Annotated in this window: 46 protein-coding genes, 2 tRNA genes, 3 rRNA genes and 1 pseudogene (1 of these 52 cut by a window edge); 30 read left to right on the top strand and 22 right to left on the bottom strand. The window is 58.3% G+C overall.

Features of this window, described 5'->3' with window-relative positions; all coding sequences use genetic code 11:
• The first annotated feature begins 36 nt into the window (after positions 1–36).
• Positions 37–1239 carry a multidrug effflux MFS transporter gene (locus AB4P91_RS02035; protein WP_150596142.1) on the top strand — a complete coding sequence of 401 codons (1203 nt, stop codon included), beginning with the start codon at positions 37–39 and terminating at the stop codon, positions 1237–1239.
• 3 nt (positions 1240–1242) lie between these two features.
• Here the strand turns inward: AB4P91_RS02035 and AB4P91_RS02030 are convergent, their stop codons facing one another.
• Entirely contained in the window at positions 1243–1416 is a 174-nt protein-coding gene (locus AB4P91_RS02030; protein WP_191624044.1) for a hypothetical protein, read from the bottom strand.
• A 152-nt stretch (positions 1417–1568) separates the two neighbouring features.
• Positions 1569–2582 (bottom strand): zinc-binding alcohol dehydrogenase family protein, encoded by a 1014-nt coding sequence (locus tag AB4P91_RS02025; RefSeq protein ID WP_150687504.1) that lies wholly within the window; start codon positions 2580–2582, stop codon positions 1569–1571.
• 115 nt (positions 2583–2697) lie between these two features.
• On the opposite strand from AB4P91_RS02025, the gene AB4P91_RS02020 reads away from it, so the two are divergent.
• Complete coding sequence (locus AB4P91_RS02020; RefSeq protein ID WP_150594144.1) at positions 2698–3627, top strand: LysR family transcriptional regulator; 930 nt, start codon at positions 2698–2700, stop codon at positions 3625–3627.
• A gap of 316 nt (positions 3628–3943) precedes the next feature.
• Positions 3944–4675 carry a helix-turn-helix transcriptional regulator gene (locus AB4P91_RS02015; RefSeq protein ID WP_150596144.1) on the top strand — a complete coding sequence of 244 codons (732 nt, stop codon included), beginning with the start codon at positions 3944–3946 and terminating at the stop codon, positions 4673–4675.
• Between the two features lie 145 nt (positions 4676–4820).
• On the opposite strand, the gene AB4P91_RS02010 is transcribed toward AB4P91_RS02015, so the two are convergent.
• The 3 genes from AB4P91_RS02010 to AB4P91_RS02000 all read right to left on the bottom strand — a co-directional run bounded on the left by AB4P91_RS02010 (position 4821) and on the right by AB4P91_RS02000 (position 8053).
• Complete coding sequence (locus tag AB4P91_RS02010; RefSeq protein ID WP_150687503.1) at positions 4821–5774, bottom strand: adenosine deaminase; 954 nt, start codon at positions 5772–5774, stop codon at positions 4821–4823.
• Between the two features lie 80 nt (positions 5775–5854).
• Positions 5855–6820: a 2-oxoglutarate and iron-dependent oxygenase domain-containing protein gene (locus AB4P91_RS02005; protein WP_395604220.1), complete on the bottom strand. Its 966-nt coding sequence runs from the start codon at positions 6818–6820 to the stop codon at positions 5855–5857.
• A 159-nt stretch (positions 6821–6979) separates the two neighbouring features.
• Complete coding sequence (locus tag AB4P91_RS02000; RefSeq protein ID WP_395604219.1) at positions 6980–8053, bottom strand: BMP family ABC transporter substrate-binding protein; 1074 nt, start codon at positions 8051–8053, stop codon at positions 6980–6982.
• Positions 8054–8331: 278 nt separating this feature from the next.
• Between AB4P91_RS02000 and AB4P91_RS01995 the strand changes: the two genes are divergently transcribed.
• On the top strand, positions 8332–9423 hold the full coding sequence (locus tag AB4P91_RS01995; protein WP_150594148.1) for a calcium:proton antiporter: 1092 nt from the start codon (positions 8332–8334) through the stop codon (positions 9421–9423).
• A gap of 124 nt (positions 9424–9547) precedes the next feature.
• Here the strand turns inward: AB4P91_RS01995 and AB4P91_RS01990 are convergent, their stop codons facing one another.
• The 3 genes from AB4P91_RS01990 to AB4P91_RS01980 all read right to left on the bottom strand — a co-directional run bounded on the left by AB4P91_RS01990 (position 9548) and on the right by AB4P91_RS01980 (position 12220).
• The gene (locus AB4P91_RS01990; RefSeq protein WP_395604218.1) at positions 9548–10906 is read right to left on the bottom strand and encodes an 8-oxoguanine deaminase; all 1359 of its coding nucleotides are present in this window, start codon (positions 10904–10906) and stop codon (positions 9548–9550) included.
• A gap of 253 nt (positions 10907–11159) precedes the next feature.
• Positions 11160–11846 carry an SDR family oxidoreductase gene (locus tag AB4P91_RS01985; protein WP_150596149.1) on the bottom strand — a complete coding sequence of 229 codons (687 nt, stop codon included), beginning with the start codon at positions 11844–11846 and terminating at the stop codon, positions 11160–11162.
• Between the two features lie 17 nt (positions 11847–11863).
• A complete protein-coding gene (locus AB4P91_RS01980; protein ID WP_150594151.1) occupies positions 11864–12220 on the bottom strand; it encodes a MerR family transcriptional regulator in 357 nt (118 codons plus the stop codon).
• 84 nt (positions 12221–12304) lie between these two features.
• Between AB4P91_RS01980 and AB4P91_RS01975 the strand changes: the two genes are divergently transcribed.
• Entirely contained in the window at positions 12305–12739 is a 435-nt protein-coding gene (locus AB4P91_RS01975) for a hypothetical protein (protein ID WP_395604217.1), read from the top strand.
• Between the two features lie 73 nt (positions 12740–12812).
• Here the strand turns inward: AB4P91_RS01975 and AB4P91_RS01970 are convergent, their stop codons facing one another.
• The 7 genes from AB4P91_RS01970 to AB4P91_RS01940 all read right to left on the bottom strand — a co-directional run bounded on the left by AB4P91_RS01970 (position 12813) and on the right by AB4P91_RS01940 (position 20724).
• Positions 12813–13739: an ABC transporter permease gene (locus AB4P91_RS01970; protein ID WP_395604216.1), complete on the bottom strand. Its 927-nt coding sequence runs from the start codon at positions 13737–13739 to the stop codon at positions 12813–12815.
• Entirely contained in the window at positions 13739–14845 is a 1107-nt protein-coding gene (locus AB4P91_RS01965; protein WP_395604215.1) for an ABC transporter permease, read from the bottom strand. The genes AB4P91_RS01970 and AB4P91_RS01965 overlap by 1 nt, the downstream gene beginning before the upstream one ends.
• A gap of 13 nt (positions 14846–14858) precedes the next feature.
• A complete protein-coding gene (locus AB4P91_RS01960) occupies positions 14859–16406 on the bottom strand; it encodes an ABC transporter ATP-binding protein (RefSeq protein ID WP_395604214.1) in 1548 nt (515 codons plus the stop codon).
• 558 nt (positions 16407–16964) lie between these two features.
• Positions 16965–17546: a YigZ family protein gene (locus AB4P91_RS01955; protein WP_150594155.1), complete on the bottom strand. Its 582-nt coding sequence runs from the start codon at positions 17544–17546 to the stop codon at positions 16965–16967.
• 7 nt (positions 17547–17553) lie between these two features.
• Entirely contained in the window at positions 17554–18204 is a 651-nt protein-coding gene (locus AB4P91_RS01950; RefSeq protein ID WP_150687495.1) for a TetR/AcrR family transcriptional regulator, read from the bottom strand.
• Between the two features lie 89 nt (positions 18205–18293).
• A complete protein-coding gene (locus AB4P91_RS01945; RefSeq protein WP_150596155.1) occupies positions 18294–19682 on the bottom strand; it encodes a uracil-xanthine permease family protein in 1389 nt (462 codons plus the stop codon).
• Positions 19683–19803: 121 nt separating this feature from the next.
• Positions 19804–20724, bottom strand: coding sequence for a LysR family transcriptional regulator (locus AB4P91_RS01940; protein ID WP_150594158.1), 921 nt, complete (start codon positions 20722–20724; stop codon positions 19804–19806).
• 138 nt (positions 20725–20862) lie between these two features.
• On the opposite strand from AB4P91_RS01940, the gene AB4P91_RS01935 reads away from it, so the two are divergent.
• The 13 genes from AB4P91_RS01935 to AB4P91_RS01875 all read left to right on the top strand — a co-directional run bounded on the left by AB4P91_RS01935 (position 20863) and on the right by AB4P91_RS01875 (position 41480).
• Positions 20863–22212: an aspartate aminotransferase family protein gene (locus AB4P91_RS01935; RefSeq protein ID WP_395604213.1), complete on the top strand. Its 1350-nt coding sequence runs from the start codon at positions 20863–20865 to the stop codon at positions 22210–22212.
• Between the two features lie 76 nt (positions 22213–22288).
• Positions 22289–23782: a CoA-acylating methylmalonate-semialdehyde dehydrogenase gene (locus AB4P91_RS01930; RefSeq protein ID WP_395604212.1), complete on the top strand. Its 1494-nt coding sequence runs from the start codon at positions 22289–22291 to the stop codon at positions 23780–23782.
• A gap of 630 nt (positions 23783–24412) precedes the next feature.
• Positions 24413–25949 (top strand): 16S ribosomal RNA (locus AB4P91_RS01925).
• An 81-nt stretch (positions 25950–26030) separates the two neighbouring features.
• Positions 26031–26107, top strand: a tRNA-Ile gene (locus AB4P91_RS01920).
• Positions 26108–26137: 30 nt separating this feature from the next.
• Positions 26138–26213: transfer RNA gene (locus AB4P91_RS01915), tRNA-Ala, on the top strand.
• A 248-nt stretch (positions 26214–26461) separates the two neighbouring features.
• Positions 26462–29355: ribosomal RNA gene (locus AB4P91_RS01910) — 23S ribosomal RNA — on the top strand.
• Positions 29356–29506: 151 nt separating this feature from the next.
• Positions 29507–29622: ribosomal RNA gene (gene rrf / locus AB4P91_RS01905) — 5S ribosomal RNA — on the top strand.
• The 16S, 23S and 5S rRNA genes sit together here with 2 tRNA genes alongside, the layout of an rRNA operon.
• 154 nt (positions 29623–29776) lie before the next feature.
• Positions 29777–33229, top strand: coding sequence for an exodeoxyribonuclease V subunit gamma (gene recC / locus AB4P91_RS01900; RefSeq protein WP_395604211.1), 3453 nt, complete (start codon positions 29777–29779; stop codon positions 33227–33229).
• Positions 33226–36915, top strand: coding sequence for an exodeoxyribonuclease V subunit beta (recB, locus tag AB4P91_RS01895; RefSeq protein ID WP_395604210.1), 3690 nt, complete (start codon positions 33226–33228; stop codon positions 36913–36915). The genes recC and recB overlap by 4 nt, the downstream gene beginning before the upstream one ends.
• The gene (recD, locus tag AB4P91_RS01890; RefSeq protein WP_395604209.1) at positions 36912–38999 is read left to right on the top strand and encodes an exodeoxyribonuclease V subunit alpha; all 2088 of its coding nucleotides are present in this window, start codon (positions 36912–36914) and stop codon (positions 38997–38999) included. The genes recB and recD overlap by 4 nt, the downstream gene beginning before the upstream one ends.
• Positions 39000–39139: 140 nt before the next feature.
• The gene (locus AB4P91_RS01885; RefSeq protein WP_150595154.1) at positions 39140–39715 is read left to right on the top strand and encodes a YfiR family protein; all 576 of its coding nucleotides are present in this window, start codon (positions 39140–39142) and stop codon (positions 39713–39715) included.
• Positions 39712–40980, top strand: a complete 1269-nt coding sequence (locus tag AB4P91_RS01880; protein WP_150595153.1) for a diguanylate cyclase domain-containing protein — start codon at positions 39712–39714, stop codon at positions 40978–40980. Before AB4P91_RS01885 ends, AB4P91_RS01880 begins: the two co-directional genes overlap by 4 nt.
• A 47-nt stretch (positions 40981–41027) precedes the next feature.
• Positions 41028–41480: an OmpA family protein gene (locus AB4P91_RS01875; RefSeq protein ID WP_395604935.1), complete on the top strand. Its 453-nt coding sequence runs from the start codon at positions 41028–41030 to the stop codon at positions 41478–41480.
• Here the strand turns inward: AB4P91_RS01875 and AB4P91_RS01870 are convergent.
• Positions 41477–41614, bottom strand: a pseudogene (locus AB4P91_RS01870) (LysR family transcriptional regulator); the annotation flags it as partial. The gene AB4P91_RS01875 and the pseudogene AB4P91_RS01870 overlap by 4 nt on opposite strands.
• A 44-nt stretch (positions 41615–41658) precedes the next feature.
• On the opposite strand from AB4P91_RS01870, the gene AB4P91_RS01865 reads away from it, so the two are divergent.
• From AB4P91_RS01865 to AB4P91_RS01840, 6 genes are all read left to right on the top strand, one after another.
• A complete protein-coding gene (locus tag AB4P91_RS01865) occupies positions 41659–43149 on the top strand; it encodes a tyrosine-type recombinase/integrase (RefSeq protein ID WP_395604208.1) in 1491 nt (496 codons plus the stop codon).
• 641 nt (positions 43150–43790) lie between these two features.
• Positions 43791–44456 carry an HNH endonuclease signature motif containing protein gene (locus tag AB4P91_RS01860; RefSeq protein WP_395604207.1) on the top strand — a complete coding sequence of 222 codons (666 nt, stop codon included), beginning with the start codon at positions 43791–43793 and terminating at the stop codon, positions 44454–44456.
• Between the two features lie 425 nt (positions 44457–44881).
• Positions 44882–45184: a hypothetical protein gene (locus tag AB4P91_RS01855; protein ID WP_395604206.1), complete on the top strand. Its 303-nt coding sequence runs from the start codon at positions 44882–44884 to the stop codon at positions 45182–45184.
• Between the two features lie 201 nt (positions 45185–45385).
• The gene (locus tag AB4P91_RS01850; protein WP_395604205.1) at positions 45386–45781 is read left to right on the top strand and encodes a hypothetical protein; all 396 of its coding nucleotides are present in this window, start codon (positions 45386–45388) and stop codon (positions 45779–45781) included.
• A gap of 56 nt (positions 45782–45837) precedes the next feature.
• Entirely contained in the window at positions 45838–46839 is a 1002-nt protein-coding gene (locus tag AB4P91_RS01845; protein ID WP_395604204.1) for a hypothetical protein, read from the top strand.
• Positions 46840–47104: 265 nt separating this feature from the next.
• Positions 47105–47575 carry a Rha family transcriptional regulator gene (locus AB4P91_RS01840; RefSeq protein WP_047335971.1) on the top strand — a complete coding sequence of 157 codons (471 nt, stop codon included), beginning with the start codon at positions 47105–47107 and terminating at the stop codon, positions 47573–47575.
• A 617-nt stretch (positions 47576–48192) separates the two neighbouring features.
• Here AB4P91_RS01840 and AB4P91_RS01835 read toward each other — a convergent pair.
• Positions 48193–49140 (bottom strand): LysR family transcriptional regulator, encoded by a 948-nt coding sequence (locus AB4P91_RS01835; protein WP_395604934.1) that lies wholly within the window; start codon positions 49138–49140, stop codon positions 48193–48195.
• A gap of 149 nt (positions 49141–49289) precedes the next feature.
• Here AB4P91_RS01835 and AB4P91_RS01830 point away from each other — a divergent pair, with 149 nt between their 5' ends.
• Both AB4P91_RS01830 and mmsB read left to right on the top strand, forming a co-directional pair.
• Positions 49290–50816, top strand: coding sequence for a CoA-acylating methylmalonate-semialdehyde dehydrogenase (locus AB4P91_RS01830; protein ID WP_395604203.1), 1527 nt, complete (start codon positions 49290–49292; stop codon positions 50814–50816).
• Between the two features lie 10 nt (positions 50817–50826).
• Complete coding sequence (gene mmsB / locus AB4P91_RS01825; RefSeq protein ID WP_042557542.1) at positions 50827–51729, top strand: 3-hydroxyisobutyrate dehydrogenase; 903 nt, start codon at positions 50827–50829, stop codon at positions 51727–51729.
• Between the two features lie 163 nt (positions 51730–51892).
• Here mmsB and AB4P91_RS01820 read toward each other — a convergent pair whose 3' ends face one another.
• The 4 genes from AB4P91_RS01820 to AB4P91_RS01805 form a co-directional block, all read right to left on the bottom strand.
• Entirely contained in the window at positions 51893–52243 is a 351-nt protein-coding gene (locus tag AB4P91_RS01820) for a cupin domain-containing protein (RefSeq protein WP_023969491.1), read from the bottom strand.
• Positions 52244–52349: 106 nt separating this feature from the next.
• Positions 52350–52721 carry a MerR family transcriptional regulator gene (locus tag AB4P91_RS01815; protein ID WP_395604202.1) on the bottom strand — a complete coding sequence of 124 codons (372 nt, stop codon included), beginning with the start codon at positions 52719–52721 and terminating at the stop codon, positions 52350–52352.
• A gap of 48 nt (positions 52722–52769) precedes the next feature.
• A complete protein-coding gene (locus AB4P91_RS01810; protein WP_395604201.1) occupies positions 52770–53345 on the bottom strand; it encodes an NAD(P)H-dependent oxidoreductase in 576 nt (191 codons plus the stop codon).
• 45 nt (positions 53346–53390) lie between these two features.
• Positions 53391–54272 (bottom strand): LysR family transcriptional regulator, encoded by an 882-nt coding sequence (locus tag AB4P91_RS01805; RefSeq protein ID WP_395604200.1) that lies wholly within the window; start codon positions 54270–54272, stop codon positions 53391–53393.
• Positions 54273–54502: 230 nt separating this feature from the next.
• Between AB4P91_RS01805 and AB4P91_RS01800 the strand changes: the two genes are divergently transcribed.
• Positions 54503–55267 (top strand): sulfite exporter TauE/SafE family protein, encoded by a 765-nt coding sequence (locus tag AB4P91_RS01800; RefSeq protein WP_395604199.1) that lies wholly within the window; start codon positions 54503–54505, stop codon positions 55265–55267.
• On the opposite strand, the gene AB4P91_RS01795 is transcribed toward AB4P91_RS01800, so the two are convergent.
• Entirely contained in the window at positions 55257–55571 is a 315-nt protein-coding gene (locus tag AB4P91_RS01795) for a putative quinol monooxygenase (RefSeq protein ID WP_042557547.1), read from the bottom strand. The two genes, AB4P91_RS01800 and AB4P91_RS01795, sit on opposite strands and share 11 nt — an antisense overlap.
• Before the next feature lie 184 nt (positions 55572–55755).
• Here AB4P91_RS01795 and AB4P91_RS01790 point away from each other — a divergent pair, with 184 nt between their 5' ends.
• The 3 genes from AB4P91_RS01790 to AB4P91_RS01780 all read left to right on the top strand — a co-directional run.
• Positions 55756–56346 carry an NAD(P)H-dependent oxidoreductase gene (locus AB4P91_RS01790; protein ID WP_042557548.1) on the top strand — a complete coding sequence of 197 codons (591 nt, stop codon included), beginning with the start codon at positions 55756–55758 and terminating at the stop codon, positions 56344–56346.
• Positions 56347–56473: 127 nt separating this feature from the next.
• A complete protein-coding gene (locus AB4P91_RS01785; protein ID WP_395604198.1) occupies positions 56474–57385 on the top strand; it encodes a LysR substrate-binding domain-containing protein in 912 nt (303 codons plus the stop codon).
• A gap of 103 nt (positions 57386–57488) precedes the next feature.
• Positions 57489–57671 carry the start of an NAD-dependent epimerase/dehydratase family protein gene (locus AB4P91_RS01780; RefSeq protein WP_395604197.1) on the top strand. Its footprint extends 711 nt past the window's final position, so the window shows 183 of its 894 coding nt (coding positions 1–183); it begins with the start codon at positions 57489–57491; the stop codon falls past the right edge of the window.

Here is a 57671-nt window from a genome sequence, read left to right as displayed (position 1 = left end):
ACTGTCGGGCTGCCGACTTGCAAAACTGGATGCCTGATGAACTTTCGTACCATTCTGATTCTCGGAGCCCTGACCGCTTTCGGTCCGTTGGCGATCGACTTCTATTTACCTGCCTTTCCGTCCATGGCGCTCGCGTTCGGCACCGACGAGAAACATGTGCAGATGACGCTGGCAGCGTATTTTCTGGGTCTGTCCATCGGCCAGCTGGCTTACGGCCCGGTGGCCGATCGCTTCGGTCGACGGGTTCCGTTACTCATTGGTCTGGCGCTCTTCACGCTGGCATCACTGGCCTGTGCTTATGCACCGAATCTGGAATGGCTGATCGGCGCACGTTTCGTGCAGGCGCTGGGCGGTTGTGCGGGGATGGTGATCGCCCGGGCGGTGGTCAGCGATAAATGCGACGCCGTGGGCTCGGCGAAAGTCTTCTCGCAGTTGATGCTGGTGATGGGCCTGGCGCCGATTCTGGCGCCGATGCTCGGCGGGCTATTGGTCAACACCACGGGTTGGCAGTCGATCTTTTTGGTGCTGACCGGGTTCAGCGCGTTGGCAGGTCTGGCCGTGGCGCTCGGTCTGCCGGAAAGTATGCCCGCGGACATGCCGCGCCAGCCGCTGTCCGGTGCACTGCGCCAGTATGGACGGCTGCTTAAGGATCGGGTTTACCTCGGCCACGCCTTGACCGGCGGCATCGCCATCGCCGGAATGTTCGCTTACATTGCCGGCTCACCGTTCATCTTCATCAAACTGTATGGCGTCCCGGCCGAGCATTTCGGCTGGCTGTTCGGTACGAACGCGGCGGGGTTCATTCTGGTGGCGCAGGTCAATGCGCGGTTGTTGGCCAAGCGTGGCCCGGCGTTTCTGCTGTCGCGTGCGGTCTGGGTTTACCTGGCTGCCGGGCTGACATTGCTGGCCGTCAGCGCCTTGCACACCGATGCCCTTTGGCCGTTGCTGATTCCATTGTTCATCTGCGTGTCCAGCCTCGGCTGCATCAGCCCCAACGCGGCCGCCTGCGCGATGAACGGACAGGGCGCGCGCGCCGGCAGCGCGTCGGCGTTGCTCGGTTGCATGCAATTCAGTGTCGCGGCCGGCGCCTCGGCACTGGTGGGGATATTGCACGATGGCACAGCCGTGCCGATGGCCATCGTCATCAGCCTGTGCGGTTTTCTGGTGGTGAGCGTCGCGATGCTCACCCGACGTCTGCAAAATGCCCGAGCCCTGGCTCAGGCCCAAGCCGAGGCTTGAAGCTCAGCCGGCCGCGCGTTGCTGGCCTTGATCGGGAATCTGGTGGGGAGCGCAGAGACGCGCTTCGAGGGTGCGAGTGAAGGCCAGCGCTTCGGCCTCACTGCGGAATGTCACGGCGTGCTGGTCGAGTCGAACCTGCCATTGAGACTTCGCCACTTCTTTTATCAGGATCTTCATTGCTGACCTCCCTTGCGTAAAAGACGTATCGCAGAGGTTTCGATTGTAGACCTGAATACGATCGCAATTGTGACAGCGGTCAAGCATCTGACTGACGGCAAAGAAGATCGCAGGCCTTGCAGGAGCTACCTCTGGCTGCGATCTTCTGATTCTTAGAAACCTTCTAAAACAATTTTCCCCTTGGCCTTGCCGCTCTCCAGCAACTCATGCGCGCGGCGCACGTTCGCCGCATTGATCGTGCCGAAATGTTCGCCGACGGTTGTCTTCAATGTGCCTGCATCAATCAACTCGGCCACGCGGTTGAGCAGTTTGTGCTGTTCGATCATGTCGGGTGTCTCGAACAGCGAGCGGGTGTACATGAACTCCCAGTGCAACGAGAGGCTCTTGCGCTTGAGTTTGGTCACGTCCAGCGACTTCGGGTCGTCGATCAGCGCCAGTTTGCCTTGCGGCGCCAGGGCTTCGACCAGTTGATCCAGATGCTGATCGGTCTGGGTCAGGCTGGCGACGTGGGTGACGTGGTTGATGCCGGCGCGCTTGAGTTCTTCACTCAGCGGTTGGCTGTGGTCGATGACCAGATCCGCCCCCAGTTCGCTGACCCAGTCGCGGGTCTGTGCACGGGAGGCGGTGCCGATCACTTTGAGACCGGTCAGTTGCCTGGCCAATTGGGTGAGGATCGAACCGACGCCACCCGCCGCACCGACGATCAGCAGGCTCTGGCCATTATCGACTTGCCCTTCGCTGACTTGCAGGCGTTCGAACAGCAACTCCCATGCGGTAATCGCGGTCAGCGGCAGGGCCGCGGCTTCGGCGAAACCGAGGGACTTGGGCATATGGCCGACGATCCGCTCATCGACCACGTGCAGTTCGCTGTTGCCGCCCGCGCGGGCGATAGAACCGGCGTAGAAAACCTTATCGCCAGCCTTGAACAGCGTCACCTCGCTGCCAACCGCCTTCACCACGCCGGCCACGTCCCAGCCCAGCACTTTCGCGGCCCCGCCTTCAGGCGCCACATTCTGCCGCACCTTGGTGTCGACCGGATTGACGGAAATGGCTTTGACCTCCACCAGCAAATCACGCGGGCCGGCTACAGGCTCCGGCAGATCGATGTCTTGCAGGGATTTGGCGTCGCTGATGGGCAGTGAGGCGTAATAGGCAATGGCTTTCATGGAGGGCTCCGCACAGGTAGTAGAAGATGGTGCTGATGATTAGCTATTTCTCTGCGAGATAAAACCGGCTAAAACAGCACTCTCTTTCAATGTTTTTTTGATAATCGAGGCTGACATGCTGCGTTTCGATGACTTGCAATTGTTCGTCCGGGCAGCGGATCTGGGCAGTTTGTCGGCGGCGGCGCGGGTGATGGACATGTCCGCCGCGGTGGCCAGCGCGGCGCTGAAACGTATCGAACAGCAACTCGGTGCGCGTCTGCTCGCCCGGTCGACGCGCAGCTTGCGCCTGACGGCCGAGGGCGAAGGCTTCCTAGAATACGCTCGGGCGGCGTTGAGCAATCTCGATGAGGGGCGACGTTTGCTGGCCAGCGGGCAGGATCAGGTCAGCGGGGTCTTGCAGCTGTCGGCGCCTTCGGACTTTGGCCGCAACCTGTTGTTGCCGTGGCTCGACGAGTTCCAGCGTGAGCACCCGAAACTGACCGTACGCTTGCTGCTCGGCGACCGCATTGCCGACCTGTTTCGCCAACCGGTGGACATTGCCCTGCGGTATGGCGAACCGGAAGACTCCAGCCTGATTGCATTGCCGATCGCGCCGCACAACCGGCGCGTGTTGTGCGCGTCACCGGCGTATCTGGCGCAGCACGGCGAACCGCGGCAACTCGAACAACTGGCCCAGCACAATTGCCTGTTGTTCATGCTCGGCAGTCGGGTTCATGACCACTGGAGCTTCACGGACGGCAAGCGCGAAGTCAGCCTTACTGTCACGGGTGACCGCTTCAGTGACGACGCCGACGTGGTACGTCTGTGGGCCGTGGCAGGTGCCGGGATTGCCTATAAATCCTGGCTGGACGTGGCCGCCGATGTTCTCGCCGGGCGCCTCAAAGTGCTGTTGCCGGAGCTGCTGTGTGAGCGCGCTCCGCTGAATTTGTTGTGCGCCCATCGCGCACAATTGAGTAAGCCTGTGAACCTTTTAAAGGAGATGCTCGCCAGCCGATGCGCTGATCTAAGTAGTCAATTTCCCGCTTTCTCGAAAGTTGATCATTAGTCGCAGGTAAATAGAGAAATTTCTGTCAGGAACTATCACCACCCGTGCAGTCCGCAGCGCGGGACGGCGCGTGCATCCCGCTTATACTAGCGCCCGCCTCACGCCAGTACCGAAACCCGGCCAGAACGCCATCAATGCTGAGCTGCCTTGTTTAACTTCGGATACTGCTGCGGTTGCGGGTTCGGCGCCGGAACATGATGTGCCAATGGCCTGCCTTGCCCCGGCTCAGGGCGTTTTTCGCGTCTTGGCCGCTGGCTCATTACTGGTCAAGATGTCTCCGAGCAGTAGACGATACGATTCCACAGGGAGTGAATACATGGAACATGCACCTTGCATCAGCCAGATCGCCACGTTGCTGGCCGACCCCAAGCGCAGCGCGATGATGTGGGCGTTGATGGATGGCTCGGCCCGGCAGACCGAGGAGCTTGCGCTACTGGCAGGGCTGTCGCCGTCGTCGGCCAGTGCGCATCTGGCACGGTTGTCCACTGGCGGTCTGTTGAAGGTCGAAGTCCGGGGGCGTAAACGGTTTTTCCGCCTCTCGGCACCGGAGGTAGGCGCTGCGATCGAAGCGTTGGCCAGCGCCACCATCGCCAGTGCCCCGCGAGAAGTCGCCGAGGTGTTCAAACGCAATACACCGATGGCCAAGGTCGCGGCGGCGCCGTCTTCACTGCTGCGCGCTCGTTTCTGTGATGACCACCTGGGCGGCACGCTGGCGGCTGATCTGTATCAACGCCTGCTCGACGCCGGCTGGATCGAACAGCTTGAGCAGCGCGTGGTGGTGACCCATAAAGGCGCGAGCAAGTTGGCCGGCCGTGGCGTGTTCATCCAGGCGCTGGCCCATCGCAACGTGCAAGTGGCCTGTGCCTGCCCGGACTGGAGCGAGCGTCGTCCGCACATGGGCGGTTCACTCGGCGCGGCATTGCTGCAGTTGTTCATGCAATCGGGTTGGCTGACCTTGCCCCATGACTCCAGGGCGTTGCAACTGACCGCCATTGGCCAGCGGGAGCTGCATCGATTCGCCAAGGAAACAGAGCTGGAACTGGCGTAGCAGAGCCTGCGAAATCGCTGCCTGAGCCGGAATCTATACCTGTGGGAGCGGGCTTGCCCGCGATAGCGGTCTGTCAGTCAACAATGATGTTGGAATTGATGGCCTCATCGCGGGCAAGCCCGCTCCCACAGTTTTTGTATTGCTCTTAAAGTTTTACGAGCCGTGCATCCAGGCTGTTCTGCGCCAGGCGTTTGGCCTGATCCTGGGTCATGCCCAAGTGTTCGTACAGCGCATGGAAGTTCTCGGTCACGTAACCACCAAAGTACGCCGGGTCATCGGAGTTCACCGTCACCTTCACGCCACGCTCAAGCATGTCGAGAATGTTGTGCTGCGACATGTGATCGAACACGCAGAGTTTGGTGTTCGACAGCGGGCACACGGTCAGCGGGATCTGCTCGTCGATGATCCGCTGCATCAGGCGCTCGTCTTCGATGGCACGTACGCCGTGGTCGATGCGTTGGATTTTCAGCAGGTCGATGGCTTCCCAGATGTATTCCGGCGGGCCTTCTTCACCGGCGTGGGCGACGGTCAGGAAGCCTTCGTGACGGGCACGGTCGAACACGCGCTGGAACTTGCTTGGCGGATGGCCCATCTCGGAGCTGTCCAGGCCTACGGCAACAAACGCGTCACGGAACGGCAGCGCCTGATCGAGGGTTTTCTCGGCCTCTTCTTCGCTCAAGTGGCGCAGGAAGCTGAGGATCAAACCGCTGGTGATGCCCAGTTGCTGCTCGCCATCCTTCAACGCGGCGGCGATGCCGTTGAGCACCACTTCGAACGGGATGCCACGGTCGGTGTGGGTCTGCGGGTCGAAGAACGGTTCGGTGTGAATCACGTTTTGCGCCTTGCAGCGCAGCAGGTAGGCCCAGGTCAGGTCGTAGAAATCCTGCGAGGTGCGCAGCACATCGGCGCCTTGGTAATACAGGTCGAGGAATTCCTGCAGGTTGTTGAAGGCGTAAGCCTTGCGCAGGGTTTCGACGTCGTTCCACGGCAGGGCGATCTTGTTGCGTTCGGCCAAGGCGAACAGCAACTCAGGCTCCAGCGAGCCTTCCAGATGCAGGTGCAGTTCGGCCTTGGGCAGGGCGTTGAGCCAATCGTACATATTCTTTTCTCATCAGGTGCAATGACGGCATTCTACAGATGCTTGCTGAAATAATTGGCAAAACCTGACCAAGCGATCCGTCACACCGCTTCCTGTTCCCGTCGATACGCGTAGGTATCGGCGAAGCGCGACAGCAGGAATTCAGCACAAGTGGTCGTCGGATATTTCGCCGGGTGTTCTGCGCTCTGGCAACCGGGCAGGCACTCGATACGGGTGTCCGGGTGAGGCTCGGCAAAGAACGGCATTGAGTAGCGATCCACTCCGAGCGGGCTGATCACCCGGTGTGGTGTCGAGCGATACCGGTCATTGCTCCAGCGCGCCATCATGTCGCCGAGGTTGACCACGAACGTCCCATCAATCGGTGGAGCGTCGATCCACTCGCCTTTGACGTTCTTCACTTGCAAGCCACCGGCGCTGTCCTGATAGAGCAGGGTGATGCAGCCGTAATCGGTGTGCGCACCGGCGCCTTGCTGCTCGGCGGAACTGGCGGTGTGACGCGGCGGGTAATGGATCATGCGCAGCACACTCACGGGCTCAAGAAAGCGCTTGTCGAAGAAACCACGTTCGATGTCCAGAGCAAGGGTCATGGCGCGCAGCAGCGTTTGCGCGAGGGCCTGCATGTCCAGGTAGTGCTGTTCCATCAGCGCCTCCCAACCGGGAATTGCCGGATGGCGGTTGGGCCCGCGCAAGGGTTTTTCTGCCAGCACTTCGGGATGGTTCGCCGACAGGTGCAGGCCCATGTCGAAGGTTTCTTTGAGGTCGCTGGGTTTGTCCGGGTCGAGCTGTTCGGTGGCGATGGCGCCGTAGCCGCGATGGTGACGGGTCTGGGTGATGTCGATCTTGAGCTTCTCGGCCGCCGGCAAGGCGAAGAAACGCTGCGCGTGATCGAGCAGGGCGTCGATGCGCTGGGCGGAAATCGGATGCCCCTTGATGTAGAAGAACCCCCACTCGCGGCAAGCGTGGTCGATTTGCTTGGCAACGGCGGGCCAGGCGTTTTGGTCGTCGGTGTAGAGCGGGCTGATGTCGATGATGGGAAGGCTGTTCATACGTTTGTCCTGAAGAAACTCAGACTGAAAAGCAACGGAGATCTCTGTGGGAGCTGGCTTGCCAGCGATAACAATCTCCCAGGCAACAATGATGTTGAAGGTAATGGCCTCATCGCTGGCAAGCCAGCTCCCACAGGTTCGGTGGTGTTTCTGGGAGGACTACTTCGGCATCTCGGCCTTCATGCCTTCCACGTAATAGTTCATCGACGCCAGTTCCGCCGTGGTCGCACTCACGCCAGCGGGGATTTTCTCGACCCCGGCCTGATCCTTGATCGGCCCGGTAAACGGCTGCAACGTACCGCTCTTGATATCGGCAATGATCTGCTCGGCTTCGGCTTTGACCGGTGCGGGCACCAGGTCGCTGATCGGCAGTTCAACCGTGCCTTCTTTCAGCCCGCCCCAGTAATCCTGAGACTTCCAGCTGTGATCGATCACGCTTTGAGTCGCCTGAATGTAATGCGGCGCCCAGTCGTTGACGATCGACGTCAGTACCGCTTTCGGCCCGAAGTGGGCCATGTCGGAGGCGTAACCCACCGCATACACGCCGCGGCGTTCGGCAGCCTGAATCGGTGCCGGGCTGTCGGTGTGCTGGAACACCACGTCGACACCCTGATCGATCAGCGCGTTGGCGGCATCGGCTTCCTTGCCCGGATCGAACCACGAGTTGACCCACACCACTTTGATCTCGGTGCCGGGGTTGTACTTGTTCAGGGCCAGTTGAATGGCGTTGATGTCGCGGATCACTTCCGGGATCGGGAAGGAGGCGACGTAGCCGATCTTTTTGGTCTTGGTCATCTTCGCCGCGAGGAAGCCGCCGACGTATCGGCCCTCGTAGGTGCGCGCCAGATAGGTGCCGAGGTTGTTGTCCTGCTTGTAGCCGGTCGCGTGCTCGAAGGTCACCTTGGGAAATTGTTTGGCGACTTTCAGCGTCGGGTTCATGTAACCGAAGGACGTGGTGAAGATCAGGTCGTACTTATCCTTCGCCATGTTGCGGATCACCCGCTCGGCGTCGGCACCTTCGGCGACGTTTTCCACGTAGTTGGTGGTGATCTGCGCGCCGAATTTTTCCGCCAGCGCCTTGCGCCCCTGTTCATGCTGATACGTCCAGCCGTGGTCACCGATCGGGCCGATGTAGACGAAACCAACCTTCAGCGGATCGGCAGCGCTGGCGCTCAGGCTTATCCCCAGACCAATGGCGGCGCACAGCAGTTTGTGCAGCGGACGTATTTGCATGAATTGGAGCTCCATTTTGTTGTGTGTGGTCAGGGGCAATGCAAATTGCTGACCAACAGGACAAAAAAGCAAAAGATCCCAGCCTTCGGCAGCTCCTGCATTGGATCGGCGTACTCACTGCAAGAGCTGCCGAAGACTGCGATCTTTTCGGCCCCGGTACCAACGCAGTGCAACCCGGCGAATTCACGCCATCGGCTGGTGCGCTAATGTGTAACGAAACGTTAGCGGCGCGCCGCAGTCAGTAGCTCATTGGAATCTCTGCGTTAAAAAGGCCTGTCATGCTCTCAATCCTCAAGCAAGAAAGCTTTCTGCTGCTGGCCCTGCTCGCCGCAGTCGTCGCTTATCCGTTGGAACACTGGATGCTGCACAGCGGCCAGATCGTCGCGCTGACTGCCGGTCTGGTGCTCATCGCGTTCATCGTCGCCGCTTCGATGCGCGTCGCCCATCACGCCGAATTGCTCGCTGAAAAAGTCGGCGACCCCTACGGCACGATGATCCTCACGCTGGCCGCCGTGCTGGTGGAAGTGGTGATTCTGGCGATCATGATGAGCAACGAAGCGTCGCCCACACTGGTGCGCGACACGATTTATTCGGCAGTGATGCTCGACATCAACGGCATCCTCGGCCTCGCTGCGCTGATGGGCGGGATCAAGCATGGCGAGCAGTCCTACAACGACGATTCGGCGCGCAGCTACAGCGTGATGATCCTCACGGCGATGGGCGTGTCGATGGTGGTGCCGGAGTTCATTCCCGAGGCCAACTGGAAGATCTATTCGGCGTTCACTATCGGTGCAATGGTGCTGCTTTACGCGCTGTTCCTGCGCATGCAGGTCGGCCCGCACAGTTACTTTTTCAGCTACAGCTACCCGGACAAACGTCGCAAGAAAGAGCCGCAGGACGCGCAGGCGAAAGCACCGAGCATCGGCCTGTCGATCGGCATTCTGGTGTTTGGCATTGTGGTGATCGGCGCATTGGCCGAGGTGATGTCCAAGACCCTCGATCTGGGCCTGGAAGGGACGGGCGCACCGCCGGTGATCACGGCGATTCTGGTGGCGGCGATTTCAGCGGCGCCAGAGATTTTGACCGCGTTGCGGGCGGCGTTGGCCAACCGCATGCAGTCAGTGGTCAACATTGCGATGGGCGCGTCACTGTCGACGGTGATCCTCACCGTGCCGGTGATGGAAGCGATGGCGCTGTACACCGGTCAGCCTTTTCAGATGGCAATGACCCCGGTGCAGACGGTGATGATCTTTCTCACATTGATCGTCAGCGCGATCAATCTCAATGACGGCGAGACCAATGCCATTGAAGGCATGACGCACTTTGTGCTGTTTGCGACGTTCATCATGCTGTCCCTGCTAGGCCTTTAAGCCCACTGCAAAACAATTGTGGGAGCGAGCCTGCTCGCGAAAGCGCAGTGTCATTCAACAAAAAAGTTGCCTGATACTCCTTCTTCGCGAGCAGGCTCGCTCCCACCGTTTTGATCCGCTGGGATCAGGTACCGGCGATCAGCTGGCGAGCAGCCTGGCTGTGATCGGCGATCAGGCCTTTCAGATCCAGTCCTTCGACCTGGCCATCAACCACGCGCCACTTGCCGCCGATCATCACTCGATCCGCCCGGTCTGCGCCGCACAGCAGCAGCGCTGAAATCGGATCGTGGCTGCCAGAGAAGCGCAGTTCATCGAGCTTGAACAACGCCAGATCAGCCTGTTTGCCCACCGACAGTTCACCAATGTCGGTACGGCCCAACAGGCTCGCCGAGCCCTTGGTCGCCCAGCCCAGCACGCGCTCGGGGGTGATTTTCTCGGCGCCATAACGCAGGCGCTGGATGTACAGCGCCTGACGTGCTTCAAGGATCATGTTCGAGGCATCGTTGGACGCCGAGCCATCCACGCCCAGACCGAACAGCGCACCGGCGTCGGTCAAATCAATGCTTGGGCAAATGCCCGAGGCCAGACGCATGTTCGAGCTTGGGCAATGACAGATGCCAGTGCCGGCCTGACCGAGGCGGGCGATTTCGTCCGGGTTGAAGTGGATGCCGTGGGCCAGCCAGGTGCGCGGGCCGAGCCAGCCGACGCTGTCCAGATAGTCGACGGTGCGCAGGCCGAAACGCTGCAGGCAGAAATCCTCTTCGTCGAGGGTTTCGGCCAGGTGCGTGTGCAGGCGCACGTCGAGCTTATTCGCCAGTTCGGCGCTGGCCGACATGATTTCCGGTGTCACTGAAAACGGCGAGCAGGGTGCCAGCGCGATCTGGATTTGCGCACCGTCGCCACGCTCGTGGTACGCGTGGATCAGGCGCTGACTGTCGTCGAGAATCACCTGGCCTTCTTGCACGGTCTGCTGCGGCGGCAGGCCGCCGTCCTTCTCGCCGAGGCTCATCGAGCCACGGGTGAGCATGGCGCGCATGCCCAGTTCACGCACGGTTTCGACTTGCACGTCGATGGCGTTTTCCAGGCCGTCCGGGAACAGATAATGATGATCGGCAGCGGTGGTGCAACCCGACAGCAGCAACTCGGCCAGAGCGACTTTGGTGGCGAGGGCGAGTTTTTCCGGCGTCAGACGTGCCCACACCGGGTACAGGGTTTTCAGCCACGGGAACAACGGCTGATTGACCACCGGCGCCCAGGCGCGTGTCAGGGTTTGATAGAAGTGATGGTGGGTGTTGATCAGGCCCGGCAGGATCACATGCTCGCGGGCATCGAACACTTCATTGCACGGCGCTGACGGCTGTTGACCGGCGCCAAGCACTTCGACGATCACGCCGTCTTGCAGTACCAGACCGCCACGGGCATCGAGCTCGTTGGAGGTGAAAATGGCGAGGGGGTTTTTTAACCAGGTACGGGTCGCAGGCATTGTCGCCGGCTCCTCTGAAAGTGGGTTCAGGGTTGCCAGCTCAGTGTTGCCCTGTCTGCTGATCCAGGTTCGCCGCGACGGACGAGGTGCGCAGTTTCAAACAAATCGTTGCGCCGGGCAAGCCCCACCCGACAGAACACCGTTCATCCCTGTGGGAGCTGGCTTGCCAGCGATTGCGTCGGCTCAGCCACCTTATGTGGCGACTGGCACTCCGTCATCGCGGGCAAGCCCGGCTCCCGCAGGATTTGTGCGTTTACCAGGGAATGGTTTCGCCTTTGTAATTGATGAAGTGATGCCCACCCTTGCCGGTAAACGCATTCACCTGATCAATCAGTCCGCGTGTGCTGGTGTCCACATCAAGGTCAGCCCCTTCACCGCCCATGTCGGTCTTCACCCAACCCGGATGCAGCGACAGCACGGTCAGTTTCTGTTCGCCCAATTGCGTGACAAAACTGTTGGTCATCGAGTTCAACGCTGCCTTGCTTGCCTTGTACAGCGCCAGTTCCGGCGCATCCGGCACCGTCACGCTGCCGAGCCCGGAGCTCATGAACGCCAGCACGCCGCTGCCATCGCGGATCTGTCCGGCAAAGCGTTGCGCCAGATTGATCGGCGCCACCGCGTTGGTGAAAAACAGTTGACCGACTTCGGCAAGTGTCGCGCCACCCGGGGTCTGTATTGCCGGGCCTTTGACCCCGGCATTGACGAACAGCAGGTCGAAAGTTTCGCCCTTCAACTGTTGGCTCAAGGCGATCACCGCTTGCTGGTCATCCATGTCGAGCTTCTCGATCCGCACGTTGCCCAGCGCTTGCAGCGCCTCGGCGTTCGAGGGATTGCGCACGGTGGCGGTCACTTGCCAGCCGTCGCCCAGCAGGGTCTTCACCAACCCGAGGCCCAAGCCTCGGGAGGCGCCGATGATCAGTGCGTTTTTTGCCTGGGACATGATGGGTTCCTTGAAAGTCAAAGTTCAGGATTCAATGGACACGCCTGGCCGAGCCGTAGTTGCAACTCATGCCGGAGCGCGTCGAGTTCGCTCATGCGGGTTTCAATCAGTTGCAGCTTGTCGCGCAGCAATTGCGCCACAGCGTTTTGCGGATCAGGCGCGTTCCACAGTGCGGCAACGCTGTCGCCGATCTCGCCGAGGGTAAAACCCAGGCGCTGCGCCGTCTTGATGTAGAGCACCAGTTGCAGCATTTGCGGCGGGTAGTCGCGATAACCATTGGCACTGCGTTGCGCCGCGATCAATCCGCGTTGCTCATAGAACCGCAGCGTGTCGCGACTGACTGCGCTGGCCTGTGCCAATTCACCGATGCGCATTTGTGATGCTCTGAAGAGGGCTTGACCCTGGAGCATACTCCAGGCTTTACCGTGGTTGCTCCTCAAATTTCCGGAGCATGGACGATGTGGACTTCAACACAATATCGACACGTGGTGCGCGGCAGCGCCTGGTACGACCTGATTGTCACGGCGGCGTTTGTGACGCCGTGGAGTTTTGCCGCGTTGCATGGGGTTTTGACCGCGCTCGGTCAGGCACTGGATTTGCCCGGTGAGTTGCCGGCGTTCGCGCCGATGCACATGTTGATGGCGAATCTTTTGGGCTCGGTGGTTTGTGTGTGGGCGGTGCTGCGGATTCGTGATCCGCAGGCGCGTTATGGACGTTATGACGCGGCGGCGCGGTTTCTGTTTGCGGCTTGGCAGGGGTATGCGCTGCTGCAGGGTGCCAGTTCGATTTTGCTGGTATTCCTCGTCTTCGAACTGGCGTGGGGCATCGCTCAGGTGTTGCCTGTCAGGGCCTCATCGCTGGTAGGCCAGCTCCCACAGGTTCCGGTGGTGTAATACAGAACGCATTCACACCCGAGATCCCTGTGGGAGCTGGCTTGCCAGCGATGAGGCCCGTGAAATCACCACATTAATGCCCCGCCTGCCAAGGCTGCCCAAGCGAAACCGGCGCATACAACCGCGTCCGCAACGCATCGCGCGACAACAACACCAGCACCACAATCGTCGCCACGTAGGGCAGCATCGCCAGCAGGCTCGACGGAATCGCCGGCCCCAACCCCTGCGCCACCAGGTGCAGGATGCTGGCGAGGCCGAACAGATAGGCGCCCAGCAGCAACCGCCACACCCGCCAACTGGCAAACACCACCAGTGCCAAGGCAATCCAGCCCCGCCCGGCCGTCATGTTTTCCGCCCACATCGGCGTGTACGCCAGCGACAGATACGCCCCGGCCAGCCCGGCCATTGCGCCGCCGAAAAGCACCGCCAAGGTGCGCACGGTCAACACCGGCAAGCCCATCGCGCTGGCCGCGTCCGGGTTCTCGCCGACCGCTTGAATGATCAGCCCGACACGGCTTTTGATGATCACCCACGCCACCAAGGCGAACAGCCCAAACGACAGATACACCAGCAGATCCTGCGCGAACAGCATCCGCCCGATCAGCGGGATTTCACTCAGATACGGAATCGCCAACGGCTCGAATCCAGCCAATGGTTTGCCGACCCACGCCGCCCCCACGAAAGTCGACAACCCCACGCCAAAAATCGTCAGGGCCAAGCCGGTCGCTACCTGATTGGCGTTGAACACCAGCGCCACCAAAGCGAACAGCGACGACAGCAACATCCCGGCGAGCATCGCCAGCAATACGCCGAGCCACAGGTTGCCGCTGTTGAGCGCGACGATAAAACCGATCACCGCACCAAACAGCATCATCCCTTCCTGCCCGAGGTTGAGCACGCCGCTCTTCTCGCAGATCAGTTCACCCAGCGCCACCAACAGCAGCGGTGTGCCGCAACGCACCATCGCGAAGAAAATATTGCTCAGCAGATCGATATCCATCACAGCGCTCCGGCGGTTACGGTGGGGGTCTGTGTGCGTCGTGCCCAGCGCAGATTCAGGCGTGGTCGATAGAGAATCAGCACATCACTGGCGAGCAGGAAAAACAGCATCATTCCCTGAAAAAGTTGCGTGATTGCTTGCGGCAGATTGAGTGTCATCTGCGCGTTTTCGCCCCCGATGTACAGCAGCGCCATCAGCAGGCTGGAGAACAGAATCCCGATGGGGTTGAGCCGCCCAAGAAACGCCACGGTGATCGCCGCATAGCCATAACCCGGTGACACTTGCGGCACCAATTGGCCGATCGGGCCGGTGACTTCGCAGACCCCGGCAAGCCCTGCCAACCCGCCGCTGATCAACAGGGCAAGCCAGATCAAACGCTTCTCGCGAAAGCCGACGAACCCTGCCGCACGCTTGTCGAGCCCCAGCACTTTGATCTGGAAACCGATTAAACTCTTCTGCAACAACACCCACACCGCGACCAGCGCGAGCAGGGCGAAATACACCCCGGCATGCACGCGGCCATCCTCCAGCAACAGCGGCAAACGGCTGGCGTCGCCGAACATCGCCGACTCGGGAAAATTGAACCCGGCAGGATCCTTCAGCGGCCCATGTACGCAGAACAGCAGCAGGTTCAGCGCGATGTAATTGAGCATGATGCTGGTGAGGATTTCGTTGGCGTTGAAGCGTGTGCGCAGCCATGCGGTGAGCCCCGCCCATGCGGCGCCGGCGAGGGTGCCGGTCAGCAGAATCAGCACCAGCGCCCAACGGCTTTGCATGTCGATGATATTCACCGCCAAGGCACTGCCGGCGAGCGCGCCAAGCAGCAGTTGACCTTCGGCGCCGATGTTCCAGATTCGCGCTTGGTAGGCCACCGCCAGGCCCAGCGCGCAGAGCAGAATCGGCAGGGCTTTGACCAGTAATTCCGAAACGCCGTACAAGTCGCTGACCGGCGCAATCAGCAGCGTATGCAAGGTTTGCAGCGGATCATGACCGAGTGCGATGAACAGCAGCGAACCGCAGCCGAGCGTCAGTGCCGCCGCCAATAGCGGTGAGCACCAGAGCATCAGCCGTGATTGCTGACCACGGGGTTCGAGGGAAAGCAGCATGTTTGAAACTCCGTTAAACCGTGGCGTGTTGGTGAGGGGCATCGAACTGACCGGCCATCCAGCCGCCGACGTCACTCAGTTGCGTGTCCGTGGTGTTTTGCAGCGCCGACAGCTTGCCGCCGCACAAGGCGCCGAGGCGGTCGCTGATCTGGAACAGTTCATCGAGGTCTTCGGAAATCACCAGAATCGCCGCGCCGGCGTCGCGCAAGGCGATCAACGCGCGGTGGATGGTCGCGCCGGCGCCGACGTCCACGCCCCAGGTCGGGTGCGCGGCGATCAGCAGTTTTGGTTGCTGGAGGATTTCCCGGCCGAGGATGAATTTCTGTAGATTGCCGCCGGACAGGCTGCGGGCGGCGGTTTGCGTATTCGGCGTTTTTACCCCGAAGCGTTGAATGATTTGCTGGGCGAGGGCATCGACTTTGCCGCGTTCGATCAAACCGTTGCTCACCAGCCCTTGTTGAAAGGCTGTCAGCAGCGCGTTGTCGGCCAGACTCAGCTCTGGCACCGCGCCATGGCCGAGGCGCTCGGCCGGGACGAAAGCCAGACCGAGTCTGCGTCTCGCATCGGGGCGCAAATCAGCAACGGCCTGATGACCGAAACGAATCGTTTCGGCCTCGACCCGTGACAGCGTTTGCTCCCCACTGAGCAGGGCAAGCAATTCGTCCTGACCATTGCCCGCGACTCCGGCAACGCCAACGATTTCACCGCTGCGCACCTGCAAGTCGATCCCTGCCAATGAGCAGCCAAACGGGTCCGGGTTATGCCAGCTCAAACCGCTGACCTGCAAAAACACCGCGCCACCGCTGACCTTCGGATAGTCGCCAATCAACGCCGCCGCTTCGCCCACCATCATCTGCGCCAACTGTTGATCCGAGCATTCGGCCGGTACGCAATGCCCGGCCACTCGCCCGCCGCGCAACACCGTTGCGCTGTGGCACAAAGCGCGAACTTCTCCGAGCTTGTGGCTGATAAACAAAATGCTGCAACCCTCGGCGGCGAGACGGCGCAGGGTGATGAACAAATCGTCGGCCTCCTGCGGCGTCAGCACCGAAGTCGGTTCATCGAGAATCAGCAGACGGATGTCTTGCATCAGGCAGCGAATGATTTCCACCCGTTGCCGCTCGCCAATCGACAGGCTGTGGACAAGTCGCTCAGGCTCCAGCGCCATGCCGTAGCGCCGCGAGACTTCGCGAATCTTCGGCTCAAGCTGTTTCGGCGTACCCGCTGCCGCACCCATCGCCAGCGCAATGTTCTGCGCCACGCTGAGGGTTTCGAACAGCGAGAAATGTTGAAAGACCATGCCGATCCCCAGCTGCCGCGCCTGGGCCGGGTTGCGCATGTTCACGCGCTGACCTTGCCAGAGCATCTCGCCCGCGTCGGCCTGAGTGACGCCGTAGATGATCTTCATCAGCGTGCTTTTGCCCGCGCCGTTTTCACCGAGCAGTGCATGGATTTCTCCGGGCGCAATGCTCAGATCAATCGCATCATTGGCCAGACATCCGGGGTAGCGTTTGCTGATATGGCGCAGTTGCAGGCGCGGAGTAGGAGGGGCAATGGGCATGACAGGCTCGACTTGCTTGGAGTTGTGCCTGTGGATAAAGCAATTTCCTGGCCATTGAGTCAGGAACACCTGAAGACACCGATCCCCTGCGCCTGTCGCAGAGCACTTGCAGTAAATTCGGCGTAACAATGAGCACCACTTGGGGGCGAAGCCGTTGATCAAGCTCCACTTTTGCCCGCAGGCAACTGATCAAAAAACGAGCAATAGCGCCGGAGCTATGTGCAATCTGCAACTGCGCCAGTCATGAACGGCTTATCCACAGGTTGTTCCACAGTATTTGTGCGCAACATGCAATCAAGGGCATAAGCACCGTGGTGCTTTCTTCTAATGGTGATAAACCGAGGTAACTGATTGTTTTTGCGTGGGATTTGCCTTTCGTCGGGGGAATTGAACGAAAAGTGAACAAATCGTGCAAAGCCGCATGACAGAAGGGTTACAGCGGGATGTGCTCAGGTTATCCACAGCCGGGTGCACAGCCGATGTGGGCAACTGCGTGAAATAAGGAAAACGGGGATGCCCTAAAAGATCGCAGCCTTCGGACGATCCTTTGATCTTGCTTTAACGCTGCAGCAGAATCCTTCCGCGACTCAAATCTGCCAATTGGCGCTGCAACAATTCAATCTGCGCCTCACCCACTGCCAACTGCAATTCCACACCATTGGAGGTGAAGTTTTCCTCCACCACCAGTCCGCCCAGATCCGCCACCCGCAACTTCACCAATGCCAACTCGGCAAAGCCGCAGGCACAACGCAAGGGCACGCGGCTGATCAACTCGACTTTCGCCGCCGTTTGCAGGCACTTGTTCGCACCCCCGCCGTAGGCCCGCGCCAAACCGCCGGTGCCCAGTTGAATGCCGCCGTACCAGCGGATCACCAGCACCGCGACCTGATCGCAATCCTGCGCTTCAATCGCCGCCAGAATCGGTCGCCCGGCCGTGCCGCCCGGTTCGCCGTCGTCATTGCTGCGATATTGATCGCCGAGTTTCCATGCCCAGCAATTGTGCGAGGCGTTCAAGTCGCTGTGCTGTTCGAAGAACGCCTGCGCGTCAGCGGGGTTGCTGATCGGTGCAGCGAAAGTGATAAAGCGGCTTTTGCGAATCTCTTCGCGGTACTCGCAAAAACCGCTGAGGGTGAAAGGCATAAACGTCTTATAGAGAAGGAGTGAGGCCGCAGCCTTTGAGAATGATACGGATCAGATTGTTGCCAGCGTCTTCCATGTCCTGCTTGGTCAACTTGCTGCGCCCGCTGACGCGGCAGATCTGCGTGGCGAAGTCGGCGTAGTGCTGGGTGCTGCCCCACAACAGGAAGATCAGGTGCACCGGGTCGACCGGGTCCATTTTGCCGGCATCGATCCACGCCTGAAACACCGCCGCGCGGCCCTGGAACCAGGCGCGGTAGTCCTGGTTGAAATACTCGCTCAGGCATTCGCCGCCGCTGATCACTTCCATCGCAAAGATTCGCGAGGCTTGTGGCTGGCGACGGGAGTATTCCATTTTGGCGCGAATGTAGCGGGTCAGCGCTTCGGCCGGATCGTCTTCGGCAGTGAGGGTGTTGAAGGTGCTGTCCCACAACTCGATGATGTTGCTCAGCACCGCCACGTACAGCCCCAACTTGTTGGTGAAGTAGTAATGCAGGTTAGCCTTGGGCAACCCGGCATTCTGGGCGATGGTGTTCATGCTGGTGCCTTTGTACCCGTGACGGGCGAACTCGTCTTCGGCGGCTTTGAGAATGGTCTCTTCGTTCTTCTGACGAATGCGGCTGGCGGGCTTGCCGCCGTGAGCGGGGACTTCAAAGGTCATAGGCACTTCCGGGTTTGTCTGTGGGTGCAACCAGTTGCGTTGATAGCGCACCCACAAGTATCCGACAAGTCCTCAGGCGATAAAAACCGTTACGCCTGTTCGATCTTGTTCAGCGGCGCCTGTACTTCAGCGGGGGCTGTTTTGGCTTCCGGCAGCAGCAGGCAAAGGATGATTGCCGTCAGCCCGCCGCTGGTAATCGCCGAGTCGAACAGGTTTTGCACCAGTTTCGGCAGCAGGTGGAGCAGGTTCGGTTGTGCGGCGATGCCCAAGCCGACGCCGAACGAAGTGGCGATGATCAGCATGCTGCGCCGATCCAGCGGCGACTGCGCGAGGATGCGCACACCGGCAGCGGCGACGGCACCGAACATCACCAGAGTGGCGCCGCCGAGTACTGGTTTCGGTATCTGTTGCAGCACCGCACCAATCATTGGAAACAGGCCTAGACAAAACAGGATCGCGCCGATGTAAAGGCCAACGTAGCGGCTGGCAACGCCGGTCAGCTGAATCACGCCGTTGTTTTGCGCAAACGTGGTGTTGGGGAAGGCGCTGAACGTTGCGGCGATCATGCAGCTCACGCCATCACCCAGTACACCGCCGCGCAAGCGGCTTATATAAGAAGGGCCACTGATGGGTTGGCGGGCGAGCATGCAATTGGCGGTGAGGTCGCCGACGGTTTCGATGGTGCTGATCAGATAAATCAGCGCGACCGGCAGGAACGCGGTCCAGTCAAAACTGAATCCGAACTTGAACGGTGTAGGAAAACTCATCAGCGGCAAGTCTGGCAACGGCTGCGGAACCAGTTTCCCACTGAACCACGCCGCCAGGCTCCCGAGCAGCAGACCAATGATGATTGCCGACAGCCGCACCCACGGCGTGTTCGAGCGGTTGAGCAAAATGATCGTCAGCAACACGAATACGCCCAGCGCCAGATTGCCCGGCGCGCCGAAGTCCGGGGCATTGAAACCTCCGCCGAGATCGGTGATGCCGACCTTGATCAGGCTGATGCCGATCAGTGTGATGACAATCCCGGTCACCAGCGGCGTGACCACCCTGCGCAGTTGACCAATGAAACGGCTGAGCACGATCTGCACAATCGCACCGAAAAAGCACACGCCAAAGATCATCGCCAGAATGTCTTCCGGGCTGCCGCCACGTTGCTTGACCAGAAACCCGGCCGACAGCACCGCGCCAAGAAAGGCGAAACTGGTGCCTTGCAAGCAGATCATCCCGGCGCCAATCCCGAACGGCCGGCGAGCCTGAATAAACGTGCCGACCCCTGACACCATCAGCGCCATGCTGATCAGGTAAGGCAAATGCGCGGTCAGCCCAAGCGCCGAGCCGATCACCAGCGGTGGGGTGATGATGCCGACGAAACTGGCGAGCACGTGTTGCAGGGCGGCGAGGGTCGCGGCCAGCGGTTTCGGGCGGTCGTTGAGGCCGTAGATCAAGTCGCTGGACGGTTCGGAATCTGGCTGCATGGCGTTGGGCTTCTTGTTGATGGATCGAGGTTGATCCTGCTTTGCAAAAAGCTGTCCACTTGCTCAGGTTATTGCTTGGTTTTGTCTCTACGGCCTAACGTGGCTGGGCGGCGGGCAATGTTTAACGCGTCGCCGCCAGACTTTCCAGAAAGCTTTCCAGCACCAAATGAGGGCGCCGGCCCTTGCGCGTGACCGATGCCAGACTCAAATCATAAAAACGTGTATCGGCCTTGAGTGCGCGTAAACGTCCTTGCTGTACCCAAAGGCTGGCGTAATGATCCGGCAGATAACCAATGTAGCGCCCGGTCAGAATCAGAAACGCCATGCCCTCACGGTCGGAGGCACTGGCCGTGCAGTTGAGCGCCTGATAATGCGCCTGGATATCCCCCGGCAAGCGAAACGTCGGGGCGATGGCGTCCTGACTATCAAGGCGTTCGTCATCGAGTTGTTTGTCATCGACATAAAACAGTGGATGACCGACCGCGCAATAAAGCAGTGAGCGTTCGCTGTACAACGGTTGATATTCCAACCCGGAAAGCGCGCTGGCCTGCGGCACCACGCCGACATGCAGGCGACCGTCCAGCACGCCTTGTTCGACTTCATTCGGCGCAATCATGCGGATCTGGATTTGCACATCCGGCCCGCGCTCCTTCAATTGGGCGAGGGCGTGGGTGATGCGCATGTGGGGCAGGGTGACCAGGTTATCGGTCAGACCGATGATCAACTCGCCACGCAAGTGTTGGTGCAGGCCGTTGACCTCGGTGCGAAAACTTTCCAGCGCACTCAATAACTGCAGGGCTGATTGATAGACCTCGCGACCTTCTTCGGTCAGGGAGAATCCAGCGCGGCCACGCTGACACAAACGCAATCCGAGGCGTTGCTCCAGATCGCTCATCTGCTGGCTGATCGCCGAGCGCCCGATGCCGAGCACGGTTTCCGCCGCCGAGAAGCCGCCGGATTCCACCACGCTGCGAAAGATCCGCAGCAGGCGAATATCAAAGTCACTGACCTGGGCCAGCGGATCGGGGCGGCGGCTGCTCATGTTTAATCGCTCAAAGTTTAGTGATGGTCTAACTGAAGGTTAGAAGAGTTGGATTTCACCGACTTTATCCGCGTGGCAATTTAGCTGCAACAACGACTTTTATCTCCCTGAAGCTTGAGCCCTGCGAGGTTTTGCCCGATGAACATGCTCGAAAACGCTCCGTCGCCATTGGCCAGCCAACTGAAGCTGGACGCGCACTGGATGCCGTACACCGCCAACCGTAACTTTCAGCGCGATCCGCGTCTGATCGTGGGTGCCGAAGGCAGTTGGCTCATCGATGACAAAGGCCGCAAGGTGTACGACTCGCTGTCGGGTCTGTGGACCTGCGGCGCCGGGCACACTCGCAAGGAAATTCAGGAAGCGGTTTCGAAACAACTGGGCACCCTCGATTACTCGCCGGGCTTCCAGTACGGCCATCCGTTGTCCTTTCAACTGGCCGAAAAAATCACTGACCTGACCCCAGGCAACCTGAACCACGTGTTCTTCACCGACTCCGGCTCCGAGTGCGCCGACACGGCGGTGAAAATGGTCCGTGCCTACTGGCGTCTGAAAGGTCAGGCGACCAAGACCAAAATGATCGGTCGTGCCCGGGGTTATCACGGCGTGAACATCGCCGGCACCAGCCTCGGCGGCGTGAACGGCAACCGCAAGCTGTTCGGTCAGTCGATGATGGACGTTGATCACCTGCCGCACACGTTGCTGGCGAGCAATGCGTTCTCCCGCGGCATGCCGGAGCAGGGCGGTATCGCCCTGGCCGACGAGTTGCTGAAGCTGATCGAACTGCACGACGCCTCGAACATCGCCGCGGTGTTCGTTGAGCCGATGGCCGGCTCCGCCGGTGTGTTGGTGCCGCCGCAGGGTTACCTGAAACGTCTGCGTGAAATCTGTGATCAGCACAACATCCTGCTGGTGTTCGACGAAGTGATCACCGGTTTCGGCCGCACCGGTTCGATGTTCGGTGCCGACAGCTTTGGCGTCACCCCGGACCTGATGTGCATCGCCAAACAAATCACCAACGGCGCGATCCCGATGGGCGCGGTAATTGCCAGCTCCGAGATCTACCAGACCTTCATGAACCAGGCGACCCCGGAATACGCCGTGGAATTCCCGCACGGCTACACCTACTCGGCGCACCCGGTGGCGTGCGCCGCTGGCCTGGCAGCACTGGATCTGCTGCAAAAGGAAAACCTGGTGCAGAGCGTCGCCGAAGTCGCTCCGCATTTCGAGAACGCGCTGCACGGGTTGAAAGGCTCGAAGAACGTCATCGACATCCGCAACTACGGTCTGGCCGGTGCGATTCAGATTGCCGGTCGGGATGGCGATGCCATCGTGCGTCCGTTCGAAGCGGGTATGGCGTTGTGGAAAGCCGGGTTCTACGTGCGCTTCGGCGGCGACACCCTGCAGTTCGGCCCAACCTTCAACAGCAAGCCGCAAGACCTGGATCGTCTGTTCGACGCGGTCGGCGAAGTGCTGAACAAGCTCGACTGATTTTTCCTTCTATATATGCCTACAAAACACAGGCACCCCGCTCGGGTGTCTGTGGACAAAAATTCAGGAGTTTTCGATGAGCGTTATCCCGCATTTGATCAATGGTGAACTGGTGACCGAGAACGGTCGCGCGGTGGATGTATTCAACCCGTCTACCGGCCAGGCGATCCACAAGCTGCCACTGGCCACCCGCGAAACCATCCAGAAAGCCATCGATGCCGCCAAGGCTGCGTTCCCGGCCTGGCGCAACACGCCACCTGCCAAGCGTGCCCAGGTGATGTTCCGCTTCAAGCAACTGCTGGAGCAGAACGAGGCGCGCATCTCGCAATTGATCAGCGAAGAACACGGCAAGACCCTGGAAGACGCTGCCGGCGAACTGAAGCGCGGTATCGAGAACGTCGAGTTCGCCTGCGCCGCCCCGGAAATCCTCAAGGGCGAGTACAGCCGCAACGTCGGCCCGAACATTGACGCCTGGTCGGACTTCCAGCCGCTGGGCATTGTTGCCGGTATCACGCCGTTCAACTTCCCGGCCATGGTGCCGTTGTGGATGTACCCACTGGCGATCGTCTGCGGCAACTGCTTCATCCTCAAACCGTCCGAGCGAGATCCAAGCTCCACGCTGCTGATCGCTCAGCTGCTGCTGGAAGCGGGTCTGCCAAAAGGCGTAATGAGCGTGGTACACGGTGACAAGACTGCGGTAGACGCGTTGATCGAAGCGCCGGAAGTCAAAGCGCTGAGCTTCGTCGGTTCGACGCCCATTGCTGAATACATCTACGCCGAAGGCACCAAGCGCGGCAAGCGTGTGCAGGCACTGGGCGGCGCGAAGAATCATGCGGTGCTCATGCCCGATGCAGATCTGGACAACGCGGTCAGCGCACTGATGGGCGCGGCGTACGGTTCCTGCGGTGAGCGCTGCATGGCGATTTCGGTAGCCGTGTGTGTGGGCGACCAGGTTGCGGATGCGCTGGTGGCCAAACTGGTTCCACAGATCAAGGCGCTGAAAATTGGTGCCGGCACTTCCTGTGGTCTGGACATGGGACCGCTGGTTACCGGTCAAGCTCGCGACAAGGTCAGCGGTTATGTGGATGACGGCGTGTCAGCGGGCGCGACTCTGGTGGTCGACGGTCGTGGTCTGAGCGTGGCAGGGCATGAGGAAGGCTTCTTCCTGGGTGGCTGCCTGTTCGACAACGTCACCCCTGAGATGCGCATCTATAAAGAAGAGATCTTCGGTCCGGTGCTGTGCGTTGTTCGCGTCAACAGCCTGGAAGAGGCTATGCAACTGATCAACGATCACGAATACGGTAACGGCACCTGCATCTTCACCCGTGATGGTGAGGCGGCGCGTCTGTTCTGTGATGAGATCGAAGTCGGCATGGTTGGCGTCAACGTTCCTCTGCCGGTGCCGGTGGCTTACCACAGCTTTGGCGGCTGGAAGCGTTCGCTGTTCGGCGACCTGCATGCCTACGGCCCGGATGGCGTGCGCTTCTACACACGTCGCAAGGCGATCACTCAGCGCTGGCCTCAGCGTGCGAGCCATGAGGCTTCGCAGTTCGCATTCCCTAGCTTATAAGTAGAAGGGCATGCAGAAGGCCGACCTTTTAAGGTCGGCCTTTGCGTTTTCGGGCTTTTTTGACTGATATGACAGAATTATGAAAATAGCGGTTGACGGCAGATTCCAGACGTCTATAATTCGCCCCACTTCCGGCGCAGTCGAAACGGAAAACTCCTTGAGATTCAATGAGTTAAGTAGGTTTCGAGAGCGGGTCGCTTCAATTCATCGAGGCCTGGAAGAAGTTGAAAGAGCGGTGATGTTTGGCTCTTTTAACGGTTCGATCTTCTCGGTCGAAAGCGGAGAAAAAGAGGTGTTGACAACAGCGAGTAACGCTGTAGAATTCGCCTCCCGCTAACGAGAGATCGGAAGCGCAAGTGGTTGAAGTTGTTGAAGAATTCTTCGAAAACTTCTGAAAATAATCACTTGACAGCAAATGAGGCTGCTGTAGAATGCGCGCCTCGGTTGAGACGAAAGATCTTAACCAACCGCTCTTTAACAACTGAATCAAGCAATTCGTGTGGGTGCTTGTGGAGTCAGACTGATAGTCAACAAGATTATCAGCATCACAAGTTACTCCGCGAGAAATCAAAGATGTAACCAACGATTGCTGAGCCAAGTTTAGGGTTTCTTAAAAACCCAAAGATGTTTGAACTGAAGAGTTTGATCATGGCTCAGATTGAACGCTGGCGGCAGGCCTAACACATGCAAGTCGAGCGGATGACAGGAGCTTGCTCCTGAATTCAGCGGCGGACGGGTGAGTAATGCCTAGGAATCTGCCTGGTAGTGGGGGACAACGTTTCGAAAGGAACGCTAATACCGCATACGTCCTACGGGAGAAAGCAGGGGACCTTCGGGCCTTGCGCTATCAGATGAGCCTAGGTCGGATTAGCTAGTTGGTGAGGTAATGGCTCACCAAGGCGACGATCCGTAACTGGTCTGAGAGGATGATCAGTCACACTGGAACTGAGACACGGTCCAGACTCCTACGGGAGGCAGCAGTGGGGAATATTGGACAATGGGCGAAAGCCTGATCCAGCCATGCCGCGTGTGTGAAGAAGGTCTTCGGATTGTAAAGCACTTTAAGTTGGGAGGAAGGGCATTAACCTAATACGTTAGTGTTTTGACGTTACCGACAGAATAAGCACCGGCTAACTCTGTGCCAGCAGCCGCGGTAATACAGAGGGTGCAAGCGTTAATCGGAATTACTGGGCGTAAAGCGCGCGTAGGTGGTTTGTTAAGTTGGATGTGAAATCCCCGGGCTCAACCTGGGAACTGCATTCAAAACTGACAAGCTAGAGTATGGTAGAGGGTGGTGGAATTTCCTGTGTAGCGGTGAAATGCGTAGATATAGGAAGGAACACCAGTGGCGAAGGCGACCACCTGGACTGATACTGACACTGAGGTGCGAAAGCGTGGGGAGCAAACAGGATTAGATACCCTGGTAGTCCACGCCGTAAACGATGTCAACTAGCCGTTGGGAGCCTTGAGCTCTTAGTGGCGCAGCTAACGCATTAAGTTGACCGCCTGGGGAGTACGGCCGCAAGGTTAAAACTCAAATGAATTGACGGGGGCCCGCACAAGCGGTGGAGCATGTGGTTTAATTCGAAGCAACGCGAAGAACCTTACCAGGCCTTGACATCCAATGAACTTTCCAGAGATGGATTGGTGCCTTCGGGAACATTGAGACAGGTGCTGCATGGCTGTCGTCAGCTCGTGTCGTGAGATGTTGGGTTAAGTCCCGTAACGAGCGCAACCCTTGTCCTTAGTTACCAGCACGTAATGGTGGGCACTCTAAGGAGACTGCCGGTGACAAACCGGAGGAAGGTGGGGATGACGTCAAGTCATCATGGCCCTTACGGCCTGGGCTACACACGTGCTACAATGGTCGGTACAAAGGGTTGCCAAGCCGCGAGGTGGAGCTAATCCCATAAAACCGATCGTAGTCCGGATCGCAGTCTGCAACTCGACTGCGTGAAGTCGGAATCGCTAGTAATCGTGAATCAGAATGTCACGGTGAATACGTTCCCGGGCCTTGTACACACCGCCCGTCACACCATGGGAGTGGGTTGCACCAGAAGTAGCTAGTCTAACCTTCGGGAGGACGGTTACCACGGTGTGATTCATGACTGGGGTGAAGTCGTAACAAGGTAGCCGTAGGGGAACCTGCGGCTGGATCACCTCCTTAATCGACGACATCAGCTGCTCCATGAGCTCCCACACGAATTGCTTGATTCATTGAAGAAGACGATAGAAGCAGCCCGAAATTGGGTCTGTAGCTCAGTTGGTTAGAGCGCACCCCTGATAAGGGTGAGGTCGGCAGTTCGAATCTGCCCAGACCCACCAATTTTGTGTGGGAAACGCCTGTAGAAATACGGGGCCATAGCTCAGCTGGGAGAGCGCCTGCCTTGCACGCAGGAGGTCAGCGGTTCGATCCCGCTTGGCTCCACCACTACTGCTTCTGACGTATGAAAGCTTAGAAATGAGCATTCCATTGAAAGATGGTGAATGTTGATTTCTAGTCTTTGATTAGATCGTTCTTTAAAAATTTGGGTATGTGATAGAAAGATAGACTGAACGTTACTTTCACTGGTAACGGATCAGGCTAAGGTAAAATTTGTGAGTTACTCTGAATTGAGTATTATCGAATTTTCGGCGAATGTCGTCTTCACAGTATAACCAGATTGCTTGGGGTTATATGGTCAAGTGAAGAAGCGCATACGGTGGATGCCTTGGCAGTCAGAGGCGATGAAAGACGTGGTAGCCTGCGAAAAGCTTCGGGGAGTCGGCAAACAGACTTTGATCCGGAGATGTCTGAATGGGGGAACCCAGCCATCATAAGATGGTTATCTTGTACTGAATACATAGGTGCAAGAGGCGAACCAGGGGAACTGAAACATCTAAGTACCCTGAGGAAAAGAAATCAACCGAGATTCCCTTAGTAGTGGCGAGCGAACGGGGACTAGCCCTTAAGTGGCTTTGAGATTAGCGGAACGCTCTGGAAAGTGCGGCCATAGTGGGTGATAGCCCTGTACGCGAAAATCTCTTAGTCATGAAATCGAGTAGGACGGAGCACGAGAAACTTTGTCTGAATATGGGGGGACCATCCTCCAAGGCTAAATACTACTGACTGACCGATAGTGAACTAGTACCGTGAGGGAAAGGCGAAAAGAACCCCGGAGAGGGGAGTGAAATAGATCCTGAAACCGTATGCGTACAAGCAGTGGGAGCAGACTTTGTTCTGTGACTGCGTACCTTTTGTATAATGGGTCAGCGACTTATTTTCAGTGGCGAGCTTAACCGAATAGGGGAGGCGTAGCGAAAGCGAGTCTTAATAGGGCGTCTAGTCGCTGGGAATAGACCCGAAACCGGGCGATCTATCCATGGGCAGGTTGAAGGTTGGGTAACACTAACTGGAGGACCGAACCGACTACCGTTGAAAAGTTAGCGGATGACCTGTGGATCGGAGTGAAAGGCTAATCAAGCTCGGAGATAGCTGGTTCTCCTCGAAAGCTATTTAGGTAGCGCCTCATGTATCACTGTAGGGGGTAGAGCACTGTTTCGGCTAGGGGGTCATCCCGACTTACCAAACCGATGCAAACTCCGAATACCTACAAGTGCCGAGCATGGGAGACACACGGCGGGTGCTAACGTCCGTCGTGAAAAGGGAAACAACCCAGACCGTCAGCTAAGGTCCCAAAGTTATGGTTAAGTGGGAAACGATGTGGGAAGGCTTAGACAGCTAGGAGGTTGGCTTAGAAGCAGCCACCCTTTAAAGAAAGCGTAATAGCTCACTAGTCGAGTCGGCCTGCGCGGAAGATGTAACGGGGCTCAAACCATACACCGAAGCTACGGGTATCATCTTAGGATGATGCGGTAGAGGAGCGTTCTGTAAGCCTGTGAAGGTGAGTTGAGAAGCTTGCTGGAGGTATCAGAAGTGCGAATGCTGACATGAGTAACGACAATGGGTGTGAAAAACACCCACGCCGAAAGACCAAGGTTTCCTGCGCAACGTTAATCGACGCAGGGTTAGTCGGTCCCTAAGGCGAGGCTGAAAAGCGTAGTCGATGGAAAACAGGTTAATATTCCTGTACTTCTGGTTATTGCGATGGAGGGACGGAGAAGGCTAGGCCAGCTTGGCGTTGGTTGTCCAAGTTTAAGGTGGTAGGCTGGAATCTTAGGTAAATCCGGGATTCTAAGGCCGAGAGCTGATGACGAGTTATCTTTTAGATGACGAAGTGGTTGATGCCATGCTTCCAAGAAAAGCTTCTAAGCTTCAGGTAACCAGGAACCGTACCCCAAACCGACACAGGTGGTTGGGTAGAGAATACCAAGGCGCTTGAGAGAACTCGGGTGAAGGAACTAGGCAAAATGGCACCGTAACTTCGGGAGAAGGTGCGCCGGTGAGGGTGAAGGACTTGCTCCGTAAGCTCATGCCGGTCGAAGATACCAGGCCGCTGCGACTGTTTATTAAAAACACAGCACTCTGCAAACACGAAAGTGGACGTATAGGGTGTGACGCCTGCCCGGTGCCGGAAGGTTAATTGATGGGGTTAGCTAACGCGAAGCTCTTGATCGAAGCCCCGGTAAACGGCGGCCGTAACTATAACGGTCCTAAGGTAGCGAAATTCCTTGTCGGGTAAGTTCCGACCTGCACGAATGGCGTAACGATGGCGGCGCTGTCTCCACCCGAGACTCAGTGAAATTGAAATCGCTGTGAAGATGCAGTGTATCCGCGGCTAGACGGAAAGACCCCGTGAACCTTTACTATAGCTTTGCACTGGACTTTGAATTTGCTTGTGTAGGATAGGTGGGAGGCTTTGAAGCGTGGACGCCAGTTCGCGTGGAGCCAACCTTGAAATACCACCCTGGCAACTTTGAGGTTCTAACTCAGGTCCGTTATCCGGATCGAGGACAGTGTATGGTGGGTAGTTTGACTGGGGCGGTCTCCTCCTAAAGAGTAACGGAGGAGTACGAAGGTGCGCTCAGACCGGTCGGAAATCGGTCGTAGAGTATAAAGGCAAAAGCGCGCTTGACTGCGAGACAGACACGTCGAGCAGGTACGAAAGTAGGTCTTAGTGATCCGGTGGTTCTGTATGGAAGGGCCATCGCTCAACGGATAAAAGGTACTCCGGGGATAACAGGCTGATACCGCCCAAGAGTTCATATCGACGGCGGTGTTTGGCACCTCGATGTCGGCTCATCACATCCTGGGGCTGAAGCCGGTCCCAAGGGTATGGCTGTTCGCCATTTAAAGTGGTACGCGAGCTGGGTTTAGAACGTCGTGAGACAGTTCGGTCCCTATCTGCCGTGGACGTTTGAGATTTGAGAGGGGCTGCTCCTAGTACGAGAGGACCGGAGTGGACGAACCTCTGGTGTTCCGGTTGTCACGCCAGTGGCATTGCCGGGTAGCTATGTTCGGGAAAGATAACCGCTGAAAGCATCTAAGCGGGAAACTTGCCTCAAGATGAGATCTCACTGGAACCTTGAGTTCCCTAAAGGGCCGTCGAAGACTACGACGTTGATAGGTTGGGTGTGTAAGCGCTGTGAGGCGTTGAGCTAACCAATACTAATTGCCCGTGAGGCTTGACCATATAACACCCAAGCAATTTGCGTCGAAAGGCCAGATTGCGGTGTGTGAAGACGAAACGAACCGAAAGTTCGATGTTCACAAAACACCGAAAGCTGTCACATACCCAATTTGCTGAAGCGAGACCACTTGGTCACGACTCAGTACCCGAATTTCTTGACGACCATAGAGCGTTGGAACCACCTGATCCCATCCCGAACTCAGCAGTGAAACGATGCATCGCCGATGGTAGTGTGGGGTTTCCCCATGTGAGAGTAGGTCATCGTCAAGATTAAATTCCGAAACCCCAATTGCGAAAGCAGTTGGGGTTTTGTTTTGTCCGCAGGAAAGTTCTTACGGCATTCTCGGACCTCGTCCGGCTGTTATAGCGCGCCGACAATGCTAAGGTTCTGACCTGGTTTTCGTACTTTTCCAAGGAAGTCTTTATGCCGGACGCCCAGTCCCTCAACGCTGCATTCATGGTGGTTCAGAGCAATAGCCTGGACGAACTGCGCAGCTTGGTGGTCAGCATCATGCGGCGCTATCCGCTGGCTCCCCTGGAGAACGAAATTGCGTTGGTGCAGAGTAATGGCATCGCCCAATGGCTAAAGCTGGCCCTGGCTGAAGATCCAGAAGAAGACGACCTCGGTGGTTGCGGCATCGCCGCAGCGATTGATGTGCAACTGCCCGGTAGCTTTATGTGGCAGCTCTATCGCATGGTTTTAGGGCGAGAAGAAATTCCGGCCAAATCCCTGCTCGATAAAGCGCCACTAACCTGGCGCCTCATGCGGTTGCTACCCCAAGTCATCGACCGCGCGCATTTCGAGCCGCTGCAACGCTTCCTTACCCATGACACTGACTTGCGCAAGCGCTATCAATTGTCTGAGCGTCTAGCGGATCTTTTCGACCAATATCAGGTGTATCGGGCTGACTGGCTTGAGGATTGGGCCGAAGGGCGGCATCAATTACGAAATGTCAGAGGCGAAGTAAAACCTTTGCCCGCTACCAGCTGCTGGCAAGCCGAACTGTGGCGTGCACTACTGAATGACGTGGGTGAACAAGGCATGGCGCAGAGTCGCGCCGGGGTTCACCAGCGATTCATCGAGCGGATCAACAACCTTGCGAAAGCTCCTGCTGGACTACCATCGCGAGTGATTGTTTTCGGGATTTCGTCGTTACCGGCCCAAGTCCTTGAAGCGCTGGCCGGACTCGCGCGTTTCAGCCAGGTTCTGTTGTGTGTGCATAACCCTTGCCGTCACCACTGGGCCGATATCGTCGCGGACAAGGATTTGCTGCGTCACCAATACAAGCGACAGTCGCGCAAGAGCGGAATGCCCGTCGTGCTGGATCCCGAAACACTGCATCAGCATGCCCATCCATTATTGGCAGCATGGGGTAAGCAAGGTCGCGACTACATTAGCCTGCTCGACAGTTACGACGATCCCAACAGCTACCGCGCCGTATTTCGCGACGGCCGCATTGACCTGTTCAGCGAATCTGAGCCACACAATCTGCTCAATCAACTTCAGGACGATATCCTGGAGCTGCGTCCACTCAACGAGACCCGCGAGCACTGGCCGGCTGTTGATCTCAATGAAGACGATTCGATCCGTTTTCACATTGCCCACAGCGCTCAGCGCGAAGTGGAAATCCTGCATGACCAGCTACTGGCGCGCTTCAGTGCCAATCCGAGTCTGCGTCCTCGCGATGTGATCGTAATGGTGCCGGATGTCGACAGTTACGCACCGCATATACGCGCGGTGTTTGGTCAACTCGACCGGTATGATCCACGCTTCATTCCCTTCACATTGGCGGATCAGGGGCAACGTGGCCGTGACCCATTACTGATCGCGGTCGAGCACCTGCTCAAGCTGCCGGACAGTCGTTTCCCCGTCAGCGAAATCCTCGACCTGCTCGACGTTCCGGCATTACGTGCCCGGTTCGGCGTAGAAGAGCGGGACCTGCCAACACTGCATCGCTGGATCGAAGGGGCGGGTGTCCGTTGGGGAATGAACGCTGAGCAGCGTGCCGGGCTCGGGCTGCCGGTCGAACTTGAACAGAACAGCTGGCATTTTGGCCTGCGCCGAATGCTCTTGGGTTACGCCGTCGGTACCGCCAATGCCTGCTCAGGGATTGAACCGTATGATGAAATCGGCGGCCTGGATGCCGCATTGATCGGGCCGTTGGTAGCGTTGCTCGATGCTCTGGAACTCGCCCATCAGCAGCTCACACAACCGGCTCAGCCCAAAGAGTGGGGGCAGCGACTGCAAGCGCTGATGCAGCTGTTCTTCAAAGCCAGTAATGAACATGACGACTACTTGCTTACCCAACTGGAAGAGCTTCGTGAAACATGGCTGGAGACCTGTGAGACGGTAGGTCTGGTCGATGAACTGCCGCTGACGGTCGTCCGTGAAGCCTGGCTCGCTGGCCTGGATCAGGGGCGTTTGTCTCAGCGCTTCCTGGCCGGTGCGGTGAACTTTTGTACGTTGATGCCCATGCGCGCGATTCCCTTCAAGCTGGTTTGTTTGTTGGGGATGAACGACGGTGACTACCCCCGTGCGCAACCCCCGCTGGATTTCGATCTGATGGGCAGCGACTACCGCCCTGGAGACCGCTCGCGGCGTGAAGATGACCGCTATCTGTTGCTCGAGGCGCTCCTGTCGGCACGTGATCAGCTCTATATCAGCTGGGTCGGCCGCAGCATTCGCGACAACAGTGAGCGACCAGCGTCGGTGCTGATTGGCCAGTTGCGTGATCACCTCGCTAGCGGCTGGCGATTGATCGACGAAAGCCAGGATCTGTTAGGCGCCATGACCGAAGAGCATCCGCTGCAGCCGTTCAGTGCGCGCTATTTCCATGAAGGCGATCAACTGTTCAGCTATGCCAGTGAGTGGCAGGTGTTGCATCAACAGCATGCGCCCCAGGCCCACGCTGAATTACTCACGCCTTACGTTCAGGAAGAACCTCTGAGCCTGGCCCTGCTGCAGGATTTCCTGCGTAACCCGACACGACATTTTTTTACCCAACGCCTCAAGGTGTATTTCGAAGCCGCCGAAGCTCCGCTGGCCGATGAAGAACCTTTTGTGCTGGACGCATTGCAGCGCTATACGCTCAGCGACAGCCTGCTCGAAGCCGCCCTCAGACAACCGGACAATATCGATCAGGCACTCGAGGCTCAGGCTCGACGCTTGCAAAACAGCGGATTGTTGCCCATGGCCGGTTTTGGCGAATGCCTGCAGCGGGAGCTGATCGAACCGCTTCCCGACCTGTTGCAACGTTATCAACAGCTACTGACGTTATGGCCGACACCGGTGACCAGCGCGATCCCGGTCAATCTCGATTTACAGGGTTTGCGGCTTGAGGGCTGGCTCGCAGGCCTGCATCAGCGTGCTGATGGTGGCCTGTTAGCCGTCACGACCATTCCCAACAGCATCGGCTCGATCAAGAGTCGTAAGTGGCATCGGCTGACCAAACCGTGGGTCAATCATCTTGCCGCCTGCGCCAGCGGACTTTCACTGACCACGGCATTGGTCGCCAGTGACGACACATTACTGCTGGAGCCAATGGAGCAAGCCCGCGCGCTTAGTCTCCTTGGCGATTTACTCCTCGCCTGGCAGGCCGGCATGCGCCAACCATTGCCGGTTGCGGTAAAGACCGCATTCGCCTGGCTGTCGCAGACCGACCCAGTCAAAGCTGACGCTGCTGCCCGTAAAGCCTACGAAGGTGACGGGCAGACCAGCGAAGGTGAACGCCGTGAGAGTCCGGCATTGTCCCGACATTTTGCCGACTTCGACGCATTACTCGCGGACGAGACGTTCTCCGGTTGGTGCGACACTCTCTACCGCCCCCTGCATGAAGCTCCTTGGCGTTCATTGTCCAGCGAAGGTCCACGCTCATGAGCACGAAGACACCGCTGGCCCTAGCGTTCCCTCTGCGTGGCAGCCAGTTAATCGAAGCCAGTGCCGGTACCGGCAAAACCTTCACCATTTCTGCGCTCTATCTGCGGCTCATCCTCGGGCACGGCGGTGAGTTGAGCGGGTTTGCCCGCGAGTTGTTGCCTCCGCAGATCCTCGTGGTGACGTTTACCGACGCGGCGACCAAAGAGCTGCGCGAGCGAATTCGTACGCGGTTGGCCGAGGCGGCGAGGTTTTTTCGCGACGAGACCCCGGCCCCTGACGGACTGATCGCTGACCTGCGCGATCAGTTCGATCCTCAGCAATGGCCTGGCTGTGCCAATCGCCTCGATATCGCTGCGCAATGGATGGATGAAGCCGCCGTCTCGACCATCCACAGCTGGTGTCAGCGCATGCTGCGCGAGCATGCGTTCGACAGCGGCAGCCTGTTCACTCAATCCCTGGAAACCGATCACAGCGATTTGCTGGGTGAAGTGCTGCGTGATTACTGGCGGCTGTTCTGTTACCCGATGCAGGGAGATGCGCTGAATTGGGTTCGTAGCAACTGGGGTGGACCTGCAGCGTTGCTACCCCGAGTGCGCGGACTGTTCGCCAGTGAGCGCGACAGCGATCAAGGCAAGGCACCCGCAGAGCTTATCGAGGAGTGTTTGCAGGAGCGCCGCTCGGCATTGATCGAGTTGAAGATGCCTTGGCGTCAATGGGCGGACGAGTTGCTCGCCATCTGTCATCAAGGCGTTGCCAGCAAGACTGTCGATGGTCGCAAGATGCAGGCGCGTTACTTTGAGCCCTGGTTCGAGAAGCTCAAGGCTTGGGCCGAAGACGAGTCTTTGGAGCAACTGGACATCGGCACCGGCTTCACCCGCCTGACCCCCGACGGCATGGCCGAAGCGTGGAAGGGGCAGGCCCCAAGTCACCCCGGTCTCGATGCTATGTCCGGGCTCAAATCGAGTCTTGATGCACTGCCAACACCTGATGCCGCTGTCCTGCAGCACGCCGCCAAATGGGTCGGCGCGCGCTTCGAAGAAGAGAAGCGCCGTCGTGCCGAAATGGGTTTCGACGACATGCTGCTACGCCTGGATGCCGCGCTGCAATCAGACGGCGGCGAACGCCTGGCAACGTTGATCCGTGAGCAATTCCCGGTCGCGTTGATTGACGAGTTCCAGGACACCGACCCGGTGCAATACCGCATCTTCGAAAGCATCTATCGCATCGAAGACAACAACCCGGATACCGGTTTGTTTCTGATCGGCGATCCCAAGCAAGCGATTTACGCTTTTCGCGGTGCGGACATCTACACCTATTTGCGTGCCCGTCAGGCCACCACCGGCCGACTGCATACGCTGGGCACCAATTTCCGCTCCAGTCACGGCATGGTCAAAGCGGTCAACCATGTATTCGAACGCGCCGAGTCCCGAGAGCTGGGACGCGGCGCGTTTTTGTTCCGGGAGAAAAACGGCAAGAACCCGGTGCCGTTTCAACCGGTCGAGTCGCAAGGTCGTAAAGAGACATTACAGATTGCCGGACAACACATTGGCGCATTGAATGTCTGGCACTTGTCCACAGACCAACCGCTGTCGGGAGCGGTTTATCGGCAACAGTTGGCGGCTGCCTGCGCGAGCGAAATAACGGCATTGCTCAATGGCGGGCAAACCGGCAGCGCGGGGTTTGTTCAGGGCGGTGAAGATTTCAGAGGGCTGCGGCCTTCGGACATCGCAATCCTCGTGCGCGACGGTAAAGAGGCTCAAGCGGTTCGCGGCGAGCTTGCCGCCCGCGGTGTGCGCAGCGTTTATCTGTCGGACAAGGATTCGGTGTTTGCAGCCCAAGAGGCCTACGACCTGCTGTCCTGGCTCAAAGCCTGCGCCGAGCCGGATGTCGAACGTTCGCTGAAAGCCGCGCTGGCCTGTATTACTCTGAACTTGCCACTGGTTGAACTGGAGCGGCTGAATCAGGACGAACTGGTTTGGGAAGCCCGAGTCATGCAGTTTCGTGGCTATCGCGAACTCTGGCGCAAGCAAGGCGTGCTGCCGATGTTGCGCCGCCTGCTTCACGACTTCCATTTGCCACAGACCTTGATGACACGCAGCGATGGCGAGCGGGTGCTGACCAACCTTCTTCACCTGTCCGAACTGATGCAACAGGCCGCCGCAGAGCTGGACGGTGAGCAAGCGCTGATCCGTCATCTGGCCGAGCTTCTGGCATTGTCGGGTCAGGCCGGTGAAGAGCAGATCCTGCGCCTGGAAAGTGACGAGCAACTGGTCAAGGTCGTGACCATCCACAAGTCTAAAGGCCTTGAGTATCCACTGGTGTTCCTGCCGTTCATCTGCTCGGCGAAACCCGTGGACGGTAGTCGATTGCCGCTGCACTACCACGACGCTACGGGCAAGGCTCAGGTGAGTCTCAAGCCGACCGTCGAGTTGATTGCGCAAGCGGATGAAGAGCGTCTCGCCGAAGATCTGCGTTTGCTCTATGTCGCCCTGACTCGTGCGCAACATGCCTGCTGGTTAGGCGTGACGGATCTCAAACGGGGCAATAACAACAGCTCGGTGCTGCACCTTTCTGCGCTCGGCTATCTGCTGGGTGGCGGTGCCTCTCTGGGTGAATCCAATGGACTCAACCGTTGGTTGCAAGACCTGCAGCAAGACTGCCCGGCTATCGACATCGGCGAAATGCCGCAACCCACCGACGAGCATTACCAACCACCGCGCAATGAAGCCGTCCTCAGTGCCACGTTGCTGCCCAAGCGCAAGGCCAGTGAGAACTGGTGGATCGCGTCCTATAGCGCGCTGCGCATCAGTGATGTGCTGAGTGTCGGCAGCGATGAAGCACCGGACAGCCCGCAAGCACAAAAGCTTTTCGATGACGAACGCCTCGACCCGGATGCGCCCCGAGAAATCATAACCGGCGGCGCCGATATCCATCGCTTCCCCCGTGGCCCCAACCCGGGAACGTTTCTTCACGGTTTGCTGGAGTGGGCAGGTGACGACGGTTTCGCCGTTTCCCGCGAGGCGCTGGAGGATGCGATTGGCCGGCGCTGCAACCTGCGTGGCTGGGAAGGCTGGATCACCACCCTCCGTGACTGGTTGCAACACCTGCTTAAGTCGCCACTGCCAATCGCTGACGCGCAGCCACCGGTGATTCTCGAACAGCTGACACAGTACCGAGTCGAGATGGAGTTCTGGTTCGCCAGCCATAAAGTTGACGTGCTGAAACTCGACGAACTGGTACGCCAATTCACCCACAACGGTGTGGCCCGGGTTGGCGCAGAGCCAGTGCAACTCAACGGCATGTTCAAAGGCTTCATCGACCTGACCTTTGAACACGATGGCCGCTATTACGTGGCCGACTACAAATCCAACTGGCTGGGTGTGGACGATCTGGCCTACACCGAGCACGCCATGGAACAATCGATTCTGGACAACCGCTACGACCTGCAATACGTGTTGTATCTGTTGGCGTTGCATCGTCAGCTCAAGGCCCGTTTGCCCGACTACGACTACGACCGGCATGTTGGCGGGGCGCTGTACCTGTTCTTGCGCGGCACGCGCTCAGACAGCCGCGGTGTGTACTTTGCCCGACCGCCTCGTGAGTTGATCGAGCGTCTCGACCGGATGTTCCAGGGCAAACCCGAGCCCAAGGCCGAACCCGCATGGGAACAGGGAGTCCTGCTATGAGCCGCACGTTTGCCGATCTGTTGCCGACACCGCTGGCAGCCGACAGCCTGTCGAGACTTTCGCCCCTGACAAGCGCCGATGATTTGCTGCTGTTGCTCACCCGTTGGGTCGAACGGGGCTGGCTGCGTGCGCTGGACAAGGCATTCGTCGCATTCCTTCACGAGCTTGAGCCCGATACCGATCCGTTGGTGCTGCTCGCTGCGGCGCTGACCAGTCATCAACTCGGCCACGGTCATGTTTGTCTGGATTTGTTCGAAACCCTTAAAGCCCCTGACTTTGCCTTGTCGCTGCCACCCGAAGGCGACGTGCAAGGGGGCGTGTTGTTGCTGCCTTCACAATTGCTTGAAGCACTCGATGGCGCGCATTGGTGCAAGGCGTTGGCGGGCAGTGGCCTGGTCGCGCTGGCAGCCGATACCCGCGAAGCCGCGCAGAATCGCCCACTGGTGCTGTCCGGAAAACGTTTATACCTGCGGCGCTACTGGGCTTACGAACGCCGCATCGATACGGCGTTGCGCCAGCGTCTCGCCCAGAGTGAGGCGACGCCGGATGACCTGCCACAACGGCTCAATGAGCTGTTCGGTTCTGCCAAAACCGATGCGGTGATCGACTGGCAGAAACTCGCCTGTGCCCTCGCTACCCGCGGTGCATTCAGTATCGTCACCGGTGGCCCGGGCACCGGCAAAACCACCACAGTGGTGCGCTTGCTTGCGTTGCTGCAAGCGCCAGCGGTGGAGGCTGGCCATCCGCTGCGAATTCGCCTGGCTGCACCGACAGGCAAAGCGGCTGCGCGATTGACCGAGTCCATCAGCCAACAAGTGCAATCGCTGAAAGTCGCCGAAGACGTACGCGCGAAAATCCCCTGCGACGTGACCACTGTGCACCGCTTGCTGGGCAGTCGTCCCGGCACTCGACACTTCCGCCACCATGCCGGCAACCGTTTACCGCTGGATGTACTGGTGGTCGACGAAGCGTCGATGATCGACCTGGAAATGATGGCCAACCTGCTCGACGCCCTGCCGGCCCATGCACGTCTGGTGCTGCTGGGTGACAAGGATCAGCTGGCGTCAGTAGAGGCCGGCGCCGTGTTGGGGGATTTGTGCCGTGACGCCGAAAGCGGTTGGTATAGCCCGCAGACTCGGCAATGGCTGGAGTCGGTCAGCGGTGAATCGTTGCAGGCCAGCGGCTTGCATGAGGACCTCGACGGCTCCCATCCGCTGGCGCAACAAGTGGTGATGTTGCGTCACTCCCGGCGCTTTGGCGAAGGGAGCGGTATCGGCCAGCTCGCACGCCGGGTCAATCAGCAGTTGCCGGATGAGGCGCGTCAGTTGCTGGTGGCAGGGCACTATGACGATGTGTATTCGTTGCCGCTCAAGGGCGAGCACGATCACCAGCTCGAGCGACTCTTGCTTGAGGGCCATGGCGATGGACCGCAAGGCTATCGGCATTATCTGAGCGTGCTGCGTGATCAGCGTCCACCGCTCGGCAGGCCGCTCGAACACCCGGACTGGATCAACTGGGCCCGGGAGGTCTTGCAGGCATTCGACACCTTCCAGCTGTTGTGTGCGGTGCGCAAGGGGCCGTGGGGTGTGGAAGGTTTGAATCAGCGCATCACCGCTGCGTTGCTCAAGGCGCGACTGATCGACAACGACCAGCAATGGTACGAAGGTCGGCCAGTGCTGATGACCCGCAATGACTACGGTCTGGGCCTGATGAACGGTGACATTGGCATTGCCCTCAAACTGCCCGAGCGCGAGGGGCCTGACGCCGGCAAACCGGTGCTGCGAGTGGCTTTTCCGCGCAACGATGGTCAGGGTGGCGTGCGCTTTGTGTTGCCGAGTCGTTTGAATGATGTCGAAACCGTCTACGCGATGACCGTACACAAATCTCAGGGGTCGGAGTTCGCCCATACCGCATTGATCCTGCCGGACGCCTTGAACCCCGTGCTGACCAAGGAGCTGATCTATACCGGCATCACCCGCGCCAAGCACTGGTTCACCTTGATCGAACCGCGTGCCGGAGTTTTTGAAGAGGCCGTGCAGCGCAAAGTAAAACGCTTGAGCGGGTTGATGCTGGAACTGGAGTAGGGCACCGAGCCCCGGGGATGAAGGTTTCGGTGGATGAGGCTGAGTACTGACCATCCGGTCAGGAGTCCGCGCCTCGCTGGTGATTCGGCGCTGTGCTATCGTTGCGGCATCATCCCGTTACGATCCAAGAGAATCCCTGCATGAAGGTGGCTGTCTGGGCGACAGAGCGCGTGTTTCGCTGCAAGCACGCAGTGCTTGTCGGTCTGCTCTGTTTGCTGGCGGGCGCGGCCGTCGCGCAACCGCAGACGCCGCCCGGCATGGCCGAACAGCGGGCGCAGGCGGTCACCCAGGTTGTGCTGGGTATTCTCAGTTACGCACGCTGGCCGGTAGAGCCTGCGCAACTGCGCCTGTGCATCGTCGGCCCCACTGAATACACCGATGATCTGGTCAAGGGCACTACTCAGGCCACCGGCAGGCCAGTTATCGTGCGTCGTCTGCTGGCTGACAACCCGGCCATCGTCACCGAATGCGATGCGGTGTATATCGGCAAACTCACCGCAGATGAACGCAGTCGGTTGTTCGCTTCGCTGACAGGGCACCCGGTGCTGAGCATCAGCGAGGCCGACGATCAGTGCACCGTCGGCAGCCTGTTCTGTCTGCGCGTCGGCGATGAGCAGGTGTCCTTCGAAGTCAATCTCGACTCTGTTGCCCGCAGCGGCGTGCGCATTCATCCAAGCGTGCTGCAGTTGTCACGCCGCAAATCGGCGGCACAATGAGACTGTTCAGATCCAATACGCGCCCAACGTTAGGCTCGGTTCTCGGCCGTGGGCACCTCACGGTCGCACTGGTGGCAGTGGCGATGGCCAGTGTTTCGCTGACCCTGCTGGGCGTTTTGGCGTTGCGGGTATATGCCGACCACAACCTGCATTTGATCGCCCGGTCGATCAGCTACACCGTGGAAGCGGCGGTCGTGTTCAACGACAAGGCTGCCGCCACTGAGTCGCTGGCAATGATCGCATCGGCCGAAGAAGTGGCAGACGCTCAGGTGCTGGATGCCCGAGGTCAACTGCTCGCGCGATGGCAGCGACCGGAAACCGGTTTGATCTCTGAGTTGGAAATGCAACTCGCCCGGGCGATTCTGGAAAAGCCGATCGACTTGCCGATCACCCATCAGAATCGCGAGATCGGACGTGTTCTGCTCACCGGTCACGGCGGCAGTCTGATGCGTTTTCTACTCAGCGGTCTGGCGGGGATCCTTCTCTGTACCGCCATCAGCGCCTGGGTGGCGATCTATCTGGCGCGGCGACAATTGCGCGAGATCATCGGCCCGTTGCGCAGCCTGGCGACCGTGGCCCACGCCGCCCGTAGCGAACGAGCGCTGGATCGGCGTGTGCCGCCAGCGCAGATCGCTGAACTCGACAACCTCGGCAACGACTTCAACGCCTTGCTCGACGAACTGGAGTCGTGGCAAACCCATCTGCAAAACGAAAACGAGACCCTGGCCCACCAGGCCAGTCACGACAGTCTTACCGGGTTGCCGAACCGCGCCTATTTCGAGGGTCGCTTGATTCCGGCCCTGCGCAATGCCGGCAAACTCAAGGAACGCGTGGCTGTACTGTTTTTGGACAGCGACCGCTTCAAAGGCATCAACGATAACTTTGGCCATGCGGCCGGTGACGCGGTGTTGGTGGCGGTGGCTGACCGGGTGCGCGCGCAGTTGCGTGAAGGGGATTTGGTCGCGCGCCTGGGCGGGGACGAATTCGCTGTACTGCTCGCGCCTCTGCACAAGGTCGAAGACGCCGAACGCATCGCTGACAAGATTCTCGCGAGCATGGACCTGCCGATCGCCCTGCCGGGTGATGGCAGTGTCGTGACGTCGCTCAGTATCGGCATCGCGGTTTATCCGGATCATGGCGTCACCCCCGGTGCGCTGCTCAACGCCGCCGACGCGGCGATGTATCAAGCCAAGCGCCTGTCGCGTGGCGCTCAATCAATGGCGGGGTCGGAGCACCCGGTCAGTCCCGTTCAAACCAGGAGCTAATTTCCGTGTTCACTTTTCCTTCTCGACTGTTTTCCACGCTGCTGTTGATGGCCATATTGGCGCTGACCGGTTGCCAGACAGCCCCGCAAAAAGGCCTCTCTGCGGCGCAGGTTGCTGTGCTCAAGCAACAAGGCTTCGAGCTGACTGACGATGGTTGGGAGTTCGGCCTGTCCGGCAAAGTGCTGTTCGGCAGCGATGTCGAGAGCCTCAATACGCAGAGCACCGAGATCGTCTCGCGCATCGGCAAAGCCCTGGTGGGCGTGGGTATTGAGCGGGTACGGGTCGACGGCCACACCGATGCGTCGGGCAAGGAAACCTACAACCAGCAACTGTCATTGCGCCGGGCCAAAAGCGTCGCCAACGTATTGGGCACGGTTGGCATGAAGCAAGAAAACATACAGCTGCGCGGGCTGGGCAGCAGCGAGCCGGTGGCATCCAACGACACCGCCGCGGGCCGCACGGAAAACCGTCGGGTTTCGATTGTGGTCAGCGCCGATTAATCGGCGAACTGCATCTCACGGGTCTGCCCCATCAGCAGACCCTGATTGCGCTCCGTCACCTCACGGATGTAATCCCACAACAAGGTGATCCGCTTCAACTTGCGCAGGTCCTCCCGGCAGTACATCCAGAACTGCAAGTCAGTGAGGTCAATCCCAACGTTTACGGGGGCTGACCGCCATGAAGACCCAATCCAAACGCTCTACTGTCACAACTGGTGTCACAAGTCTTGTGGTTCCTTTAAGGCCAACCACGAGGCTTGCGAAGCCCTATCACTACCGGCGTAACGGCATTTACTATCTGCGTCTGCGAGAAACTGGCAGCGTCTCTCATACAGCCTCAGTTTCCCTTAAGACCACCGACAGAAAGGCCGCTATGGACGCTTCACGACGACTCTCCGAGACAATCAAGGCCTTTCACTTGGATCACCCTCAGGCGACTTGGCAGGAGCTGCGAGACCATTTGCTGTGGGTCGCTGAGAATCTCTTATCGGCATCCCATGATGTGCACTCCTTGCGTGACTGGGGCGACCTCTATGAGGACGTCAGGACAAATCTGACGGAGATCGCCGCAACGATGCCGCTGAGTGTCGATCAGCATGAACACGTAGCGCGAGCGAAGAAGGTAATGGAGGCCGCTCAGCTGCGCTTACAGGGGGACTCCGTGCCTCTGGTGGAGATCATTCGGGAGCTTGAAGGTGGCCAGTTGAATGCAGTTGAGGCCGTCCCTCTGTCTCTATCTGTATTACCGACTGCAATGACCTTTGAGACTCTTTCAGGCCTCTATCTGGCTGACCGGGGGCAGGATCAGAAGGCTTCAACCTTGAAGGAGACCAAGTTGTGTCATGGCTTGTTGTCGTCCCAACTGGGAAGCCTCGATCTCAGAAACCACACAAGGGCTGATCTTGTAGCTTTGCGTGATCGCCTTTCGCAGGGACGGATGCCCTCGACGGTCAATAAGTTGATCGTGAAGCTCTCCGCTGTACTCGCTTGGGCTGTGGAAAACGGTCATCTGGCGAAGACATACGACAAGAAACTCAAGCTCACGAAAGGCCTTGAGTCCACCCGTAAGGCTTTCTCTCAGGCTCAAGTGGGCAAGGTGATGGGATACGCAAACAGCCTCTCAGGAACCTCATGGAAGCGCTGGCTGCTCAGCCTTGGCGTCATCACGGGCGGGCGACTTAACGAAATCTCTCAGCTCACCACGAACGACATTCAGACCCTTGAGTCTGGAGTTGTTGCCATCCACATCAATGAGGTTGGCGAAGGGAAGTCCATCAAGAACAAACGTAGTGAACGACTGGTGCCGTTGACTGATGGCGCCTATGGGTTCGACCTTGCGGCGTTCCTTCGGTATGTCGAGTCCTGTAAGGGAAGTGAATCAAAGTCACTGGCTCAGATTGGGTACAAGACAGCCGGTGAATGGGCGAATCAACAAGCGATCCCAGCGGCTCTTGGAGAAGATCACACGGCGGGTCTCACTTTTCACTCATTGCGACATTCGTTGGCCTCTTTGATGCAGGTGAAAGGTGTTCCTACAGTCCACGCTCAGGCTGTAATGGGGCACGCCTCGGGTACTATTACGTTTGACACCTATGGCTCTGGTGTTCCTGTGGAGGTTGTCGCTGAGATGCTTTGTTTTTTATTTGAAGGTAGCTTTCAGGGCCGCTGAGTTCTTAATAAAAGTGCGTCAATAGAATTACTGCTCTCTGACGCACTCGCCTAGCTGAATCATTCTCCAGCAGTGTTAGTCCCGACGTTCAGCCGCCATTGCACTGGGCCTTGGAGTACTGAGTGTTGGTGATGGTTTTGAGGTGGGAATGGATCACCGCCATTTGATGTGATCTCTTTTCTACATCCAGTGCAGCGGTAAATGCCAGAAGCTGGAACGATCTGTCCGGGGCCAAATATTTGATTCCAAATCGCTGTTGGATTGTCAGCCAGCGTTAACGATGAGTTTGCGATGTACCACGCCATAGGTTCTCTCCATGCGAATGAGCGTTGTGCCACAACAGCATAGGCTATCTGGGATAAGGCAAAGATTCTTCATAGTCGAACATGCAATAGCTCTCAGGAGACTGCTCGAACACTCTTCAATTATCCTTCCAAGATCGGCAGGTTTGGCGCGGAGCCGTTCACTAATAGGGCTGCTGCGGGCGTGAACGCGATTTGAATGATCCGCTCACTCCTGGCCTTTCCGCGTGAGCTTAGAGGCTACGGATTTATGGTCTCGATGGTAGGAAACTGGTCGTAGGATTTAAACCCCTCACTATGGCCGCAGACACAAAACCTACCCAATTCAGGAGGCCAACCATGACCACTGCAACAAAGATCAAGCTTCAAGGCACCAATGTATCCGTATGTCTTTTGCCACCCATTGAGATCCTTGAGGCCCGCTACAAGCTCAGCGACGACCATGAGGGCATCGTGGCTCGATCCTTCAAGCTCATCCCCGGCAAGACTCGCAGGGGAACCGAAGAGGGTGCACCCGTGGGCACCTATTCCAATAGCTCGCTGCGCCAGCAGGTCGAAGTAACTTGGATGGACGGAGACACTAAACACAAAGTCCGCGTTCAGAAATCCCGCATTGTTTATCGAATGACTCATGGTGAATTTGATGAGTCTTTGGTTATTGACCATATCGACGGTAACCCGAACAACAATCATCCAAGTAATCTCCGACCGCTGACCTATCACGAAAACTTCGGTAACCGTGCATCTGCTCTTAAAGAGAAGTACCCAAAGAAGGATCCTCATCTTCCTACTGGTGTCACCCGTGATTACAAATTCACCTCAGGCGTTCGGTACATTGGGAAGACAACAATTAGAGGCATCACCCATATGAACTACTTTGAGAACCCTCGTGCTGCCCAGCATTGGCTCGCTCAGGTGAAGAAGGATAACTTGGGTGATACGGCTCGCAGGGATCCTCAAGGGATCATCATTGGGGCACCTAATCGAGTGACTATCAGACAATAGCCCTATGGTCAGTATCCTCACTATGGCTACACAGATTCCTACCGGGCATCACCACGCCCGACCAGAGACCACCGAGTGCCAAGCGCGACCAGATCGCCAACGCTCAACTGTCCCCGGTAAGCAGACCTCGTGTCTGACTCCAGTAGGAAGGAGCGAACATTGATATTGCTGATCGTTAGTCGGTGCCTCTTGAGGGCATCGCTGGGAGGCCTTGCACGGGATTGGGGCCACCGTGTATTGCTCAATGTTCATGGGGGCCTTTAACCTTAAAGATTCTAAAGATTACTCATTGAGTAACTCTAATTATTATTCTTTAAATAAATCTTTGCTCTTGTCTTAAAGAACCTCTCAAGTTATCTCTAAGTTAGGGATTGGTCTTCCGACCATAAGCATCCCGTTCTCTCAGTTCGTCTCAAAGGAGGCCCATGCGACTCCACTTCAAACTCGATGGTCTCGATCATCAACGCCGTGAAATCTTGTTGTCCATCGAGTCGGCAATGACCGGACGATCCTCTACCGCTTTGTTCGATCTAAAAGCTCTCGATGTTTTCACGAACCGGCACCCTGAGAAAGCCAATGAGTTCGTCTCGGGCAAACTGGGAGCATTCCTAATGGAGTCCCTTGAGGCTCTCATGGCTGCTACTGGTCTCGACCTGATCGCTCTTTACGGAGCAGTGAAGGGTGTTCCCGTTATCCTCAACGCTCGTCCCATAGCAGTCCAGCAATAACCAGTGTCGCCTCACTGGTGCCCTCAATGATGTCTCTCAGGTTCGCCATGTCCTGATCGACCATCAGCTTCAAATAACCAATCAAGAACCTATTCGTCAGTCTTGGAAGATGCCCACGCGGCTCCCTCCTTGCCGTCTTGTCGTGCGTGTCTATGGCGCCAAGACTGAACGAATGGGTCACCTCACAGGAGATCCAAATCAATGAATATCACCATCACTAAAGTCCTGAAGAACGAAGTAACTGTGTCGGGCCAGACCCTCAATCGTGAGTACGTCGAAAGCGTCATGTTGCCCTTGCTGATGGCCCAGTGTGGCCGGAACAACGGCACCAAGTTTGGCGTTATCAAAGCCTTCGAGGAAGCCGGTTTGTCCCTCAAGGCCATCCAAGAGGACGCTCAGGTCTACTTCATGACCAAGCGGGAGCAGAAAGCGACCCGTGAACAACTTCAGCGGGAAGCTGACGAGCGTGCTGAACGTTTACGCGAGTGGACGCCACGCGAACTGGCCGAAGCGAAAGCTGATAGAGAGGCCCGCGCTGCTGCCATCCGTGAACACGGTCAGAAAGTTTTGGCAGCTCGCTCACGTAATAACGGCTGATCACTCCAGACCTGCGCCGATTACTTCCTTACTTATTTTTCAGGAGACCTATTCCAATGAAACAACCAAATCAATACGTCAAACCGTCGACCTACAGCACTGCCATCACCGATAGTCAAAATGGGTCGATTCGCTTCAATACTGCTGATGTCCGTCCAGAGACCCAAGCGGCCACCGATGTGTCCGTCTATGTGGAAGCCCTCACAGAGGTCCTCGAAGATCACCTCAATGGTGATGAATGGCGAGAAGCTGCCATGGAGGCGACCCCTTGTGAGTTCCGCCCGGCTGGCTCTGAGGCCAGTGGTCAACAGATCATCACCATGGCGGACCGAACCGTCACCTTCGACCCTCGTAAGAACTGGGACAATGAGACCATCTCGAAGGGCCCTGTCCTGGCCGGTTCTGTGATCTTCACTGAGCCGACCTCTGAGGCACTGCTGATTAGCAAGCGTTTCACCATCCTCGACCACACCTTGATGGCTGGCTTCACTGAGCAGTCCATGAGTCAGACCGCTGAGAAGCTGTTGCGGGACATCGAGTATGAGGCCGCTGGGAGCGTCGCTAAGATTCTTTCGACTGGCCCAAGCACCGAGAGCTTCTCTGTGGCTAAGCCAACCGGCAAGCCTGTCGAGATCGCAGAGGACCTGATCGACATCTTGACGATGAACATCAACCAGACCGTAGGTAGCTCGTTGGGCGACTTTGTTGTCCTACTGCCGGTGTCGCTGCTGGCCGTTCTGGAGCGTGCTGCTCAACGTGCGGGCGTAGAGGACATCGAGAGTTTGATTGGCGCCTCTGTGCAACCTTACGCGGGTACTGACTATGGTCTGTTCCTCCTGCCTAAGCTGTTCACCTCGTTGAGCTACCGTGAAGGCCGTAACGGAGACATCTGGAAGATCCAAGCGACCCGTAATGGTGCCCATCAGTGCTGGGACGTTGAGATCATGACCACCGTGGACATCGTGGCTAACGGCAAGGTCCGCGTGAAGCTGACCGCTGATGGTCTCCAGACCGAAGCTGTGGCCTTCCCGATGATTACCAACATCAAGCTGACCTAAGGAGGACTCCTCAGATCTGAGGGCACCTCTGTGAGCCCCGTAAGGCCGATCCAATAGGGACCGGCAGGGGCACAGCTTCAACGAGATCGGCCCAGATTTGGACCAATGTCAGTATGTCGAGACCAAAGCACCTGCCCGTCGCTGGGCATCCATCTAATCGAAAGTCTTCCTGTTTGTTCCTTCATGCCACCGGCAGAACCCTTGGTCGGGTCTTTCGGCTGCCCGTGGGAGCGAACTTGAGGGAGCAAACAAGAGGAAAAGACCAATGAACATGACCACCAACACAGCAACCATCTTCGAGAACATCTCAAAGGCCGGGGCGGTATCCCCAACGACCCTTAACGGCTTACCAGCAATGACCTCCTTGGAGATCGCAGAGATCACCGGGAAGACTCACAAGAACGTCCTACGTGACATCTCCAAGATGGCTAAAGCGCTGGAATCTCGTGGCTCAGATTTGAGCTGCCAGATTATCAGCACCCAATACACTGATGGCCGGGGCAAAACCCAGCCGTTGACCATCCTTGATAAGCGTCGAACCTTCGTCCTGCTGTCTCGGTACTCATGGGAGCTGTCAGACCTAATCATGGGTCGATGGCTTGAACTGGAAGGCTCAGGCTTTGAACGTGTGTCGGTACAGGCCGCTGTGGTCCACCTGATCGAGCGTGAGAAGGACAACTATCGAATCGCAATGAGGGACATCAGGACCGCTGCAAGGCGTCTCAAGGCCCGCTGAGGCCGTTGATTGATACTTCCTCAAACGAAGCGTGACGGGCTATGCTCAATAGCTAAGTTGCCCACAAAAGGTCCCGCGATGAGTGTCACACTGTGCTACACCTACAAGGGCAAACGGGTAGTCACTAAGGTGCCTGTCGAGTCTCTGACACCACATGCGGCGCTATGCTATGCCTTGCTTCAATCAGGCGCTTCTAATGACCAATCCCAAGGGAGCTGGCCGCATTCATATGAGCGCCTCCTTGAGGTAGCCCTGCAACACGAACTCACAGACGTTCGCTTTCACAAGTCACTCTAATCCCTCAAGGAGAACCCCATGGACCACCTACAGGCCCTCTACTGGGTCTGTCCGGCTGGTCTTCTGGCTGTATGGGCACCTCAAGACCCTCAATGAGAATCTGGAAGAAAAATCTGAAAGACCACCTCATTGATACATGCCCCGCGATTTCCCCCCGTGTGCCCACTCAGATGCCTATCGGATTGTTGAATCGAGTGCCTCGTGGTTCCCTTCGATAACTCGTCGTGCTGTCACAAGTAGCGTCACAACCCCTGTCACAACACGTTGCCAAGACCTCTCTGACATCGTTAGGATAGGACTCCCTCACGACTCGCAGACGCTCAGTCTGTAAACCGGAGGTCTCGCGTTTCGCCCAGCAATAACGGGCGGTTTAGCTCCGTCACCTCACGGATGTAATCCCACAACAAGGTGATCCGCTTCAACTTGCGCAGGTCCTCCCGGCAGTACATCCAGAACTGCCGGGTGATGTCGATTTCTTCCGGCAGCACCGGCAACAAACGCGGGTCTTGTGCGGCGAGGAAGCACGGCAGAATCGCCAGTGAGCGACCTTGCTGCGCCGCGACGAATTGCGCGATCACGCTGGTGCTGCGCAAGTTCGCGCTGGCACCCGGTAGCGCATTCGCCAGGTAAAGCAGCTCCGAGCTGAACGCCAGGTCATCCACATAACTGATGAATTGATGCTTGCCCAAGTCTGCCGGGCGGCGGATCGGTGGGTGTTTGTCGAGGTAGTCCTGGGTCGCATAGAGCTGCAAGCGGTAGTCGCAGAGTTTGCAGCAGACGTAGGGTCCGTGCTCCGGGCGTTCCAGCGCAATGACGATGTCGGCCTCACGCTTGGACAGGCTGATGAAGTGCGGCAGCGGCAGGATGTCCACCGAGATGGCCGGGTAGGCGTCGACGAAATGGCTCAGTTGCGGCGTGATGAAAAAACTGCCGAAGCCTTCAGTGCAGCCCATGCGCACATGCCCGGACAGCGCCACGCCAGAGCCTGAAACCTGCTCGCAGGCCATGTGCAATGTGCTTTCAATCGATTCGGCGTAACCCAGCAAACGCTGGCCTTCGGTGGTGAGCACGAAGCCGCTGGTCCGCGATTTCTCGAACAGCAACGTGCCTAACGCCGCTTCCAGCGAACTGATCCGCCGCGACACGGTGGTGTAGTCGACCGCCAGCCGTTTGGCCGCGGTGCTGGCCTTGCGGGTGCGGGCGACTTCGAGGAAAAACTTGAGGTCGTCCCAGTTCAGCGAACCTAGAGAGGTGATGTTTTTTTGCATGATGGACGGGCTTTTATGTGCGTTCTTATTAGAAGTTTGCACATCTATACTCCAAAAACAGTCCGACAACCAACTCGTGACACACGCCTCATCTCAAGGCGAACCTTTCGCCTTGGCTCCTACGATAAAAACAAGTTTCGGAGACCAGCATGAACGCATCGCTTACGCCCAACGAAACCACGCTGCAGAAGGTCAAGCTGCTGATCGACGGCGAGTGGGTCGAGTCGCAGACCACCGAGTGGCACGACATCGTCAACCCGGCGACTCAGCAAGTGCTGGCCAAAGTCCCGTTCGCGACTGCCGCTGAAGTCGATGCCGCCGTCAGCGCCGCCCAGCGTGCCTTCCAGATCTGGAAACTGACCCCGATCGGCGCGCGGATGCGCATCATGCTCAAGCTGCAAGCGCTGATCCGCGAGCACTCCAAGCGTATCGCCGTGGTGCTGAGCGCCGAGCAGGGCAAAACCATTGCCGACGCCGAGGGCGATATTTTCCGTGGCCTGGAAGTGGTCGAGCACGCCTGCTCCATCGGCAGCCTGCAAATGGGCGAGTTCGCCGAGAACGTCGCCGGTGGCGTCGATACTTACACCCTGCGCCAGCCGATCGGCGTTTGCGCCGGCATCACGCCGTTCAATTTCCCGGCGATGATTCCGCTGTGGATGTTCCCGATGGCCATCGCTTGCGGCAACACTTTCGTATTGAAGCCCTCTGAGCAAGATCCGCTGTCGACCATGCTGCTGGTGGAGCTGGCGATTGAAGCCGGTGTGCCAGCGGGCGTACTCAACGTGGTTCACGGCGGCAAAGACGTGGTGGATGGCCTGTGCACTCACAAGGACATCAAAGCTGTGTCCTTCGTCGGTTCGACCGCTGTCGGCACTCACGTCTATGACCTGGCCGGCAAACACGGCAAACGCGTGCAATCGATGATGGGGGCGAAGAACCACGCCGTGGTGCTGGCGGACGCCAATCGCGAGCAAGCGCTGAATGCGCTGGTCGGTGCCGGTTTCGGTGCGGCGGGACAACGTTGCATGGCCACTTCGGTGGTGGTGCTGGTGGGCGCGGCGAAACAATGGCTGCCGGACCTGAAAGCGCTGGCGCAAAAACTCACCGTCAACGCCGGTAACGAGCCGGGCACCGATGTCGGCCCGGTGATTTCGAAAAAGGCCAAGACGCGGATTCTCGAGCTGATCGAAAGCGGCATCAAGGAAGGCGCCAAGCTTGAGCTGGACGGTCGCGACATCAGCGTGCCGGGTTACGAGCAAGGCAACTTCGTCGGCCCGACCCTGTTCTCGGGCGTGACCACCGACATGCAGATCTACACCCAGGAAATCTTCGGCCCGGTGCTGGTGGTGCTGGAGGTCGACACGCTTGATCAGGCGATTGCACTGGTCAACGCCAACCCGTTCGGTAACGGCACAGGTCTGTTCACCCAGAGCGGCGCGGCGGCGCGTAAATTCCAGACGGAAATCGACGTTGGCCAGGTTGGCATCAACATCCCGATTCCGGTGCCGGTACCGTTCTTTAGCTTCACCGGTTCGCGCGGTTCGAAACTCGGCGACCTCGGCCCGTACGGCAAGCAAGTGGTGCAGTTCTACACGCAGACCAAAACGGTCACGGCGCGCTGGTTCGATGACGACAGCGTCAACGACGGCGTGAACACCACCATCAACCTGCGCTGAGGAACGTGCCATGAAAATCGCATTTATCGGTCTGGGCAACATGGGCGCGCCGATGGCGCGCAACCTGATCAAGGCTGGCCATTCGCTGAATCTGGTCGACTTGAACAAAACCGTGTTGGCGGAGTTGGAGCAGATGGGCGGCACCATCCGCGCTTCGGCCCGCGAGGCTGCCGAGGACGCCGAACTGGTGATCACCATGCTCCCGGCCGCCGTGCACGTGCGCAGCGTCTGGCTCGGCGAAGACGGTGTTCTCGCCGGCATCGGTAAAGGCGTGCCGGCGGTGGATTGCAGCACCATCGATCCGCAGACTGCTCGGGACGTCGCCGCGGCTGCCGCCAAACAAGGCGTGGCCATGGCCGATGCGCCGGTGTCCGGCGGTACGGGCGGTGCGACTGCCGGGACCCTGACCTTCATGGTCGGCGCCACGCCGGAACTGTTCGCCACCCTGCAACCGGTGCTGGCGCAGATGGGCCGCAACATCGTTCATTGCGGTGAAGTCGGCACCGGGCAGATCGCCAAAATCTGCAACAACCTGCTGCTGGCGATTTCGATGGTCGGCGTCAGTGAAGCGATGGCGCTGGGCGATGCGCTGGGGATCGATACGTCGGTGCTGGCCGGGATCATCAACAGTTCGACCGGGCGTTGCTGGAGCTCGGAAATGTACAACCCGTGGCCGGGCATCGTCGAAACAGCGCCGGCTTCCCGCGGGTACACCGGTGGTTTCGGTGCGGAATTGATGCTCAAGGATCTGGGCCTTGCCACTGAAGCGGCGCGTCAGGCACATCAGCCCGTGGTGCTTGGCGCGGTGGCGCAGCAGCTGTATCAGGCGATGAGCCAGCGCGGGGACGGGGGGAAAGATTTCTCGGCGATTATCAACAGCTATCGCAAGCCTGCAATTGAAGGGCAGCGCTGAACAAACTGTGGGAGCGAGCCTGCTCGCGATGACGGCGGTCGCTTCAACAAGGAAGTGACTGACCGTCCGCTTTCGCGAGCAGGCTCGCTCCCACAAGAGAATTGCGTGTATCTGATATTGTTTGCCGGGAAACCACGTCGGGTGGTTCCCCGGCTTTTTTGCATCAGGCAAACACGAAATATTTGCGCACCGTCTCGACCACTTCCCACGTGCCTTTCATCCCCGGCTCAACCACAAAGATGTCGCCGGCGCGCAGGTGGATGGGTTCCATGCCGTCGGGGGTGATCACGCAGTAGCCTTCCTGGAAATGGCAGTATTCCCACTTCACATAATCGACGCGCCACTTGCCCGGCGTGCAGATCCAGGTGCCCATGATCTTGCTGCCGTCTTCGCTGGTGTAGGCGTTGAGGTTGACGGTGTGCGGGTCGCCTTCGAGTTTTTCCCATTTGCAGGCGTCGAGTACCGGCAGCGGATGGGTATCGCGCAAAACGGTGATAGGGGCGGTCGCGGTCATGAGAACTCCGGGCTGTGGGCTGTGAACTGAAGTCGCACCCTATAGCGCCCGGTCGCCGGTCAGTTGTCTGTGCTCGACATCGAGCTGCTCAGAAACGCGCAGATCGTTAGAGTTTCTCCAGCGGGCATTCGACTCTGGCTCGCTCCAGCTCGACTTCGAACCCTTCGAGTTGCGCGTACTGGCGCGTGAGTTCGGCCATGGTGCGGTTGATCTCGCTTTTTTTCGCTTCTATGGCTTGTTGTGCCAACGCCCACGGCATCGCCTCACCGTGATGTTCGCCGAAGATCGCCTGCAACTCCTTGAGCCGAAAGCCCATGTCTTTTGCGCACTTGATGAAGATCAGCAGTTCGACACTCTGCTGATCGTAGAGACGGTAGATACCCTGTCGCCGGGGTGTGGGCAACAGACCGATCGACTCGTAGTGGCGGATGCTTTTGATGGTGGTGCCGGAACGTTGCGCGGCTTGGCCGATGTACATAAAAGTCCTTTTTTCAACAAGTAACAGCGCGGCGCATTATCGGCAGACTCAGCGGCGTGCGATAGCCTGAGCCTGTTGCAACCAGCTTCTTCGTTGCTGATCGGTTGAGCCGAGCACGGGGCCGAACGTGAGGGTGCGCAGTGGTTTGATCCCGCAGAATTCGAGGGTAGTCTTGCGTACTTCATGCAGTCCGGGCATGCGATAGATCAAGCGGTAATACCAGGGTGGTGTGTCCATGGTCACCAGCAAATGCGCGGTGCGGCCATTCAACAACTTGTCGGGGAACGCTTTGCCTTTTCGGTATTTGAAAGCAAACCCCGGCAGCAACACCCGGTCAAAAAAACCTTTGAGCAGCGCCGGAATACCGCCCCACCAGATCGGGTAAACCAGCGTCAGATGTTCGGCCCAGAGGATGTCGGATTGTGCCGCGTTCAAGTCATCTTCCAGCGTCTGGATCTGTTGATAACCGTCTCGCAACACCGGGTCGAAAACCATCTCGCCCAGGCGCAACTGTCGCACCTCGTGTCCGGCATCGAGTGCTGATTGAGCGTAGCGCTCAGCAAGTGCAGCGCAAAAACTCGTGGTAGAAGGATGGCCGAGAATCAGCAGAATGCGTTTGCCCATGGTCATCGTCCCTGCTGTAAAAAAGCCAAGGATGAAGTTTGCCCCTTAGGGGAGAGTCAAGGCTTTCAGCAGCGCTTTGGCGTAACTCGGCAGCGCGCTGAAATCCTTCGCGCAGAGCAGCAACGTGCGGCGCGCCCAAGGCTCGTCGAGGGCAATGCTTTTGAGTGAGCGCGGCGTTGCGCGCTCGACGGCAGCCAGCGGCACGATCGCCAGTCCGGCCCCGTGGCCGACCATGCGCATCACGCCGTCGAAACCGTCGGCACGAATGCGGATCTGCATGCGCGAGCCGCTGTGCAACGCCTGTTCTTCAAGATAGATCGCCAGTGCGCTGTCGGCGCTCAGTCCTACGAAGTCGTAGCGCAAGGCATCACTGAAACTGACCTCGACGGCGTCAGACATTGGGTGATCCAGCGGCAGAATCAGTACCAGTGGATCGTCGCGAAAGGGCTGGGTTTGTAGGTCGCTGGTGTCGACCGCGTCGGAAACAATCCCAAGATCCGCCGCCCCGTGACGCAAGGCGTGGGTGATGCGGGCGCTGGGTAGCTCTTGCAGGTCGATGTCGAGATTGGGATGGCTGCGCAGGAAGCCCGCGAGCACTTCCGGCAGGTACTCGGTGATTGCGGTGGTGTTGCACAACAACCGCACCTGACCTTTGACGCCTTGCGCGTATTCGGCGAGATCCTGCTGCATACGGTCGGCTTGTTGCAGGAGGATGCGTGCGTGGTGGGCCAACGCTTTGCCGGCCGGTGTCGGGGTGACGCCACGGCGACCGCGTTCCAGAAAGTCAGCGCCGAGTGAGGCTTCCATCGCACGAATTCGCGCACTGGCCGCCGCGAGCGAAAGGTGACTGCGAGCGGCGCCGGCGGTGATGTTGCCGGTGTCGAGGATGTGCAGGTAGAGGCGCAGGTCGGTGAGGTCGAAGTGCATGGGCAGCCTCTGGTTTTGTGGTTTATGGATAGACCCCATCGCTGGCAAGCCAGCTCCCACAGGGTTTTGTGTGTACTCAGGTTTTGAATGCAACCGATAAACCTGTGGGAGCTGGCTTGCCAGCGATGGGGCCAGTGGCTTCAATAATACTGTGAGCCTCTTGTAACGGCAGAGGCAGCCTCAGTATATGGCAGATTTCCAGCCCGACTCATCTGGCGCACAGTTGCACCATGAACACACTCGCAAGCTTCTACCAGAACCTCGGTCTGAACCTGTCCCTGCTGGTTATTGCCACCTTCATGCTCGCCGGTCTGATCAAGGGCGTCATTGGCCTGGGCCTGCCCACCGTTGCCATGGGGCTGCTCGGTCTGGCTATGGCTCCGTCACAGGCTGCTGCATTGCTGATCATCCCGGCAACATTGACCAACGTCTGGCAACTGGCGTTCGGCGGACACTTGAAAGGATTGATCAAACGCCTCTGGCCGATGCTTCTGATGATTTTCCTCGGCACCGGTATCGGCACGTTATCGATCGGCATGGTCGGCGGACATTGGGTGGTACGCGGATTAGGCGCGGCACTGTTGCTGTATGCGTTGAGCGGGCTATTGCTGCCGACGCTGCACATAAAGCCGCGCCATGAGCCATGGCTTGGCCCGGTCTGCGGGGTGATCACCGGCGTTATCACTTCGGCCACCGGGGTCTTCGTGATTCCCGCTGTGCCATACCTGCAAGCGCTGGGTTTGAATCGCGACGAACTGGTGCAGGCGCTCGGCCTGTCGTTTACCGTCTCGACCCTGGCGTTGGCCGGCGGCTTGCTCTGGCGTGGCGCGTTGGGTGGCGGTGAATTGAGCGCCTCGCTGCTGGCGCTGGTTCCGGCAGTGCTTGGCATATTGCTCGGCCAATGGCTGCGTCAGCGAATCAGCGCGGTGCTGTTCAAGCGGGTGTTCTTCATCGGTCTGGGCGCGCTCGGCGCCCACTTGCTGATCAGCGGCTAGCCGACGATTCACTGAGCATGTCGATCGAGCGAATGTCGAAATCTCGCTCCAGAAACTCCATGCGCTGCTCGAAAAACTGCTTCATGTGGGGCAGGTTCGAGTGCACATCGAGATGCGCCTGGGATGCCCAGATCTCATAGAAGATGAACAGCGTCGGATCTTCTTTGTCGCGCAGCATGTGATATTCGATGCAGCCCGGCTCGGCGCGGCTTGGCTCGACATAGGCGCGGAACAGCGCTTCGAAAGCCGCGGCTTTTTCCGGGCGGGTTTTGGCGTGCAGGATAAAACCCAGGCGTTCACTCATCGATAACACTCCTCAAGTTCAGATGGCGGCCAATCCTACGGCAACAATCTGCGTCCGATTCGTGCGTTTTACTCAAATGTATTTTGCGCAACCACGGCTTATTCCGCGCGAGGCGGATCGTTAATCTGCCGCCATTCCATTTTCCCTTCTCCATCCAGCCTAATGGCTGCGCCGAGGCTTTCTCATGAAAAAAGTGTTGTTGCTCAATGGCGGTAAAAAATTCGCTCACTCCGACGGTCGTTACAACACCACCCTGCACGAAACCGCGCTGAGCGTGCTGGATCGCGGCGGTGTCGACGTCAAGACGACCTTCATCGACGAGGGGTATGACGTTGCTGAAGAAGTCGCCAAATTCCTCTGGGCCGACGTGATCATTTATCAGATGCCGGGCTGGTGGATGGGCGCGCCGTGGACGGTAAAAAAGTACATTGACGAAGTCTTCACCGAAGGCCACGGCAGCCTCTACGCCAGCGATGGTCGCACCCGTTCCGATGCGTCGCAGAAGTACGGCAGTGGTGGTCTGGTCCAGGGCAAGCAATACATGCTGTCGCTGACGTGGAACGCCCCGCAGCAAGCCTTCGATGACCCGACTGACTTCTTCGAAGCCAAGGGCGTGGACGCGGTGTACTTCCCGTTTCACAAGGCCAATGAGTTTCTGGGCATGACCGGGTTGCCGACGTTTCTGTGTGTTGACGTGATGAAGCGCCCGAACATCGAGAATGATGTGGCGCGCTACGAGCAGCATTTGAGCGAGGTGTTTGGCCTCAAGGCTTGAGTGGTTTCGGGCTACTATCGGTTGTAACAGCAAAAGATCGCAGCCTTCGGCAACTTCTACAGGGGAACGCATTTCACTGTAGGCGCTGCCGAAGGCTGCGATCTTGGCGATTTCAAAGAGGACACCCGTGAAAGCCAGATCCGATGAGTTGCAGATTTTCGTCTGTGTGATCGAGTGCGGTTCGATTTCCGCCGCCGCCGAGCAGGTCGGGCAGACGCCGTCGGCGGTCAGCCGCACGTTGTCGCGGCTGGAGGCCAAGCTTGATACCACGCTGATCAACCGCACCACGCGGCGCATGGACCTGACCGAGGAGGGCAAGTATTTCTTTGACCAGGCCAAGCTGATTCTCGATCAGATGGAACAACTCGAAGAACGCCTGTCCTCACGCCAGCAAACCCCGTCCGGACGCCTGCGGATCAACGCCGCGTCGCCGTTCATGCTGCATGCCGTCGTGCCCTACATCGACGAATTCCGTCGGCTCTACCCGGACATCCAGCTCGAACTCAACAGCAATGACCTGATCATTGACCTGCTGGAACAAAGCACCGACGTCGCCATCCGCATCGGTACCCTCGCCGATTCGACATTGCATGCGCGGTCGCTGGGTTGCAGTCCGCTGCTGATCGTCGCCAGCCCTGCCTATCTGAAAACCCACGGCACGCCGCTGCAAGTGGCCGACCTCAGCGAACACGCCTTGCTCGGTTTTACCCAGAACGAAGGCCTCAATCAGTGGCCGTTGCGTTACGTGCACGGTGACCGCTGGCCCATCACCCCGGCCATCAGCGCCTCCAGCGGCGAAACCGTTCGGCACTTGGCGCTGGAAGGGCAGGGCATCGCGTGCCTGTCGCACTTCATGACCATCGACGACATCCGCGCCGGGCGTTTGAAGGTCGTGCTGGCGGAATTCAACAGTGGTTATCGCCAACCGATCAACGCCGTTTACTACCGTAACTCGCAACTGGCGCTGCGGATTCAGTGCTTCCTCGACTTCATCCAGAGCAAACTCGCGGCTTACGCCAGCGCCGATTTCAAAGGCTGATTCGTGACCTCTGCGCAACAGTGATTTGGGCGAGCGCGGGTTTTTCGGCCGCCGTCGTCGGTCGATACTCGTCCCATCACTTACTCACGCAGGGAGTTTCTCCATGAACGTATTCGTCACCGGCGCTGCCGGTTTTATCGGCGGCTCCATCGCTACCGGTCTGGTTCAGGCCGGGCATAACGTCACGGGGCTGGTGCGCAGCGCCGAACAGGCCGATGAACTCAAGGCACTGGGCATCACCCCGGTGATCGGCACCCTCGACGACAAAACACTGCTCGCCGAACAG

This window comes from Pseudomonas sp. B21128 (genome assembly GCF_044218865.1).
Lineage (GTDB): Bacteria > Pseudomonadota > Gammaproteobacteria > Pseudomonadales > Pseudomonadaceae > Aquipseudomonas > Aquipseudomonas iridis.
Note: the sequence above shows the minus strand (reverse complement) of the source record. Positions and strands in the feature narration are given on the sequence as shown.

Coding starts and splice junctions, on each gene's coding strand:
- AB4P91_RS01820 (WP_023969491.1), bottom strand. CDS start 52,243: ATGACCGCGACCGCCCCTATCACCGTTTTGCGCGATACCCATCCGCTG.
- AB4P91_RS01960 (WP_395604214.1), bottom strand. CDS start 16,406: ATGCCCATTGCCCCTCCTACTCCGCGCCTGCAACTGCGCCATATCAGC.
- recC (WP_395604211.1), top strand. CDS start 29,777: ATGCCGGACGCCCAGTCCCTCAACGCTGCATTCATGGTGGTTCAGAGC.
- AB4P91_RS01985 (WP_150596149.1), bottom strand. CDS start 11,846: ATGTCCCAGGCAAAAAACGCACTGATCATCGGCGCCTCCCGAGGCTTG.
- AB4P91_RS02030 (WP_191624044.1), bottom strand. CDS start 1,416: ATGAAGATCCTGATAAAAGAAGTGGCGAAGTCTCAATGGCAGGTTCGA.
- AB4P91_RS01800 (WP_395604199.1), top strand. CDS start 54,503: ATGAACACACTCGCAAGCTTCTACCAGAACCTCGGTCTGAACCTGTCC.
- AB4P91_RS01950 (WP_150687495.1), bottom strand. CDS start 18,204: ATGACCTTTGAAGTCCCCGCTCACGGCGGCAAGCCCGCCAGCCGCATT.
- AB4P91_RS01965 (WP_395604215.1), bottom strand. CDS start 14,845: ATGCTGCTTTCCCTCGAACCCCGTGGTCAGCAATCACGGCTGATGCTC.
- AB4P91_RS01945 (WP_150596155.1), bottom strand. CDS start 19,682: ATGCAGCCAGATTCCGAACCGTCCAGCGACTTGATCTACGGCCTCAAC.
- AB4P91_RS01975 (WP_395604217.1), top strand. CDS start 12,305: ATGTGGACTTCAACACAATATCGACACGTGGTGCGCGGCAGCGCCTGG.
- AB4P91_RS01990 (WP_395604218.1), bottom strand. CDS start 10,906: ATGCCTGCGACCCGTACCTGGTTAAAAAACCCCCTCGCCATTTTCACC.
- AB4P91_RS02005 (WP_395604220.1), bottom strand. CDS start 6,820: ATGAACAGCCTTCCCATCATCGACATCAGCCCGCTCTACACCGACGAC.
- AB4P91_RS01810 (WP_395604201.1), bottom strand. CDS start 53,345: ATGGGCAAACGCATTCTGCTGATTCTCGGCCATCCTTCTACCACGAGT.
- AB4P91_RS01995 (WP_150594148.1), top strand. CDS start 8,332: ATGCTCTCAATCCTCAAGCAAGAAAGCTTTCTGCTGCTGGCCCTGCTC.
- AB4P91_RS01875 (WP_395604935.1), top strand. CDS start 41,028: ATGGCCATATTGGCGCTGACCGGTTGCCAGACAGCCCCGCAAAAAGGC.
- AB4P91_RS01930 (WP_395604212.1), top strand. CDS start 22,289: ATGAGCGTTATCCCGCATTTGATCAATGGTGAACTGGTGACCGAGAAC.
- AB4P91_RS01980 (WP_150594151.1), bottom strand. CDS start 12,220: ATGCGCATCGGTGAATTGGCACAGGCCAGCGCAGTCAGTCGCGACACG.
- AB4P91_RS02035 (WP_150596142.1), top strand. CDS start 37: ATGAACTTTCGTACCATTCTGATTCTCGGAGCCCTGACCGCTTTCGGT.
- AB4P91_RS02015 (WP_150596144.1), top strand. CDS start 3,944: ATGGAACATGCACCTTGCATCAGCCAGATCGCCACGTTGCTGGCCGAC.
- recD (WP_395604209.1), top strand. CDS start 36,912: ATGAGCCGCACGTTTGCCGATCTGTTGCCGACACCGCTGGCAGCCGAC.
- AB4P91_RS01835 (WP_395604934.1), bottom strand. CDS start 49,140: ATGCAAAAAAACATCACCTCTCTAGGTTCGCTGAACTGGGACGACCTC.
- AB4P91_RS01840 (WP_047335971.1), top strand. CDS start 47,105: ATGAACATGACCACCAACACAGCAACCATCTTCGAGAACATCTCAAAG.
- AB4P91_RS01805 (WP_395604200.1), bottom strand. CDS start 54,272: ATGCACTTCGACCTCACCGACCTGCGCCTCTACCTGCACATCCTCGAC.
- AB4P91_RS01940 (WP_150594158.1), bottom strand. CDS start 20,724: ATGAGCAGCCGCCGCCCCGATCCGCTGGCCCAGGTCAGTGACTTTGAT.
- AB4P91_RS01880 (WP_150595153.1), top strand. CDS start 39,712: ATGAGACTGTTCAGATCCAATACGCGCCCAACGTTAGGCTCGGTTCTC.
- AB4P91_RS01830 (WP_395604203.1), top strand. CDS start 49,290: ATGAACGCATCGCTTACGCCCAACGAAACCACGCTGCAGAAGGTCAAG.
- AB4P91_RS01970 (WP_395604216.1), bottom strand. CDS start 13,739: ATGGATATCGATCTGCTGAGCAATATTTTCTTCGCGATGGTGCGTTGC.
- AB4P91_RS01865 (WP_395604208.1), top strand. CDS start 41,659: ATGAAGACCCAATCCAAACGCTCTACTGTCACAACTGGTGTCACAAGT.
- AB4P91_RS02000 (WP_395604219.1), bottom strand. CDS start 8,053: ATGCAAATACGTCCGCTGCACAAACTGCTGTGCGCCGCCATTGGTCTG.
- AB4P91_RS01855 (WP_395604206.1), top strand. CDS start 44,882: ATGCGACTCCACTTCAAACTCGATGGTCTCGATCATCAACGCCGTGAA.
- AB4P91_RS02025 (WP_150687504.1), bottom strand. CDS start 2,582: ATGAAAGCCATTGCCTATTACGCCTCACTGCCCATCAGCGACGCCAAA.
- AB4P91_RS01795 (WP_042557547.1), bottom strand. CDS start 55,571: ATGAGTGAACGCCTGGGTTTTATCCTGCACGCCAAAACCCGCCCGGAA.
- mmsB (WP_042557542.1), top strand. CDS start 50,827: ATGAAAATCGCATTTATCGGTCTGGGCAACATGGGCGCGCCGATGGCG.
- AB4P91_RS01790 (WP_042557548.1), top strand. CDS start 55,756: ATGAAAAAAGTGTTGTTGCTCAATGGCGGTAAAAAATTCGCTCACTCC.
- AB4P91_RS01885 (WP_150595154.1), top strand. CDS start 39,140: ATGAAGGTGGCTGTCTGGGCGACAGAGCGCGTGTTTCGCTGCAAGCAC.
- recB (WP_395604210.1), top strand. CDS start 33,226: ATGAGCACGAAGACACCGCTGGCCCTAGCGTTCCCTCTGCGTGGCAGC.
- AB4P91_RS01860 (WP_395604207.1), top strand. CDS start 43,791: ATGACCACTGCAACAAAGATCAAGCTTCAAGGCACCAATGTATCCGTA.
- AB4P91_RS01955 (WP_150594155.1), bottom strand. CDS start 17,546: ATGCCTTTCACCCTCAGCGGTTTTTGCGAGTACCGCGAAGAGATTCGC.
- AB4P91_RS01935 (WP_395604213.1), top strand. CDS start 20,863: ATGAACATGCTCGAAAACGCTCCGTCGCCATTGGCCAGCCAACTGAAG.
- AB4P91_RS02020 (WP_150594144.1), top strand. CDS start 2,698: ATGCTGCGTTTCGATGACTTGCAATTGTTCGTCCGGGCAGCGGATCTG.
- AB4P91_RS01850 (WP_395604205.1), top strand. CDS start 45,386: ATGAATATCACCATCACTAAAGTCCTGAAGAACGAAGTAACTGTGTCG.
- AB4P91_RS02010 (WP_150687503.1), bottom strand. CDS start 5,774: ATGTACGATTGGCTCAACGCCCTGCCCAAGGCCGAACTGCACCTGCAT.
- AB4P91_RS01815 (WP_395604202.1), bottom strand. CDS start 52,721: ATGTACATCGGCCAAGCCGCGCAACGTTCCGGCACCACCATCAAAAGC.
- AB4P91_RS01845 (WP_395604204.1), top strand. CDS start 45,838: ATGAAACAACCAAATCAATACGTCAAACCGTCGACCTACAGCACTGCC.